The organism is Rathayibacter sp. AY1D2, from assembly GCF_002932695.1.
Classification (GTDB): domain Bacteria; phylum Actinomycetota; class Actinomycetes; order Actinomycetales; family Microbacteriaceae; genus Rathayibacter.
In genome coordinates, this window is sequence record NZ_PSVX01000015.1 from 1 (window position 1) to 55,638 (window position 55,638).

Below are 55,638 nucleotides of genomic sequence, written 5' to 3' on the forward strand. Positions count from 1 at the left end.
TCGCGGTGGAGCGCATCGCGCGGGAGCAGGGCGTGATCGCCACGGTCGGCCGGCTCGAGACCTTCCCGGGCGCGGTCGTGGTGGCGGGGTCCGTGGTGGTGCCGGTCATACGCGTGCCGCCCCGTAGACCTCGTAGGCCCCCGCGACTCCGCCGCCCACCGGGACGGAGGCGCCCGCGCGGCGCAGCACCGCCTCCAGCGCCGCCAGGGTGGTCAGCACCGCGTCCGTCCGGGCGTTGTAGCCCATCGTGCCGATGCGCCAGACCTTCCCGTGCAGCGGCCCGAAGGACGTGCCGATCTCGATGCCGAAGTCGGCGAGCATCTCCCCGCGCACCGCATCACCGTTCACGCCCTGCGGGATGCGCACCGCGACGACGTTCGTCATCTTGTGCCCGACGTCGCCGAACACCTCGAGATCGAGGCCGCGGACTCCGGCGAGCATCGCCGACCCGTGCAGCGCGTGGCGGGCGACCGTCTCGTCCAGGCCCTCCTCGACGACGATGCGGGCGCACTCGCGCGCGCCGTAGAGCATCGTGGTCGCCTCGGTGTGGTGGTTGAGGCGGCGCGGCCCCCAGTAGTCGAAGATCATCCCGAGGTCGAAGTAGTTGGAGCGGACGCGGCGGGCGCTGACAGTGTCGCCCTCGTCGCGGATCCCCGCCTCGATGCTCCTGCGCGACTCGATCACCGCGACGGCCTTCTCCGAGAAGGTGACGGGAGCCGATCCGGACGGGCCACCCAGGCACTTCTGGAGCCCCGCGGTGACCGCGTCGAGCCCGAGCTCGTCGGTCGCGAAGGCGTTGCCCGCGAGGGAGGCGGTGACGTCGGTGTAGAAGAGGGCGCCGTGCTTCTCGCAGAGGGCGCCGAGCTCTTCCAGCGGCTGCGCCATGGTGGTCGACGTGTCGCCGTGGACCACGGCCAGCATCTTCGGCTTCACCCGGGCCAGGGCCTCGGCGATCGCCGAGACGGGGAAGACCTGCCCCCACTCGGCCTCGATCACGTGCACCTCCGCGCCGCAGCGCTCCGCGATCTCCCGGAGGAGGTGCCCGAACCGCCCGAAGACCGGCACGAGCACGCGGTCGCCCGGCTCCAGCATCGAGACCAGCGCCGCCTCGATGCCCGCACGGCTCGTGCCGTCGACGAGCATCGTCTTCTCGTTGCGGGTGCGGAACACCTGCCGGTACAGCTCCTGCGTCTCCGTCATCGTCGCCGTCATGAACGGGTCGTACTGCCCGACCAGCTGCGCCGACATCGCACGCAGGACGCGCGGATCCGCGTTGATCGGGCCCGGCCCCATCAGCAGGCGCGGCGGCGGATCGACGGGGAGGAACGGTGCGGGCGCGGTCATGGGCCACCTCTTCACGAGCGGGAGAGAAACAGTCGTTTCACCCGGAGAGCCTATGCGACGGACGTTTCGCCGGTGTTTCGCGGTGTGCGGCGGGTCACCCGGGAGGTCCGCGGGACACTGGTCGGCATGAGGACAGCGCCGCACCGAACGGTCACTGGCCGGTAACCGAGGACCAGATCGTCGCTCTCGTCTGGGCGCCGATCGCGATCGTCTTCGGAGCGGTGTTCATCGGCCGGCGCGAGTGGATCTCCGCGCGGGCCCGTGACCAGCTGCGCAGGCGGGGGCAGAGGGTCGGGCCGAGAACGCAGTCGCCCGTCGTGATGGCCGCGGGAGGCGCCCTCTTCGTCGTCGTCGGCGTCGTCGTGATCCTGCTCACGCTGACGTCGGTCCTCCGCGGACCCTCCTGAGCCGTGTCGGGGTCTCGGCACCCCTCCGGCGGCGCAGCGCTCCTCCACAGGGGCGGCTCAGGGTCTGATTCTCCTGATCGGACGCCTCTGCGGCCCGGGTGTCGGTGGTCGCTGATTCAATACAGGTATGGCGGATCGGATGCGGCAGGGAGTCGAGGAGGTCCGCGCCCTCGGCGACCGTGCGGCGCTGCTCGCCCGGTCCGCGGCTCCGCTCCACCTCGCCTCCGCCGAGGCGCTGCACGAGGCGTACAGGGCTGCGCTCCGCCGCCCCGAGGCGTTCGCTCGCGGCGGGTCACCCAGCGAGTCGCGCGACCTCGTGGAGCGCTCGGTGCGGGCCGAGCTCGCCGTAGCGCTGGCCGTGTCCGAGCGCGTGGCCGCCCGGGAGCTCGAGCACGCCCGCCTGCTGGTCGAGCACCTCCCGTGCACGCGCGCCGCGCTGGCCGAGGCGCGGCTGCGCTGGGAGGCGGGGCAGATCATCTGCGGAGTCGCCGCGACCCTGCCGCCGGCCTCCCTCCGGGAGTTCGACGAGCGCGCTGCGGGACTCGCCGCCTCGATGACGCCGACCCAGCTGCGGGGACGCCTCGTCCGACTGCGCGACGAACTGCACGACGTGCCCCTCGCCGATCGCCACGCTCGCGCCCGGGAGGACCGGGCCGTCTGGGTCTCACCCGAGCAGGACGGCATGGCCACGCTCTGCGCGACCCTCCCCGCTCCGGCCGCGATGGGCGCGCTCGCGCGGCTCGACCGGATCGCCCGCACCCTCCGCGACGGGAACGGCGACAGGACGGGCGGCGGGAGCGGTCCGGCGCAGGAGCGCACGCTCGCGCAGCTGCGGGCCGACGCGCTCGTCGACCTGCTCTGCGACGGCGACGTGTCCGGTACGGCGCCAGGCGACGAGAGGCCGCGGACGTCTGCTCGCGGCATCCGGGCCGAGGTGCGTCTGACCGTGGCCGCGAGCACCGCGGCCGGGCAGGACGAGACGCCGGCAGAACTGGACGGCTACGGCCTCGTCCCGGCCGGCGTCGCGCGCGAGCTCCTCGGACCCTGCTCGGCCGTCACCCCGGTGCTCATCCACCCGGGGTCGGGTGCCGTCGTCTCGGTCGGCAGGACGCACCGCCTCCCTCCCCCGCGGATGCGCCTCGCACTCCAGCTGCGCGACCGGACCTGCCGCTTTCCCGGCTGCACCCGGCCGGCGGCGACGGCCGAGGCCGACCACACGCTGGAGTGGCGCCACGGAGGCGACACCGCACTCCACAACCTGGCGTCGCTCTGCGTCGGCCACCACCACGTCCGCCACGGGGACCGCTGGACCTACACGCTCCACCCCGACGGTTCGGCCGACTGGACCACTCCCACCGGCCGCCGCGTGGTCACCCGTCCCCCCGATCCGCCCGCGCCACCGCGGCCACCGCGCAGGCCGAGCTTCAGCGATGCGCCGCCGCCGTTCTGACCGCGGGACATGCTGCGCTCCTGCGGGCGCGGGATGCCCCCCACCCGCACTCGGAGCGCGCCCTCAGAGCGCGCCGGCCAGCTCCAGGAGCGCGAGGTCCGATCCGCGTGGCCCGACCAGGCAGAGCCCCACCGGAGCACCGTCGACGCTCAGCCGCGGCACCGACAGCGCCGGATACCCGCCGATCCCCGCGACGCAGGTCAGGCCGAGCGTCGCCGACCGTGCCGCGTCGATCGTCTCGACCGACGCGTCGAGGGTCGGCGCGACCGACGACGCCGACGGCAGGAGCAGCACCCGCCCGTCGAGCGCGCCGTCGAGCGCCTGCCGGAAACCCGCGACCCGCGCCCGCGCGGCCGTCTCCTCCTGCTCGTCGACGAGCGAGGCCGCGTCGAAGCGCGCCTGCACGTCTGCCGCCAGCACTCCCGGATGCGCCGCGACCCACGAGCCGCTCGACCGCCACGCCTCCGCGGCCTGCACCAGCCGGAACGCCTCGAGCATCTCCGCCACGGCCGGCAGCGCCACCTCGTCGGCGCTCAGCCCCTCGACGGCCGATCGGAACGCCGCGCGGACGGCCGCGTCCACCCCGCCCAGCAGTGCCGGCGCCACCGCGAGACTCCGCACCGGCGGGCCGGACGGCAGGCAGACCTCGGCCACCCGCCTCAGCGTGCCGAGGTCCCGCGTCAGCCACCCGACGGTGTCGAAGCTCGGCGCCAGCGGCAGCAGCCCCTCGACGGGCACTGCACCGTGGGTCGTCCTCAGCCCCCACAGGCCCTGGTAGGAGGCGGGTACCCGAATCGATCCCGCGGTGTCGGTCGCCAGCCCGACGGCTGCCTGCCCGAGCGACACGGCGGTCGCCGGTCCGCTCGACGATCCGCCCGGGATCGCTCCGGGCACGGCCGGATTGGGCGGCGTCCCGTAGCCGGAGTTCCGGCCGGCGATGCTGTAGGCGAACTCATCGGTCTGAGCGATCCCGCGCACCGACGCTCCCGCTGCGAGCAGCTGCGCGACGGCCGGAGCGGTCGCCGCCTCGATCGGCGCGGAGGCGAGGCGGGCCGGCACTCCCGCGCCGATCCGCTGGCCCTCGATCGCGAAGAGGTCCTTGACTGCGACGTCCAGTCCGTCGAGGGTCCCGGAGCCGGCGGCCGGCACGAGCGGCGCGCCGACGGCCCGCCAGACGCGGGGGTCCAGCGCGGGCGAGGGCGCCTGCACCTGCGCAGCGCGCACCCGCCAGGTCCCGCCCTCGCGCGACCACAGCTGCGTGACGAGCCCGCGCCCGCCACGGGCCGGAGCGTTCACGCTCACCACGAGCGCCGTGCCCGCATCGACCGCCCTGACGTGCAGCTCCACCAGCTCCCGCACAGGTGCCCCGCCGCGACGACCCCGGAAGCCGGTGATCACCGCGTGGCCGACGAGCAGCCCGGAGGCGTCGCCCCGGAGCGTCGTCGGCGCGTCCACGAACGCGTCGGCGAGCGCCGCGACGTCGTCCGCCCCGAGCGCCGCCTCGTACGCCAGGACCGCGTCCACCAGCCCGTCCGGCAGGTCGCCCTCGAGCGTCGTCACCCGCGGGTCAGTCATCGAAGTCGGCCGTCCGGACGCGGGCGTGCACGCCCTTCACCAGGTCGACGACCTGCGAGATGTCGAAGTCGGTCGCCGCGCTGAGGTAGGCGTAGGCGTGAGCCGGGTCCATCCCGTAGCGGGCCGCCAGCAGCGCGATGGCCGCGCGGACGCAGTTCTGCACGGCGACGTCCAGGTCCTCGTCCATCCCGGTGGGCACGAGGAACTCGCCGGTCTCCCCCATCGGCCCGAGCAGCTCCCCGAACGCCGCGATCGCCTCGGCGCGCGGGACGACCTCCAGGCGCACCCGGACGCGCAGGCTCGCCTCCATCGCCGTCAGCGCCACCTCGCCGTCGCCCTGCGCGAAGTGGGGATCGCCGACGTACGCGAGCGCGCCCGGGACCTGCACGGGAAGGTAGAGGCTGGTTCCGGCGGTCAGCAGTGCGATGTCGATGTTGCCCCCGTGCGCACCGGGCGGCACGGAGTGCGGGCGCTCCTCCCCTGCGACGGCGACGCCCATGATCCCGAGGAACGGCCGGAGCGGGAACCGGGCTGCCCGCTCTCCTCCCGGCACCAGCGGGATCACGCCGCGGAGACCGCCCTGCGCGTCCTCGTCGACGCGCGCGAAGACGCTGAACGGCCCCTCCTGCAGCGGGTACTCGCCCGGCAGCGCCCCGCGGCCGTGCCGGTTCGAGACGACTCCGTACGGCACGCGCGGCTCGGCCTCGAGGAGGGTCATCCGGAGCAGGTCCCCCGGCAGCGCTCCCCGGACGGCGATCGGCCCCGTGACCACGTGCGGCCCGTCCGTCTCGCCGTCGCGGAACGGCCCGTCCGCGGCGAGCGCGACCGCGTCGCGCAGCACCCCCTCCGGAGCGACTCCGTGGCGGCCGAAGAAGGCGACCGGATCGCGGCCCTGATCCTCCAGCACGCCCTCGTGGCTGAGCGTGTCGATGACGACCTCGGCCCCCGAGTCGACGGTGAGCACGGGCGCGTCCGCCGCGCACGGCAGGCGCCCCCACAGCACCGAACCCGGCTCGGCCGGCAGGTAGTCGACCCCCGGCGGCACTCCCTCACCGGGCTGCACCGCCCACTCCGTCCACCGCATGCGCGTCCGCCTCCCGCGCGGCCCGTCCGCGCCGTCCGACCCTAACCGCGCCGTGTTTCGAGCATATGCACGCGTGTGCCACGATTCTCCAGACCCGCCCCCGACGACAGGACTCCCGTGTTCCGACGCCTGCGCACCCGCTCCGAGGGCGCGACCCTCGGCCTGATGCTCGCCCTCACCTTCTCGACCGGCATCATCGACGCCGTCGGGTACCTCGGGCTCGACCGCGTCTTCGCCGGCAACATGACCGGCAACGTCGTCATCCTCGGCATGGCCCTCTCCGGCGCGGCCGACCTGCCCGTGGTCGGCCCCCTGATCGCGCTGGGCGCCTTCATGATCGGCGCCGTGATCGGCGGCCGGGTGCTCCGCCCGGTGAAGAAGGGCTGGACCTCGCGCTCGACCTGGCTCTTCGCGGTGGTCGGCATCCTGCTCGGCGTCCTGGCGATCGTGCTCGCGGTCGTGCCCGAGCACCCCGAGCCACTCGCCTTCACCGTCACCGGCGTGCTGGGCGGGGCGATGGGCCTCCAGGCCGCGACCGCCCGCCACCTCGCCGTCAAGGACGTCACGACGGTCGTCGTGACCTCGACGATTACCGGCCTCGCCGCGGACTCCCGCCTGGCGGGTGGTTCCGGTCAGCCGTGGTTCCGCCGCGCGGCGGCGATCGTCCTGATCGCCGCGGGTGCCGGAGTCGGCGCGCTCGCCCTGCTGGTCGGACTCTGGCTCGGCCTGGCGATCGCCGCGGTCATCACGCTCGTCGCGACGCTGCTGGGCGAGCTCGTCGTCCACTCCCGGTACGCTCCGGCGCCCGCCGACGCCGCCGCCTGAGGCGGCGCCCACCGGCGCGTCAGCGCGGCAGTTGCTGGCAGTGCGGGCAGAGGTGCGAGGAGCGGTTCATGAACGGCACCCGCACGATCGCCGCGCCGCACCGGGCGCACGGCTTCCCCGTCTGCCCGTAGGCGTGCAGGCTGTGCGAGAAGTAGCCGGAGGCGCCGTTCACGTTCACGTACTGCGCATCGAAGCTGGTGCCGCCCTCGGCCAGCGCCCGTTCGAGCACCGAGCGCACCTCGGCGAAGAGGCGGCGGATGCGCGCCTCGCCGAGCGACGAGCTCGGCCGCTCCGGGTGCAGCTCCGCCGCCCACAGCGACTCGTCCGCGTAGATGTTCCCGATGCCGCTCACGAGCGTCTGGTCGAGCAGCGCCCGCTTGATCCCGCTGCTCCTCCTCGCCAGCGACGCGACGACCGAGCCCAGGTCGAAGGAGGGGTCGAGCGGATCGCGGGCGATGTGCGCGACCTGCGAGGGCACGGCGCGCAGCCAGCCGCCTCCGCGGACCTCCTCGCCCGCGTAGCCGCCCGGCGCTCCGTCCGGGGTCGGCACCAGAGCGTCGACCGCCATCGAGCCGAAGATCCGCTGGTCGACGAAGTGCAGGGCGAGCTCGCCGTGCTCGGGGTGCTCGATCCCGATCCGGATGCGCGCCAGCCGCGGCAGCGCCGCATCCGCCGTGCGCAGCAGCACCTGGCCGCTCATGCCGAGGTGCACGAGCAGCGCCTCGTCGCGGCCCGCGGGCAGCCAGAGGAACTTCCCGCGCCGCACCGCCGCTTCGAGCCGGCGCCCGACGAGCAGGCGCTCGAAGGTCCCGTGCGGATGCACGTGCCGCTTCAGCGAGCGCTCGTCGACGATCTCGACGCCGGTCACCAGGGAGCCGGTGACCGCGGGAGCGAGACCCGCCCGCACCACCTCGACCTCGGGCAGCTCGGGCACGGTCAGTCCGAGACCGTTGGAGCGACGGGTGCGCCGGGGGCCGCCAGACGCGTCCACGCGTCGAGCGCGGCGGCCATCTCGGCCGCCTTCTTGCTCGTCCCCTCGCCGCGGGCGGTGACGAGTCCGCCGACGATCACGGTGGCGACGAACACCTTGTTGTGGTCGGGGCCGGTGGCGGCGATCTCGTAGCGCGGGGCCGGCGCACCGCGCTGGGCGGCCGCCTCCTGCAGGCTCGTCTTCGGGTCCATCGAGACGCCGAAGCGGAGCGGATCGGCCCGCAGAGGGGCGATCAGGCGCAGCACCAGGTCGCGGGCCGCGTCGGGACCGGTGCCCAGGTAGACGGCGCCGATGATGGCCTCGACCGTGTCGGCGAGGATCGACGCCTTGTCGCGGCCGCCGGTCAGCTCCTCGCCGCGTCCGAGGCGGAGGAACTCGCCCAGGCCGATGCCGCGGGCGATCTCGGCGAGCGCGACGGTCGAGACGAGGCTCGCCCGGCGTTTGGCCAGGTCGCCCTCGCTGAGGGCGGGGTACTCGGTGTAGAGCATGACGGTCACGGCCTGCCCGAGGATCGAGTCGCCGAGGAACTCGAGGCGCTCGTTGTGCGGGATGCCGCCGTGCTCGAAAGCGAACGACCGGTGCGTCAGGGCGAGCTCGAAGAGCTCACCGTCGAGGCTCACGCCGAGCGTGGCCTCCAGACGCGACCGGTCGTCGCTGGAGGGTCGTGCGGAGGTCTGGTTCACCATGGACCGCGGTCCGTTCGTCGAGAGGCGGTGCGCCCCGCGCCGTGCGGACGAGGAGCGGGATCAGACGTCGGCGACCTTGCGGCCCTTGTACTCGAGGAACAGCGCGGTGCCCGCGGAGTCCTCGACGACCTTGGCGCGGTGGGGAAGGCTGTAGACGACCTTGCCGTTCTCGATGGTCTTGACGAGGGTGGGGACCTCGGCCTTCCACTGCGAACGACGGGCGTGGGTGTTCGCGCGGGACTTCTTCCTCTTGGGAACAGCCATGATTCTCTCTTCTCTACCTCTAGTCGGATTCGGTGCGGGCGGTCGCGCCCTCACCGCTGTCTGCGGAAGCTCTGTCGGTGGAAGCTCCGGGCGCTGCGGCCCCGCCGTCCTCCTCGCTCAACCCTGCGAGCGCGGCCCACCGGGAGTCGCGCGGCGCCTCGGGTTCGGGCGTGGAGGAATCGGCCAGCCGCTCCCCCGTGACGGGGTCGAGGCCCGGACAGTCCGGCCGGCAGACCGGCTGGAACGGCAGCGACAGAACCACCGCATCCCTGACCAGAGGTTCAAGATCCACGTGGTCGTCGTGAACCTCATAGTCGAAAGCTTCGTCAGAAGAGTACGCGAAAAGTTCCTGGAACTCGACATCGACAGGCAGGGAGATGTCGGTCAGGCACCGGCTGCACTCGCCGTCGGCCCTCGCCGACACCTCGACACTGGCCAGAATCCCCTCGTGCACGGACTCGAGCCGGACGTCGAGATCGACGGCCGATCCCTTGCGGACCGCGACGATCCCCTCGCCGAACTGCTCCGGCGCCTCGAGCTCGAGGCGGTGCTCGCGCATCTCGCCCGGTCGCCTCACGAGGTCGCGCACGTTCACGGTGAACGGCGTCTTCTTGAAAGTAGTCACGAGGGTCCAGCCTACCCCTCCCGGCCCCCTCCGGGGCCGGAGGGGCCGGGAGGAGCCGGGAGGGGCGGAGTCCGGGCTCAGGCGCCGCCGGCCTCCAGCGTCACGTCGATCGGCGCGTAGTCGGCACCGCTCGTGTCCACTCCCTCGTCGGCGAGCTCCGCGAGCGCCTTCTCGATGTACTCGTTCGAGTAGGCGGTGGCGGGCGGGTCCGCGCTGATGATCGTCGCGCCCGTCTCGTTCTCCGTCTCCTTCGCGATGTCGACCGTCTGCTGCCACGCGGCCTCGTCGATCATCCCGACGCCGCTCGTCGAGGGCCAGATCAGCTTGTTGACCTCGTTGGTCATCCAGAGCTGGTGGCTGGTGCCGAGCGTGGATCCGGCCGCGGTGACGATGTCGGCCGCCGCCTGCGGGTCGTCCTTCGCGAAGATCCAGCCCTTGATCGAGGCCTTGATGAAGGCGACCGTCTGCTCGGCGTACGCGTCGTCGTCGGCGAGCCTGCCCGCGTCCGCCCAGATCGCGTCCTGGAGCATCGCGGTCCCGATGTCGTTCCAGCTGATGACGTTCAGGTCGTCCGGCCGGTACAGCTCGCCTGTGGCGGGGTTCACGGTCTCGAGGACCTGGGCGTACTCGTTGTAGGTCATCGCCTGGGCCGCGTCGATGTCGCCTGCGAGGAAGCCGTTCATGTCGAACTGCTGCTGGACCAGCGAGATGTCGTCGAGGGAGACGCCGTCCTTCTGCATGCCGGCGAACAGCTCCCACTCGTTGCCGTAGCCCCAGCTGCCCACGCTCTTCCCGGCCAGGTCGGCCGGCGAGGTGATCCCCTTGTCCTTGAAGGAGATCTGCGTGGTGGCGCTGCGCTCGAAGATCTGCGCGACGTCGGTGATCCCGGCCCCCTGCTCGATCGAGCCGAGGACCTTGGGCACCCAGGAGATCGCGTAGTCCGCGTCGCCCGAGGCGAGCACGTCCTGGGGGACGATGTCGCCGCCTCCCTCGGCGATCGTCACGTCGAGGCCCTCGTCCTCGTAGTAGCCCTGGTCGAGCGCGGCGTAGTACCCGGCGAACTGCGCCTGGGCCACCCACTGCAGCTGCAGGGTGACCGGCGTGAGGCCGCCGGAGCCGGAGTCCGACCCCGGGTCGGAGCCGCCGGAGGCGCTGCAGCCGGTGAGCGCGAGGCCCACGGCCGCGAAGGCGGCGGTCGTCGTCAGGGTGATGCGGGTGCGTCTGGTCACGGGTCCTCCTGGTGCGGTCTGCGGGGTCGCCGGTGCGGCGCGCCCCGTGGTGCGGCGGTGCAGGTGGTGCTGTGGTGCAGGTGGCGCTGATGATGCGGGCGGTGCGGATGGTGCGTCGGGTGGAGTCGGGAATCGGGAGTCGGGAATCGGGAGGATCGAGAAGGGTGCGGGGACGCGCGGCGCCGCGCTCAGCGCAGCCGGCTGCGGCGCAGCGCGAACGCCTCGAGCGCGGCCGTCACGCAGTAGAACGCGAGGCCGACGAGCACGGCGCCCAGGACGTAGGCGTAGGCGAGCGCGTAGTCGCTGCCCGAGGCCGCCGTCGTGATCGACTTGCCGAGCCCGCCCACGGGTCCGCCGAAGTACTCGGCGACCAGCGCCGAGATCACCGCGAGCGAAGAGGCGATGCGGAGCCCCGTGAAGACGTAGGGCACCGCTCCCGGCAGCGTGATCGTGCGGGCGGTCTGCCAGGGGGTCGCCGCGTAGGCCTTCAGCAGGTCGCGGTGCACCGGAGCGGCCTGCCGCAGCCCGCGCAGCGTCGTCACGTACACCGGCACGAACACGGCGAGCGCCGCGACGAGCTGCCTCGCGGTCTCGGCGTTCGCTCCGAACATCGTGTAGAGCACCGGAGCGAGGGCGACGATCGGCACGACGGCGGCCGCGGCCACGATCGGCGCGACCAGTCCGTCGAAGACCCGCGCGAGCGCCGAGAGTCCGGCGACCACGACCGCCAGCACTGCGCCGACCAGCAGGCCGACCAGCGCGTTGCGGCCGGTCACCGCGCTGCCCTCGGCGACGGAGCCGAGGTTCGTGGCGAACTCCTGTCCGATCGCCAGCGGCGACGGGAGCACGAACGGCTGGATCGCCAGAGCGGTGACCCCGGCCTGCCAGAGCAGGACCGCGGCGATCCCGAGCACGAGCGGCGCGAGCACGCTGCGCGCCAGCGCCGTCGTGCTCACCGGTTCTCCACTCCGCGCGGCACGGCGGCGGGATCGCCGTGCAGCAGCTCGCGCACGGCGCTCACGTCGCGGAAGAACGCCGTGTCCTCCCTGACCGCCGCGTCGCGCTCGGATGCTCCGGGGAGTCCGACCGGGAGGACGTCGCGGATCCTTCCCGGCCGCGGCGACATCACCACGACGCGGTCCGAGAGGAACACCGCCTCCGGGATCGAGTGGGTGACGAAGACGACGGCGGCGCCGGTCTCGCGCCGGATCCGCAGCAGCTCCGTCTGCATCCGCTCGCGGGTCATCTCGTCGAGCGCCCCGAACGGCTCGTCCATGAGGAGCAGGCGCGGGCTCTCGGCGAGCGCCCGCGCGATGGCGACGCGCTGCTGCATCCCGCCGGAGAGCTGGTCCGGGTAGGAGTCGGCGAAGTCGCCGAGCCCGACCAGCGCCAGCAGCTCGTCGACGCGCGAGCGCCGGGCGGTCGCGGCGACGCCGTGCAGCTCCAGCGGCAGGGCGATGTTCGCCCGGATCGTGCGCCACGGCAGGAGGCCCGCCTGCTGGAACGCGATCCCGTAGTCCTGGTCGAGCCTCGCCTTCCGGGCCGTCTTGCCGAACACGGCGATCGAGCCGGAGTCCGGCTCGTCGAGGTCGGCGATCAGCCGCAGCAGCGTCGACTTGCCGCAGCCGGACGGGCCGATCAGCGAGACGAACTCCCCCGCGGCCACCTCGAGCGAGACGTCCTGGAGCGCCGTGACGCTCGCGGCGCGAGCGGTGGTGAAGGTCCTCGTGACCGAGTCGACGACGACCGCGGATCCTGCAGTGCTCATGCGGGCTGCTCCCCTCGGCGGTACGGACGGAGGAGGGTGCCGAGCAGGGCGACGGCGCCGGCGGCCGCGAGGCCCACCAGCACAGCCCCGAGGATCGGCGCCCAGGGCTTGGCGGGGTCGCCTCCGGCAGCGGAGGCGAACTCGATGATCATGCGGCCGATCCCGCCGCGCAGGCCGATCGAGACCTCGGCGACGATCGTGCCGACGACGGCGCTGACCGCTCCGAGCCGGAGGGCCGGCAGCAGGTAGGGCACGCTCGCCGGGAGCCTCAGGCGCACCAGCGTCTTCCACCAGCCGACGCCGTACACGTGCATCAGCTCGACCTGGTGGGCCGTCGGCGAGCCGAGCCCGCGGAGCGCCCCGATCGAGACGGGGAAGAACGCGAGGTAGGAGGCGATCAGTGACACCGACATCCAGTTCTCCCAGGTCACCGGTCCGAGCTCGAGCTGCGACCCCCAGCGCCGCACCAGTGGGGCGATCGCGATCAGGGGCACCGTCTGGCTCAGCACGATCCAGGGCAGCACCGCCGACTCCGCCGTGCGGAACCGCTGCATCAGGAGAGCCAGGAGCAGCCCCACGACGGTGCCGACGACCCAGCCGACCGCGGCGATCCCGAGCGAGAAGGCACTCGCCCCCAGGACGGCCGACCAGAGCGCCGGGGCGTTCCGCGCTCCGGTGACCGGCTCGCCGAGCCGGGCCGCGATCTCCCAGAGGTGGGGCATCGCGATGGCGCTCGTGCGCGGGAGCACCGTGACTCCTCCGACGACCACCCCGGCCTCGGGCCCGAGCGCCTTCCAGCCCTCCCACACGAGCGCGAGCAGGAGGAGCCCGCCGGCGCCGAGCACGAGCCCGCGCGCGAGGGCCGGTCTCATGCGCGGGCCACGATGTGCTCGCGCAGCTCCGGGATGACTCGCTCGCCGTACACGCGCAGCGTCTCCTCCTTGTTGTCGTGCTGGAGGTAGCCCGCGAACTGCGTCACGCCGATGTCGGCGAGCGCCCGGAGCTTCTCGATGTGCTCGTCCGCCGTGCCCAGCACGCAGAAGCGCTCCACGATCTCGTCCGGCACGAAGGCGGTGTGGCTGTTGCCCGCGCGGCCGTGCTCGTTGTAGTCGTAGCCCTCGCGCCCGGCGATGTAGTCCGTCAGCGCCTGCGGCACCGCTCCGGAGGCGCCGTAGCGGCTCACGATGTCGGCCACGTGGTTGCCGACCATCCCGCCGAACCAGCGGCACTGGTCGCGCATGTGCTCCCGGTCGGTGCCGATGTACATCGGCGCCGCGACGCAGAACTGCAGCGACCCGGGATCCCGGCCGGCGTTCGCCGCCGCCTCCTTGACGGCGCCGATCATCCAGCGCGCGATGTCCACGTCGGCCAGCTGCAGGATGAAGCCGTCGCCGACCTCGCCCGCGAGCTTCAGGGCGAGCGGGCCGTAGGCGGCCACCCACATCTCCAGGGACGAGCCCCGGCTCCACGGGAACTGCAGCGTCTGGCCGTTGTACTCGACCGGACGGCTGTTGGCGAGCTCGCGGATGACGTGGATCGACTCCCGCAGCGTCTTGAGCGTCGTCGGAGCTCCTCCGGTCACTCTCACCGCGGAGTCGCCGCGGCCGATCCCGCACACCGTGCGGTTCCCGTACATCTCGTTGAGCGTCGCGTGCAGCGAGGCGATGACCGTCCAGTCACGCGTGGCGGGGTTGGTGACCATCGGGCCGACCGTGATCCGGTGCGTCCTCTCGAGGATCTGCGAGTAGATCACGTAGGGCTCCTGCCAGAGCAGGTGCGAGTCGAAGGTCCACGCGTAGTCGAAGCCGTGCGTCTCCGCGAGGACGGCGAGCGCGACGGTGCGCGAGGCGGGCGGGTTGGTCTGGAGGACGACTCCGAAGTCCATGGGGTTCCTTCTGCTCGATCAGGTGCTGGCTCGGATCGGGTGCCGGCTCAGATCAGGTACTGGCTCAGACCGCGCGGGATGTACGCCCCGTCGCCCTTCGTGCCGACGTAGGAGCCGTCGTCGACGACGACCCTGCCGCGGGAGATCACCGTGTCGACGTGGCCGTCGATCTCGAAGCCCTCCCAGGCCGAGTAGTCCATGTTCATGTGGTGGCTTCGGCCCTCGCCGATCCCGATCGAGGTGTGCCCGCTCGGGTCGTAGACGACGACGTCGCCGTCGGCCCCGGGCTGGATGACGCCCTTCCTCCCGTACATCCCGAACATCCGCGCCGGGGTGGTCGAGGTGAGCTCGACCCAGCGCGGCAGGGAGATCTGCCCCGACACCACGCCCTGGTACATCAGGTCCATCCGGTGCTCCACCGAGCCGATGCCGTTGGGGATCTTCGAGAAGTCGCCGATCCCCATGTCCTTCTGGCCCTTCATGCAGAAGGGGCAGTGGTCGGTCGAGACCATCTGGATGTCGTTGGTGCGCAGCGACTGCCACATGTGGTGCTGATGCCCCTCCGCCTTCGAGCGCAGCGGCGTGGAGCACACCCACTTCGCGCCCTCGAAGCCCGGCGCGCCGAGCTGCTCCTCGAGCGAGAGGTAGAGGTACTGCGGGCAGGTCTCCCCGAAGACGTTCATGCCGCGGTCGCGGGCCTGGGCGATCTGCTCCACCGCCTGCTTCGCGGAGACGTGCACCACGTACAGCGGCGCGCCGGTGAGGTCGGCGATCATGATCGCCCGGTGCGTCGCCTCCTCCTCCGCCTGCCAGGGGCGAGAGGTGCCGTGGAAGTACGGCGCGGTGTTCCCGGCGGCGAGGGTCTGCTTCACCAGTTCGTCGATGAGGGCGCCGTTCTCGGCGTGCATCATCATCATCGCGCCGTTCTCCGCGCCCTTCTGGAACGCCCGGAGGATCTGCCCGTCGTCCGAGAGGAACACGCCCTTGTAGGCCATGAACAGCTTGAAGCTGGTCACCCCCTCGCGCATCAGCTCGTCCATCGCGACGAGCGAGGAGTCCTGCACGTCCGAGAGGATCTGGTGGAAGCCGTAGTCGATCGCGCAGTTGCCGGCCGCCTTCTCCTGCCACGCCTGGAACCGGTCGACGACGCTCTCGCCCGGGTACTGCACTACGAAGTCGACGATCGACGTCGTGCCGCCCCAGGCCGCGGCGCGCGTGCCGGTCTCGAAGGTGTCCGAGGCAGAGGTGCCGCCGAACGGCATCTCCATGTGCGTGTGCGCGTCGATCCCGCCCGGGATGACGTACTTGCCGCGCGCGTCGATCACCCGGTCGACGTGGGCCGCCAGGTCGAAGCCCAGCAGCGTGGAGCCGGGGGCGAGGACGGCGGCGATGGTCTCGCCGTCGATCAGGACGTCTGCGGCTCCGGTGCCGGTCGCGTTGACGACCGTTCCGCCGGTGATGAGGGTCTTCATCGGTCTTCCCCGTCTCGGTCTGCGTTCACGGCTTCGGGATGCTGGTGTACGACTCCGGCCGGCGGTCCCGGTAGAACTGCCAGTCGTCGCGCATCTCCTGCACCATGTCCATCTCGAGGTCGCGGATCAGGATCTCCTCGGCCTCGCCCGAGCCCCGCTCCCCGACGAACTCCCCCCGCGGATCGATGATCTGGCTGGTGCCGTAGAAGTCGACCGCGAGGTCGCCGTACTCGTTGTCCTCCCGGCCGACGCGGTTGGGCTGCAGCACGAAGTAGCCGTTCGCCACCGCGGCCGCCGGGCCCTCGACCTCCCAGAGGCGGTTCGACAGGCCGGGCTTGGTGGCGTTGGGGTTGAAGACGAGGTGGGCGCCGTTCAGGCCCAGCTCCCGCCAGCCCTCCGGGAAGTGGCGGTCGTAGCAGATGTGGACGCCGACCTTGCCGACCGCGGTGTCGAAGACCGGGAAGCCGAGGTTCCCGGGCCGGAAGTAGAACTTCTCCCAGAAGCGGTCCAGGTGCGGGATGTGGTGCTTGCGGTACTTGCCGAGGATCGTCCCGTCGGCGTCGACCACGACCGCGGTGTTGTAGTAGACGCCGGTCTGCTCCTCCTCGTAGATCGGGAGGATCATCACCACGCCCAGCTCCTTCGCGAGGGCCGCGAAGCGCTGCACGATCGGCCCGTCGGCGGGCTCGGCGTAGCGGTAGTACTTCTTGTCCTGGGTGATGCCGAAGTACGGGCCGTAGAACAGCTCCTGGAAGCAGACGATCTGCGCGCCGTCGGCTGCGGCGTCCCGGGCCATCCGCTCGTGCTTGTCGAGCATCGACTCCTTGTCGCCGGTCCAGGTCGTCTGGGTGATCGCTGCGCGGACGATGGTCATCGGTACCTCCATGCTCGGGCGTCCCTGTCCGGCTCCGGTCGTGCTCCGCCGGGCGGTGCGGAGCCGGGGACGTGGACCCACTGTGGTCCCCGCCGGGCCCGAAGGCAATGACGGACCGTCCGGCTCCGGGGACAGGGCTTCATCGTCGGGGTTCGACGTTTCCCCGGTGTTTCCGGCGCGGATCCGCAGCATTAAGGCTCGCCGGGGGAGGAATCCGTCGGTGCCGCTAGCGTGGGCGGATGCGCATCACGATCCTGGCCGGAGGCGTCGGCGGCGCCCGCTTCACCTCGGCGGTCCGCGAGCACCTCCGCGACCTCGAGGCCGCCGGCGGCGAGGCGAGCGAGATCACCGTCGTCGTCAACACCGGCGACGACATGTGGCTCACCGGCCTCAAGGTCTGCCCCGACCTCGACTCGATCACCTACGCGCTCGGCGGAGTGAACGACACGGAGCGCGGCTGGGGGCGGGCCGGCGAGAGCGAGCGGGTCTCGGCCGAGCTCACCGCCTTCGGCGTCGGCTGGCCGTGGTTCACCCTGGGCGACCTCGACCTCGGCACCCACATCGCCCGCAGCTCGATGCTGCGCGACGGCCTCACCCTCTCGGAGGCGACCGCGCGGATCACCGCCCGCTGGCCGCTGGGGGTCCGCCTGCTGCCGATGTCGGACCAGGACGTCGAGACCCACGTCGAGGTCGACCTTCCCGGCGAGGGCGTGCGGCTCCTCCACTTCGAGGAGTGGTGGGTGCGGCTTCGGGCGTCAGCGCCCGCGCGCCGCTTCGTCCAGCAGGGGGTGGAGAGCGCCCGCCCCGCCCCGGGCGTGCTGGAGGCGATCGCCGACACCGACGCGGTGCTCGTCGCCCCCTCCAATCCCGTCGTCTCGATCGGCACGATCCTCGGAGTGCCCGGGATCGCGGACGCCCTCCGCCGGACCTCCGCACCCGTCGTGGGCGTCTCCCCCGTCATCGGAGGCGCGGTGGTGCGCGGCATGGCCGACGCCTGCCTCGCCGCGATCGGCGTCGAGACCTCCGCCGAGGCCGTCGGCCGGCACTACGGAGCCCGGAGCGGGGGCGGCCTCCTCGACGCCTGGCTCGTCGGCGAGGAGGACGCGGACGCGGTCCCGGCGCTCGAGTCGGCGGGGCTCCGCGCCCGCTCCGTGCCGCTCTGGCTGACCGGCCGGGACGCCTCCGTGCGGCTCGCCGCCGACGCTCTCGCCGCCGCGAGGGGCTGAGCGGAGCCTCCTCCCGGGGCCGCGGACCGCGTGTCGCAGCGCGGATGCGGTCACGCCTCCCACGGGGCGCCCCGTTCCCTTGTACGGTCGGAGGCGGACGAACTCCCCGATTCACCCCCGCACCGGACCCGGAATCCCTCGGTCGCGCCCCCGACCGCGTCCTCACCACGTCTCCGAGCCCTGCGGAACCGCGTGCCGTCCCGTCAGGAGGAAACCATGGAGCCCAGCTCGAGGATCAGCACCGAGCGGATCGAGCCCGACATCGTGGTGATCCGCCCCGTCGGCCGGCTCGACCTGTCCACGGCGTGGGAGCTCGAAGCGGTCCTCCAGCGCGCGCTCGAGGCGGGAGAGGTCCGCGTGGTCGTCGACCTGGCGGCCGTCGAGTTCCTCGACTCGTCCGGGCTCGGCGTCCTCGTCGCCGGACTCAAGGAGGCGCGGAAGGCGGGCGGCGAGCTGCGCGTGGCCGCCGCCGGCGAGCAGCCCGCCATGGTGCTCGGCCTGTCCAACCTCGACCGCCTGCTCGGGAGCGCCGAGACCGTCGAGGAGGCCTACCGTGCCTGAGCGCTCCTTCGTCGTGCGCACGCCGCCCGAGGACGGCGTCACCGCCGTCCACGAGGCGCTCGAGGAGCTGTGGCTCGAGGAGCCGGGCGTCGCGCCGGTCGACCGGATGTCGTTCGAGACCGCGCTGGTCGAGCTGACCTCGAACATCGTCCAGCACGCCCGGTCGTACCGGCACATCATCTGCCTGGTCGAGATCCGCGTCGACGCGACCGAGCTGCGCGCCTCGCTCAACGACTCCGCCGAGGAGGCGCCCGCCGAGGTCGCCGACCCCCGCGACATGCCGGACGAGTGGGACGAGGCAGGCCGCGGGATCCCGTTCATCCACGCCCTCGTCACCGAGTTCTCCTACCGCCGTGTCGACGGGCAGAACCTTTGGGCACTCGCCCGGACCCGCACGTGAGCGAGCCGACCGAGCGCGCCCGCCTCGCCGCGATCGCCGAGCTCGGGATCGGCCTGAGCACCCCCCAGGAGCGCTTCGACAGGATCACCCGCATCGCCCGCCGGCTCCTGCGCGTCCCCCTCGCCGAGATCAACATCCTCGAGGAGTCGACGCAGTTCACGAAGTCGCCCCAGCGCTCGGCGCGGGCGAGCAGGATGCTGCGCGCCGACTCGATGTGCGACGTCACGGTCCAGCAGGGCGACATCCTCGTCGTCGAGGACGCCACCGCCGATCCGCGGTTCGCCGACCGCGGAGTCGTCACCGGATCCCCTCACGTGCGCTTCTACGCGGGCCGCCCGCTCGTCGTCGGGGACGGCCTCCGCGTCGGCACGATCTGCATCATCGACAGCGAGGTGCGCGGCTTCTCGGAGGAGGAGCGCGAGATCCTCGAGGACCTCGGCCGGTGGGCCGAGCGGGAGCTGCGCGAGATCGCCTTCTCCGGACGCGCGAGCGAGACGCAGGAGCGGCTCCGGCCCCAGCGCCTCGACCTCGGCGAGTGGAGCCTCGACTCGCTGACCACGCCGCTGCACGACGTCGCCGGCGACTACACGGCGTGGCGCCGCAGCGGGGACGACCTCTCCCTCGAGCTGGTCGACGTGATGGGCAAGGGGGTCTCGGCGGCGATCGTCGCCTCCGCGATCCGCTCCGCGTTCCAGGCGCGGCCGGAGCTCCCTCCCGCGGCAGCCGTCGAGGCCGTCAACCGCCAGCTCCTGCCCGACCTGACCGCGACCGGGATGTTCGCGACCGCGCTGATCGCCCGGGTCGACCTCGCGAGCGGCGCCGTCGCGTTCGTGGACAGCGGCCACGGCCTCACCCTCCTGCTGCGCGCCGACGGCACCTCGGAGCGGCTCGCCTCCACCGGCGTCCCGCTCGGCATCGCCGCCGACGTCTCCTGGGAGGAGGAGCAGCGCGTGCTCGCCCCCGGCGACGCGCTCTTCTCCTGCAGCGACGGCCTGCTCGACGTCCTCGGCGGGCGCCTCGACGCGCTCGACCGTCTCGCCGAGCTGGTGCGGAGCAACGACGACCCCGCTCTCTTCGAGCGTCTGCACGCTCTCGCAGACGACGCGCACGACGATGTGACAGCGTTGGTGCTGCGGCGCTCCGCAGCGCCCGCCCCCTCCTGATCCTGATCGAAAGGACCTCCCCCATGCCTGGTGCACTCGTCCTCGCCGGCGGCGGCCTCGCCGGAATCGCCTGGGAGCTCGGCGTCCTCCGCGGCCTCGCCGACGCCTCCCCCGAGGCGGCCCGCCTCCTGCTCGATCCGTCGACGACCTTCATCGGCACCTCCGCGGGCTCCGCGGTCGCCGCGCAGCTGAGCACCGGCACCGGCCTCGACGAGTCGTACGAGGCCCAGCTCCAGGAGGAGTCCGCCGAGATCGGAGCGGACGTCGACGGTGAGCGCCTCCAGGCCCTCTTCGCCGCGGCCGTCGAGGGCGCGACCTCGCCCCAGGACGCGCGGCGCCGCATCGGCACCCTCGCGCTCGAGGCCGAGACGCTCCCCGAGGACACGCGCCGGGCCGTCATCTCGGCCCGCGTGGGCGACGCCGACTGGCCCGAGCAGCGTCTGCTCATCACCGCGGTCGACACGGCCACCGGTGAGCTGCGCGTGTTCGACCGCGAGAGCGGTGTCGGCCTCGTCGACGCGATCTCCGCCAGCTGCGCCGTCCCCGGGGTCTGGCCTCCCGTCAGCATCGACGGCGTCCGCTACATGGACGGCGGCGTGCGCTCCGGCAGCAACGCCGACCTCGCCGCGGGAGCCGACTGGGTCCTGATCGTCACTCCGCTGCCGGGAGTCGGCACGCCCGGCGCGGGCCTGATCCCGACCGGCGAGCTCGACGCCCTCGCGGACTCGCGGGTCGAGGTGCTCTACGCCGACGAGGAGTCGGTGCGCGCCTTCGGCCCGAACTCGCTCGACCCGGCCGTCCGCGCCGCCTCCGCCCGCGCCGGACGTGCTCAGGGCGCCCGTCTCGCCTCTCGGATCGCCGCGCTGGTCGGCGCCGAGTAGCCGGTCTCAGCGCCGCACGCTGTAGCGCGTGAAGACCGTGCCGTCGGCGAAGCGGTGCTCCTCGCGCAGGTCGAGGCGCGCGTGGAACCCGCACGGGAGGAAGTGGGTCCCGCCGCCCACCGCCACCGGCACCGTGTAGACCTGCACCTCGTCGACGATCCCGGCGAGCAGCGCGTGCCGGGCGAGGGTCGGCCCGCCGATCGAGACGTCGTGGTCGGCGGCGCTGACCTGCGCGGCGACGACGACCGGGTCGAACCCGCCCTCGACGCGGGTACGGCGGGTCTCGGCCGACTCCAGCGTCGTCGAGTACACGACCTTGTCGGCCGCCCGCCACATCTCCTGGAAGTCGCGGATGAACGCGAACTCCTCCGCGAGGGCCCAGGTCTGCTCCCACGCGCGCATGACCTCGTACATGCGCCGCCCGTACAGGTACGTGCGCACCCGCCCCTCGCGCTCCGTGATGAAGCGGTGCACGGCGGGTCGCGGCTCCGCCCAGGCGAATCCGCCGTCCGCGTCGTTCACGTAGCCGTCGAGCGACGCGATCGAGCTGTAGATGAGCGCGCCCACGTCGGCCTCTCTCCGTGGCCGGCTTCGGGACCGCCCACGGGCGCGACCGTAGGCCTCCCGCCTCCGTCCGGCAATGTCCGCCGGGTCCTCTGGCGCGGATCGACGGGTCGCCGCTGCTCCCGACGGCGCTCCCGGCGGTCGGCGCCCCCTCCCGGACCGCGTACCGTGGTCGTGCCGCAGAGAGCGGCCGTGAAGGGTTCGGGATGAAGATCAGCCAGCTGCGCCACTTCGTGGCGGTCGCCGAGGAGCTGCACTTCGTGCGCGCCGCCGAGCGCCTCGGCATCTCGCGGCAGAAGCTCGACTCCTCCGTCGCCGCCGTCGAGCTCGACCTCGGCAAGCCGCTCTTCGAGCCCGGTGCCGCCGCCACGACCCTCACCGCGGCCGGGCGGCAGCGCCTCGCCTCGGCCCGCGAGGAGCTCGCCGCGCTCGGCGACGAGCCGGAGGCGGCCCCGAAGTCGGGAGGCAAGGCCAAGGCCTCCAAGGGGACCGGGCGCGCGCCGATCGTCAAGGGCCAGCCCAAGCCCTACAAGCGCCGCCAGTCCCGCTGACGCGCAGTGTCCGATCGCCGGACGTGGTGGGCCCTACCGGGCTCGAACCGATGACATCCACGGTGTAAACGTGGCGCTCTACCAACTGAGCTAAAGGCCCCCGTCGCGGGAGCACCCGCGGACGATCGACTCGATCCTACGGTAGGCGGAGCGGCCCCCTGCGGGCACTAGCCTCGGCACATGACCGCCGACAGCGACTCCCGGGCGAGGCGGCGCGCCGAGAGCCGCTGGCCCGCCTCCGCCGCGATCCTCGTGGCCGTCGCCCTGAACGTGGCCGGCCACAGCGCCGACACCTCGGTGGTCCGCCTCGTCGCCGCCGGCATCACGCTCGCGCTGCTCGTGCCGCTGTTCGTCGTGAACCCGCACCGACTCGACAGCGAGACGCGCTGGTCGCGCGGGGTCTCCATCGCGCTGGCGGTCGTGCTCGCCGTGGCGAACCAGGTGAACGTGGTCGCCGTGGTGATCGACCTCGTCGACGGGACGGCCGACGGCCCTCCGCTGCTGCTCACCGCGCTCCAGGTCTGGGTCACCAACGTCGTCGCGTACGCACTGCTGTTCTGGGAGCTCGACCGCGGCGGTCCGGTCGCCCGCGGAACGCTTCCCCGCACCGAGCTGCAGGCGGCCGACTTCGCCTTCCCGCAGGACACCTACCGCGACACCGCGCCCGAGGTCGCCGCGACCTCCTCCGAACGCGCCGACTGGCGGCCCGGCTTCGTCGACTACCTCTCGGTCTCGACGACGAACACCATGGCGTTCAGCCCGACCGACACGATGCCGCTGTCGAGCCGGATGAAGCTCCTGATGATCGCCGAGGCGTTCACCGGATTCGTCCTGCTGGCCCTCGTGATCTCGCGGGCCGTCAACATCCTCAGCTGACGACCGGGGCGGTCCGCCTCCGGAGGGTCAGACGTGCGCGGGGGCGAGCGCGTCGATCGCGGCGCGGTAGGCGTCGATCGAGCGCGCCTCGCCCGGGGCGGTCATGAACGTGTCCCGGATGACGCCGGCCTTGTCGATCAGGAAGGTCGCGCGGGTCGCGTAGCCCTTCGCCTCGGTGAACACGCCGTACTGCTTGGCGACATCGCCGTGCGGCCAGAAGTCGGAGAGGAGCGTGAAGTCGTAGCCCTGCTTCTCGCCCCAGGCGCGCAGCGTGTGCTTGGAGTCGACCGAGATGCCGATCAGCTCCACGTCGGCGTGCTCGAAGAGGGAGAGGTTCTCGCGCAGCGCGCAGAACTCGCCCGTGCAGGTGCCGGAGAAGGCGAGGGGGAAGAACACCAGGGCGACGTTGCGCCGCCCGTGGAAGTCGCCCAGCTGGATGCGCTCGCCGTACTGGTTCGCGAGTTCGAAGTCGGGAGCCAGGGTCAGCTTCTCGAGAGCCATCGGTCCGATGTCCTTCCGTGCGCACGAGAGTCGCGCGAGCACGAGGGGCAATGCTAGACCCGCTCCGCGCAGACTCCAAGGAACGGCCCGTCTCCCCCGATCACGGGCCGGTCGACGCGTCCCGTCTGGCGCTCTCCTACAGTCGTCGGCGCCCATTCCTCGTGGATCACCACAGTGCGATTCCAGGTTCGGGGCACGGGAATCGCTAGGCTGACGGAGGTGCCCGCGCGCGGCTCGTCATCCGAGCCCCGGATCCGCGGATCCGCACCGCTTCATGAGAGTGATGTCTCGGGCACGATCTGCCCCCAGAGAGAGGTCGAGGGTGACTGTTAACGATCAGGACCCGTATTCCGTCGGTCACGTGGACTCGGACCCCGAGGAAACGTCGGAGTGGAACGAGTCGCTCGATGCGCTCGTCGAGGAGCGGGGCCGGGGTCGCGGGCGCGACGTCATGCTCAGCCTCCTCAAGCGCTCCAAGGAGCTCCACCTCGGCGTGCCGATGGTGCCCACCACGGACTACATCAACACAATCGCGCCCGAGAACGAGCCCGACTTCCCGGGCGACGAGGACGTCGAGCGCCGCTACCGCGCGTGGATCCGCTGGAACGCGGCCATCCTCGTGCACCGCGCGCAGCGTCCCGGCATCGGGGTCGGCGGCCACATCTCGACGTACGCGTCGAGCGCCTCGCTGTACGAGGTCGGCTTCAACCACTTCTTCCGCGGTCAGGACCACCCGGGCGGCGGCGACCAGGTCTTCATCCAGGGCCACGCCTCCCCCGGCCCGTACGCGCGCGCCTTCCTCGAGGGACGCCTGACCGAGCACCAGCTCGACGGATTCCGCCAGGAGAAGTCGCACCGGGGCGGCGGGCTCTCCAGCTACCCGCACCCGCGGCTCATGCCGGAGTTCTGGCAGTTCCCGACCGTCTCGATGGGCCTCGGCCCGATCAACGCGATCTACCAGGCGCAGGCGAACAAGTACCTCACCAACCGCGGCATCAAGGACGCCTCCGACCAGCAGGTCTGGGCGTTCCTCGGCGACGGCGAGATGGACGAGGTCGAGTCGCGCGGTCAGCTCCAGGTCGCCGCGAACGACGGCCTCGACAACCTGAACTTCATCGTCAACTGCAACCTCCAGCGCCTCGACGGACCCGTCCGCGGCAACGGCAAGATCGTGCAGGAGCTCGAGTCGTACTTCCGCGGCGCGGGCTGGAACGTCATCAAGCTCATCTGGGGCCGCGAGTGGGACGACCTGCTCGCCCGCGACACCGAGGGCGCGCTGCTCGACCTGATGAACAAGACGCCCGACGGCGACTTCCAGACCTACAAGACGGAGGACGGCGCCTACGTCCGCGAGAACTTCTTCGGCCGCGACCCGCGCGCCAAGAAGCTCGTCGAGGGCTACTCCGACGAGCAGATCTGGGGCCTGCGCCGCGGTGGCCACGACTACCGCAAGATCTACGCGGCCATGAAGGCCGCGACGGAGCACAAGGGCCAGCCCACCGTCATCCTCGCCCACACCATCAAGGGCTACGGTCTCGGCCGCAGCTTCGAGGGCCGCAACGCGACCCACCAGATGAAGAAGATGACGCTGGACAACCTCAAGTCGTTCCGCGACACCATGCGCATCCCGATCACGGACGCGCAGCTCGAGGAGAACCCCTACCTCCCGCCGTACTACCACCCCGGTCAGAACGACGAGGCGATCGAGTACCTGCAGGAGCGCCGCCGCGCGCTCGGCGGCTACCTCCCCGAGCGCCGCTCGAAGTACACGCAGCTGAACCTCCCCGAGGACTCGGCCTACGCGGTCGGCAAGAAGGGCTCCGGGACGCAGGAGATCGCCACCACCATGGCGTTCGTCCGCATCCTGAAGGACATCCTCCGCTCGAAGGACTTCGGCAACCGCGTCGTCCCGATCATCCCGGACGAGGCGCGCACCTTCGGCATGGACGCGTTCTTCCCGAACGCGAAGATCTACAACCCGCGCGGCCAGCACTACACGTCGGTCGACCGCGAGCTCCTCCTGGCCTACAAGGAGAGCCCGCAGGGTCAGATCCTCCACGTCGGCATCAACGAGGCGGGCGCCCTCGCGGCGTTCACCGCGATCGGCACCTCGTACTCGACGCAGGGCGAGCCGCTCATCCCGGTCTACGTCTTCTACTCGATGTTCGGGTTCCAGCGCACGGGCGACGCGATCTGGGCGGCCGGCGACATGATGTCGCGCGGCTTCATGATCGGCGCCACCGCAGGACGCACCACGCTGACCGGCGAGGGCCTCCAGCACGCGGACGGGCACTCCCCGATCCTCGCGGCGACCAACCCCGCCGTCGTGAGCTACGACCCGGCCTACGGGTACGAGATCGCGCACATCGTGCAGTCCGGTCTCGAGCGCATGTACGGCGGGAAGCACACCGACCCCAACGTCATGTACTACATCACGGTCTACAACGAGCCGATCGTGCAGCCGAAGGAGCCGGAGGACGTCGACGTCGAGGGCATCGTCCGCGGCATCCACCGCATCTCCTGGGGTCAGTGGGACGGGCCGAAGGCCCAGCTCCTCGCCTCGGGCGTCGCCGTGCCGTGGGCGATCGAGGCGCAGAAGCTCCTCGCCGAGGACTGGGGCGTCTCGGCGGACGTCTGGTCGGTCACCTCGTGGAACGAGCTGCGCCGCGACGGCATCAAGGCCGAGCAGCACAACTTCCTCCACCCCGAGGACGCCGAGCAGGTGCCGTACGTGACGCAGAAGCTGGCCGACGCGAAGGGCCCCTTCGTCGCCGTCTCGGACTTCTCGCACCAGGTCCCCGACCAGCTGCGCCAGTTCATCCCGGGCGACTTCGCGACGCTCGGCGCGGACGACTTCGGGTTCTCGGACACCCGTGCGGCGGCGCGGCGCTACTTCCAGATCGACGGCCCCTCGGTCGTCGTGCGGACGCTGCAGCTGCTCGCCAAGCGCGGCGAGGTCGACCCCTCGCTCGCCGTCCAGGCGATCGAGAAGTACCGCCTCCTCGACGTCAACGCCGGCACCACCGGGGGCGGCGAGAGCTGACGGACGAGTCCGTGCTCTCGCAGGAACCCGCACCGTCGAGTGCGCGGGGTCCTGCTCCTGCGGCGGAGCGTCCGGCCACCCGGCCGGGCGCTCCCCGCACGAAGGAGCAGACCCTCGCCTGGCTGCGCACCCTCGCCGGTGAGCTCTCGACGCAGACGATCAAGCGCCTCGAGGACACGCTGCCCTGGTACGGCAGCATGCCCCCGGGTCGGCGCTCGGCGGTCGGCCTCGTCGCCCAGGCCGGCATCACCTCGTTCATCTCGTGGTTCGACGACCCGTCGGCCACGCCGTGGATCGCGGCGGACGTGTTCGGAGCCGCTCCCCGCGAGCTGCTGCGCTCCGTCTCGCTGACGCAGACGCTGCAGCTGATCAAGGTGACGGTCGAGGTCGTCGAGGACCGGATCAAGAACGGCGGGGAGGACCTCCGCGAGGCGATCCTCCTCTACTCGCGCGAGATCGCCTTCGCCGCGGCCGACGTCTACGCGCGCGCCGCCGAGGCCCGAGGCCTCTGGGACGCGCGCCTGGAGGCGCTGGTCGTCGACTCGATCCTCACGGGCGAGGCCGACGACGAGCTGCCCAGCCGGATCGCCGCCCTCGGCTGGCACGGCCACGGCGAGGTCGCCGTCCTGGTGGGCACCGCCCCCAAGATGCTCGACGTCGACCAGCTGCGCCGCACGGCCCGGCACATGGACGCCGACGTGCTGATCGGCGTGCAGGGCAGCCGGCTCGTCCTGGTCATCGGCCGCGCCGAGCCGAGCGAGAACGCCACGGAGGAGACCGGCCCGCCGGTCGCGTTCCTCGAGATCGCGGAGGCGCTCGAGCCCGGCTTCGGAACGGGCCACCTCGTCCTCGGCCACGAGGTGCCGACCCTGGTCGAGGCGTCCCGCAGCGCCCGCGCGGCCCTCGCCGGCTTCGCGGTCGCCCGCTCCTGGCGGAACGCGCCGCGACCGGTCAACGCCGACGACCTCCTTCCCGAGCGCGCCCTCGCCGGCGACCCGCTCGCCCGCCAGAGCCTCATCACGCAGATCTACCGGCCCCTGCAGAAGCACTCGACCGAGCTGCTGACCACGCTGTGGGCCTACCTCGACAACGGCCGCTCCCTCGAGGCGACCGCCCGCGAGCTGTTCGTGCACCCGAACACGGTGCGCTACCGCCTCAAGCGGGTCGCCGAGGTGATCGGTTGGGACGCGACGGGCGCCCGCGAGGCGCTCATCCTCCAGTCCGCCCTCATCCTCGGCTCCATGAGCGACCCGGACGGCGCCGTCCGCCGGAAGCCGTCCCGCCGCTGAGGCCGTCTGCTCGCCGAATCCCTCCCGCCCCTGAACACTTGTAGACCCGCGACAAGCTCTTTGTGCTTTGTCAGTGGCTCCACGCGCCGCACGTGCGAGCGCAGATCGGAAGACTGGATACCGTGATCGTCGTCGTCGCCCCGGGTCAGGGCTCCCAGACCCCCGGATTCCTCGCCCCCTGGCTCGAGATCCCCTCCGTGGCCGAGCAGGTCGCCGCGCACTCGGAGGCGGTCGGCATCGACCTCGCCGCGCACGGCACCGTCTCGGACGCGGACACCATCCGCGACACCGCGGTCGCCCAGCCCCTGATCGTCTCCGCGGGACTCGTGAGCCTCGCCGCCCTCCTCGAGGGCGGACGGCGCGAGCGCATCGCGGGCATCGCCGGCCACTCCGTCGGCGAGATCACCGCGGCTGCCGGAGCCGGGGTCCTCACCGAGGCCGACGCGCTGGTGTTCGTCCGCGAGCGCGCCCGTGCCATGGCCGCTGCGGCCGCCGCCGAACCGACCGCGATGAGCGCGGTCCTCGGCGGCGACGAGCAGGCCCTGATCGCCCGTCTCGACGAGCTCGGCCTCGAGCCGGCCAACTACAACGGCGGCGGGCAGATCGTCGTCGCCGGCGCGGTCGACGCGCTCGAGGCGCTCAAGGCGGAGCCGCTCCGCGGGACCCGCGTGATCCCCCTGCAGGTGGCCGGCGCCTTCCACACCCGCTACATGGCGCCCGCCCGCGACTCCCTCGCCGGCGTCGCCGCCGGGCTGACCCCCTCCGACCCGACGCTCCGGCTCTGGACGAACCGCGACGGGTCGGTCGTCGACTCCGGTGCCGCGTTCCTCGAGCTGCTCGTCGGCCAGGTCGCCTCCCCCGTCCGCTGGGACCTCTGCATGGCGGCCTTCGCCGACGCGGGCGTCACCGGGATCATCGAGCTGGCACCCGCCGGCGCGCTGGTCGGCCTCGCCAAGCGCGGCCTCAAGGGCGTGCCGAGCATCGCCATCACGACCCCCGACGACGTGGACGCCGCCCGCGCCTTCCTCGACGAGCACGCCGCCTAGCAGGAGAGACCCCATGACGACCCCTTCCCTCACCCAGTCCAGCGGCAGCGCCTACACCCGGATCCTCGGCATCGGCGCGGCCCGCGGCGACCTCGTCGTCCCGAACGACGACCTGATCGAGCCGATCAACTCCTCCGACGAGTGGATCCGCCAGCGCACCGGCATCATCGAGCGCCGCCGGGCCTCCGCCGACATCCACGCGGTCGACCTCGCGACCACTGCCTCCCTCGAGGCGATCGAGAAGGCGGGCATCCGCCCGGACCAGATCGGCGTCGTGCTCGTCTCCACGATCAGCAACACCGTGCAGACCCCGTCGCTGGCCGCGCTCCTCGCGGACCGCATCGGGGCGAACCCCGCCCCGGCGTACGACATCTCGGCAGCCTGCGCCGGCTACACCTACGGGATCGCCCAGGCCGATTCCTTCATCCGCTCCGGCCTGGCCGAGTACGTGCTCGTCGTCGGAGCCGAGAAGCTGTCCGAGCTGGTCAAGTCGACCGACCGCAGCATCTCCTTCCTCCTGGGCGACGGCGCGGGCGCCGCGGTCGTCGGCCCCAGCGACACCGCCGGCATCTCGAAGACCGTCTGGGGATCCGACGGCTCCAAGTGGGACACCGTCGGCATGGACAACCCGCTCGCGGCCTACCGCGACGGCACCGCTGAATGGCCCACCCTCCGCCAGGACGGCCCGTCGGTCTTCCGCTGGGCGGTCTGGGAGATGGCCAAGGTCGCCAAGCAGGCGCTCGCGGAGGCGGGCGTCCAGCCCGAGGACCTCGCCGCGTTCATCCCCCACCAGGCGAACATGCGCATCATCGACGAGCTCGCGAAGCAGCTGAAGCTCCCCGAGACCGTCGCTATCGGCCGCGACATCGAGACCACCGGCAACACCTCCGCCGCGTCGATCCCGCTCGCCACCCACCGCCTGCTCGAGGAGCACCCGGAGCTGCACGGCGGACTCGCGCTGCAGATCGGCTTCGGCGCCGGACTGGTGTTCGGCGCGCAGGTCGTGGTGCTCCCGTGACCGGCGCGACCCCACCCCTAAACTGACCTACGGTCACTGACGAACACCCGAAGAACCCCCAAGGAGAGAACCATGGCACTGTCCAACGAAGAAGTCCTCGCCGGCCTGGCCGAGCTTGTCAACGACGAGACGGGCATCGCCACCGACTCCGTCGAGATGGACAAGTCGTTCACCGACGACCTCGACATCGACTCCATCTCGATGATGACCATCGTCGTCAACGCCGAGGAGAAGTTCGACGTGAAGATCCCCGACGACGAGGTCAAGAACCTCAAGACGGTCGGCGACGCGGTCCGCTTCATCGTCAAGGCGTCCGAGTAGTCGTCGCCCGCGCACCCCGTCCTCGTGGCGGACACCCCGGCCGGCGATCGTCGGCCGGGGTGAGCCCGGCACCCACCCACACGGAACAGAGAAGCTCGTCATGACCAAGAAGATCGTCGTCACCGGAATCGGTGCCAGCACTCCCCTCGGCGGGACCGCCCGGGAGTCCTGGAACGCACTCCTCGCCGGCGAATCAGGCGTCCGCTCCCTCGAGCAGGACTGGGTCGCCCAGTACGACATCCCGGTCACCTTCGCCGCCCAGGCCAAGGTCCGCCCGGAGGAGGTGCTCTCCCGCCCCGAGGCGAAGCGCCTCGACCCCTCCAGCCAGTTCGCGCTCATCTCGGCCCGCGAGGCCTGGGCCGACTCCGGCATCACCGACGTCGACCCGCTCCGCGTGGGCGTCGACTACTCGACCGGCATCGGCGGCCTCTGGACCCTCGTCGACGCGTGGGACACCCTCCGCGAGCGCGGTCCCCGCCGGGTCCTCCCGATGACCATCCCGATGCTCATGCCCAACGCGGCCGCCGCCGCGATCAGCATGGCCATCCCCTCCCGCGCCTACGCCCGCACCGACGTGTCGGCCTGCGCCTCCAGCACCGAGGCCCTCGCGAACGCCTACGAGCACCTGCAGCTCGGCCTCGCCGACGTGGTCGTCGCCGGCGGCACGGAGTCGGTCGTCCACCCGCTCCCGATCGCCGCCTTCGCGTCGATGCAGGCCCTCTCGCGCCGCAACGACGACCCGGCGACCGCCTCGCGCCCCTACGACGTCTCCCGCGACGGCTTCGTCCTCGGAGAAGGCGCCGCGACGCTCATCCTCGAGACCGAGGAGCACGCCCTCGCCCGCGGAGCCCGCATCTACGCGGAGCTCGCCGGCGGCGCCGTCACCAGCGACTCGTACCACATCACGGCGCCGGACCCCGAGGGCTCCGCCGCCGCCCGCGCCATGATCGGCGCCCTCGAGCAGGCCGGAGCCGCGCTCACCGACGTCACCCACGTCAACGCCCACGCGACGAGCACCCCGGTCGGCGACATCGCCGAGTACCGCGCCCTGCTGCGCGTCTTCGGCGACCACCTCCCGAACATCGCCGTCTCCGCGACCAAGGCGTCCACCGGCCACCTCCTCGGCGGCACCGGCGCGCTCGAGGCCATCTTCACCGTGCTCGCCCTCCACGAGCGCACCGCACCCCCCACCATCAACCTCTTCGAGCAGGACCCCCAGATCCCCCTCGACGTCGTCACCAGCCCCCGCGCCCTCGGCGACGGACCGCTGGTCGCCATCTCGAACTCGTTCGGGTTCGGGGGGCACAATGCTGTTGCCGCTTTCCGGACGGTGTAGCGGGGCGTAGCCCCGCTCCACCGTGCGGAAAGCGGGCTGCGCCGCTCCTTGCGCGGCGCAGGCGCGTCCGCTGGGGAGGGGGGCGGGGTTCCCGAGGGCCGGTGCGGTGCGGCGACGGTGATCCGCTGGAACGCGGATCCCCGGATACGCCTCGTGTCGCGAGGGATCTGCGCCGCCGTCTGGTGCGGGCTGGTGAGCACGCCGTGCTGGTGGGGAGCGCGGGCTTCGCCGCGGCTCGGGTCGGATACTCCGATTGCGGAAGCTGTCCGGGTGGGAGCGCGGGCTTCGCCGCGGCTCGGGTAGAAGGCTTCGGTTCAAGCAGCTGTGCTCGAGGGGAGCGCGGGCTTCGCCGCGACTCGGGTCGGATACTCCGATCAACGAAGCCGACCAGGTGGGAGCGCGGGCCTCGCCGCGACTCGGGTTGCACGCTCCAATCAACGAAGCTGTCCGGGTGGGAGCGCTGGCTTCGCCGAGACTCGGGTCGGATGCTCGGATCAGGCGCAACAGAGGTGCGGGCGGCTCCACGAGTCTTCCGATGCCCTCCGCCGGAACGCGGTGCTCCGCCGACCGTCTGGTCAACGTGCCAGCGAGCGGCAACCGCGAGGTGACGACGCGGCTTCGAGGCGGACCTCTGCCGGAACGGGGGGGGTCCGCTGGCCGCCTGGTTCAGGGAGGCGGGAGCGAGCGGTCCCCGCGAGGCATATCCGCCGATCCGCGTGCCAGCGGATCGGCGTCGCCGGCCGCCGGCCGCTCCACGGAACCCGACCACCCGCCCGAGCCGACTGCGCGACGCCGCGCGAGGAGCGGCGTCGAATCAGCTCAGCCGACCCCGTGCATCCAGACGACGGGCGCGAAGTCGCCGCCGTAGCGGAAGGGCTCGAGCTCGTCCTCCCAGGCCTGGCCGAGGGCGAGGCGCAGCTCGCGGTGCAGCTCGATGGGATCGGCGCCGGCGAGCTCCATGGCGGAGCGGATGCGGTCCTCCGGCACGACGATGTTGCCCGCGCTATCGGTCTGGGCGTAGAAGATGCCGAGCTCGGGCGTGTGCATCCAGCGGCCGCCGTCGACGCCGGGAGAGGGCTCCTCGGTGACCTCGTAGCGGACGTCGGCCCAGCCGCGGAGAGCGGACGCGATGACGGCACCGGTTCCGACCGGGCCCTCCCAGGCGAACTCGGCGCGCAGTGTGCTGCGGAGCACGGGCTGCTCGATCCAGGCGAAGTTCACGGCGCGACTGAGGGCGCGACCTGTCCCCCACTCGAGGTGGGGGCAGAGCGCGCGGGGGGCGGAGTGCACGAAGAGCACACCCCGAGTCTGCTGCGCCACCATGGTGTCCTCCGTTCGTCCCGGTGCGTCTTCCCCAACGACCCGGACCACGGAACACTCTGCGGTGCGCCTTCTTCGATTATGACGGTGGACGTGCCACCACGCCCGATCATGCAGGAGCGGCGGACCTCCGTCAAGGCGGCTCGCCGCGCCTGCTCGACCGGCCGTGGGCGGCTCCTGCCTATACTCGGGTCGTCCGCGCCGCCGGACGCCGCACACCGCCAGACGCCCGCCGGGAGGAGCACCGTGTCCGTCCGCGACGGCCTGCTCGCCCTGCTCACGCTCGGCCCCGCCTACGGCCTCCAGCTGCACGCCGAGCTCCTCGACCGTGCCGCGCACCGGCCCCGGGTCAACGTCGGCCAGATCTACTCGACGCTCGAGCGCCTGCGCGAGCGGGGCCTCGTCGTCTCGGCCGGGTCCACCGACGACGGCCTCCCCCTGCACGCGCTCACCGACGAGGGCCGCGCGGAGGCGGCCGCCTGGCTGACGGGTGACGGAGCGTCCCCGGAGGAGGACTGGGACGACGTCCTCGACCGGGTGCTGCTGGCCTCGAGCCTGTCCGGCGCCGACCTCGCCGCCGTCCTCGACGCGTACGAGAGCTCGCTGCCCGCCACCGCCGACGAGCAGGCGGAGGAGGAGGACGCGCACCCGCAGCGCCGCCTCGCCGCGATCGCCGCCCGCGTGCGGGAGGAGGCCCTGCGGCGCCTCCTCGAGGCGGCCCGCGACGAGCTCACGGGCGACGGGCCGGGACGGGGCGTCCGCGGATACGCTCTCGAGCGTCCCCGCCGGGGCCGTCGAGCCTCGAGCTAGGACGAGACAGGCGCGGGTGCCGTCGCCTAGGGTGGTTCGCATGTCCCGCACCCCCCTCGGTCTCCGCGTCCCCTCCCGGGCGCGCCGGCGCCTCGTCGCCGCCGGAGCGGGCACGGTCCTCGTCCTGTGCGCCGCCCTCGCCGCCCCGCTCTCCGCGTCCGCCGCCTACGACCCGTCCGACTACCCATCGTGGTCCGATGTCGAGGCCGCGAAGTCGAGCGAGAGCGCCACCGCCGCCGAGGTCGACCGCATCACCGCCTTCCTCGCCGACCTGCGCGACCAGGCCGCCGCCCTCACCGACGCCGCCATCAGCCGGGCCGCCGAGGCGGACGCCGCGCAGAGCGCTCTCGACGAGGCGACCCAGCGCGTGAGCGCCCTGGAGGAGCGCGCCTCCGCCGCCCGCTCGGACGCCGACGCAGCGAAGGAGCAGGCCGGCCGTCTCGCCGCGCAGCTCTACCGCAACGGCGGGACCGATGCGACGCTCAACCTCCTCATCGGCGGCGACGAGTCGAGCGAGCTGCTCTACCGCCTCGGCACCATGACGCAGCTCACCCAGCAGACCAGCCGGCTCCAGACCGCGGCGCAGTCGACCGAGAACCAGGCCGTCTCCCTCGCCGCTCAGGCCGAGCAGGCCCGGGGCGAGCGCGTCTCCCTCGCCACCGCCGCGGCCGACGCGCTCTCGGTCGCCCGCTCCGCTCAGGCCGAGGCCGACGCCAAGGTCGCCGACCAGGAGAAGTACAGCCAGGAGCTCTACACCCAGCTCGCCTCGCTCAAGAACACCACCGCCGAGATCGAGCGGGAGTACGCCGACGGCCAGGACGCGAAGTCGGCGTTCGAGGAGCAGCAGCGCCTCTCCCGCCTCGCCGCCGAGGCCGAAGCCGCCCGCCAGCGCGCCGCGTCGGCTCCCGCCGCGGCCGCGGCTCCGGCAGCGCCCTCCAACAGTGGAGGCGGCGGAGGCGGCCCGGTCGAGCTCGGCGACGACGACCCGACCGGCGCGCGCAACAGCTCCGCCAAGACCATCGCCGCCCTCGGCACCTACGCCGGACGCACGGACGGCCTCTCCCCCGCGCAGGCCCAGGCCTACGCCCGGACCGCCGTCGGCCGCTTCGGCTGGGGCGCCGACCAGGTCGACCGGTGCCTCATCCCGCTGTGGAACGGCGAGTCGGGGTGGCGGTGGAACGCGCTGAACCGCTCCTCCGGCGCCTACGGCATCCCGCAGGCCCTCCCGGCGAGCAAGATGGCCAACTCGGGAGCCGACTACCAGACGAACGCGGCGACGCAGGTCGACTGGGGGCTCTCGTACATCAAGAGCGCCTACGGCTCGCCCTGCAACGCGTGGTCGAGCTGGAACAACCGCTCGCCGCACTGGTACTGATCCCGCGTCTCACTTCGCCTGGTCGTAGGAGTCGACGACGGCGACGGTGACCGGGAAGTCGACCTCGCCCTCTCCGAAGAGCGAGCGTCCGGCGCGCACCGCCGCCTCGCGGACGATCGCGGCGACCCGCTCGCCGACGTCGGCGGGAGCGTGCACGATCACCTCGTCGTGCAGGAAGTAGACGAGGTGCGCCCGGCCGACCGCGCCGCCCTCGGCGCGCAGTCGCGCCCGCAGCTCGCCCATCCAGCAGAGCGCCCACTCGGCCGCGGTCCCCTGCACCACGAAGTTGCGGGTGAAGCGTCCCCACTCGCGTGCCCGGGCCGCATCGGCCGAGAGCCCCTCGGGGCCCGGAGGCGAGCTGCGCCCGAGCCACGTCGAGACGCTCTCGCCGCGCTCGCCCGCCCGAGCCGCCGCCTCGACGTGCGCGACCGAGCGCGGGTAGGCACGGGCGAGCCTCGGGAGCAGCCGCCCGGCCTCGCCGCTCGTCGCCCCGTACATCGCCCCCAGCATCGCGACCTTCGCCCTCGGCCGGTCGGGGACCACGCCGGCGTCGACGATGCCCTGGTAGAGGTCGCGGCCCCGCCCGGCGGCGGCCATGGCCGAGTCGCCCGACAGCGCGGCGAGGATGCGCGGCTCGAGCTGCGCGGCATCCGCGACCACGAGGCTCCAGCCCGGATCCGCGGTGACCGCGGCGCGGATCTGCCGCGGCAGCTGCAGCGCCCCTCCGCCCGAGGTCGCCCAGCGGCCGGTGACGACGCCGCCCACCACGTACTCCGGCCGGAACCGGCTGTCGCGCACCCACGCGTCGAGCCAGGCCCAGCCGTTGGCGGTGAGCAGCCGGGAGAGCTTCTTGTACTCCAGGAGGGGCGGTACCGCGGGGTGCTCGAGGGACTGCAGCTCCCAGGAGCGCGTCGACTCGACCGGCAGCCCCGCGCGCCGCAGCGCCTTGAGGAGCTCGGCCGGCGAGTCGGGATTGAGCTCGGGCGCGCCGAGCTCGTCGCGCAGACGGACGGCCAGCGCCTCCAGCAGGGCCGGGCGGCCGCCGAAGAGCGGGCGGGGGCCGAGCATCCCGGTGAGCACCCGGTCGTGCACATCGGCGCGCCAGGGCAGCCCCGCGTGGGCGATCTCGCGAGCGATCAGGGCGCCGACGGACTCGGCGGCGAGCAGCAGGCGGAGCCGGCCGGCCTCGGCGGCGCCGGAGAGCGCCTCCTCCTGCCGGGCCAGCTCGAGGACGGGGTCGAGCTCGTCGGAGCCGCCCGCCGCCTCCTCGAACCCGATCAGCGTGTCCTGCGCGGCGGGGGCCGCGGCTCCCGCGTCCCACGGGTCGAGGGGCGAGCGCGCGAGAGCCGATGCGGCGGCGGAGACCGAGCGGCGGAGGATCGCGCGGGCCAGCCGGAGGTCGTGGCACCGGGCGACGACCACGCCGGCCGACAGCAGTGCGGGGTACCAGCGCGCGGTGTCGTCCCAGACCCAGCGCGGGCGCTCCGGCTCCCGCTCCCGGACGAACGCCGCCAGCTCGGCCGGGCCCCGGCCGCTCCCGGCCTCGGCGCCGCCGACGGGGTCGACCGCCCGCCACGCCCCCGTGGGGCCGCCGACGAGTGCGAGGAGCATCGGGCCATTCTCCCCCGTGACGGACACGGAGGCCGCCGTCGCGGGGACGGCCGGGCCCCCTCTCGCTGAAGGAGTCAGGGCGACGGCCGCGAGGGCGGGTAGCCGGGAAAGGGCTTCTCCTGCGCCGTCGGCGGCTGATGGGCCCACAGGGCGGCCGCGATGGTGTCCATCGAGCGGGAGTAGCCCACGAGCGTCCGCCTCTCCGGCTCCGCCGCCCAGGTCACCGCGCGGAACCAGGTCTCGCGGTACGGGCCGGTCTCGATGCGGCGCACCAGGCCGATCCGTCCGGTGCGCAGGGCGTCGACCATCACCCACTCGTCCTGCCCGCTGCTGCGCAGCATCTGGAGCGGACTCCACTCGATCATCGCGCCTCCCACCGGTCGATCCGCGGCCGTGGCGAGCACGAGCGCCGCGGCGTACACTCGCAGACTATCGAACACATGTTCGAACGGCCAACCGGGTCCGGCGAGTGAACGGGAGCACGACGATGGCGGTGATCGACGAGACGGCGCTGGTCTCGACCGACGGCGAGGGAGTGCCGATCGCGCTCGAGTGGCGGGGCGGGAGCTACCGGGTGACCGACCGGCCGACGGTGTGGACCTGCACGAGCGAGTGGTGGGCGCCCCTCGAGGGGTTCCCGCCGACGTTCGGGCGCACACCGGTGAGCATCGGCGGCTGGCGCTTCCAGGCGACGGACCTCGCGACCGGCGGAGCGTTCGTGCTCGACGTGGTCGCGTCGACGGAGCCGCAGTGGAGCGTGGTGCGGATCTACGAGTAGTGCCGGCGCGAGGCCGGCCGGGCGGCTACTTGTCGGCCGACCAGGGCGCCCGCGTCATGGCGATGAGAGCCGCGACTCCGGAGACGAGGCCGACACCGGCGATGGCGGACACGACGAGCCAGAGAACGAGTTCCATGCCACCAGTCTACCGAGCCCCGGAGCGGATCCTCTCCTCCCCGCTTCCATCCCCCGGCTGTGGAATAGCCTGGGCAGAGTGACCGACGCCCCCACCCGCGCGAGTGTCGGACTGCGCTCGGAGCGCGGCCCGATCCTGCTGTCCCTGATGATCTCGACCGCTCTGGTCGCCCTCGACGCCACGATCCTCTCGACGGCCGTGCCGTCCATCGTCGCCGACCTGGGGGGCTTCGAGCAGTTCCCCTGGCTGTTCTCGATCTACCTGCTGGCCCAGGCCGTCTCGGTCCCCCTCTACGGCAAGCTCGCCGATGTGATCGGGCGCAAGCCCATCATGCTGATCGGCATCGCCCTGTTCCTGGTCGGCTCGCTCCTGTGCGGCCTCGCCTGGAGCATGCCCGCGCTGATCGCGTTCCGAGCCCTGCAGGGCCTGGGGGCCGGAGCGATCCAGCCGATGGGCATCACCATCGCCGGCGACATCTACACGGTCGCCGAGCGTGCGAAGACCCAGGGCTACCTCGCGAGCGTCTGGGGCATCTCCTCGGTCGTCGGGCCGACCCTCGGCGGCGTGCTCTCGGACCTGGGCGCCTGGCGCGGCATCTTCCTCGTCAACATCCCGCTGTGCCTCCTGGCGGCGTTCCTCCTGATCCGCAGCTTCCGCGAGACCACACGGGGCGAGAAGCAGCGGATCGACGTGGCGGGCGCCTCCGTGCTCGCCGTGGGCACCGCGCTGCTCATCCTCGGGCTGCTCGAGGGCGGCAGCGCCTGGCCGTGGCTCTCCCCCGCCGGAGTCGGCGTGTTCGTCGTCTCGGCCCTCGCGTTCGCCGGCTTCGTCGCGATCGAGCGGCGAGCTGCCCCCCCAGTGCTCCCCCTCTGGGTCCTCACGCGGCGCGTGCTGATCTCGACCAGCCTGGTCTCGGTGACCGTCGGCGCGATCACGCTCGGCGTCACCTCGTACTTCCCGACCTTCGCGCAGGGCGTGCTCGGCAGCTCCGCCCTGGGCGCAGGCTTCGCCGTCGCGGCGATGACGCTCGGCTGGCCGGTCGCGGCGAGCCTGTCGGGCCGGCTCTACCTGCGCATCGGCTTCCGCAACACGGGCTTCCTCGGAGCGGGGCTCGTCGTGATCGGCACGGCGCTGACCGTCCTGCTCGGCGCCTCCTCGACGCTGTGGGAGATCGCCGGCTTCTGCGTGCTGATCGGCGCCGGCATGGGGCTCGTGGCGACTCCGACGCTGATCCGGGCGCAGTCGAGCGTCGACTGGAACGAGCGCGGAGTGGTCTCCTCGACCAACTTCTTCGCCCGGAACATCGGCAGCGCCGTCGCCGTGGCCGTGTTCGGCGCGATCGTGAACGCGAAGGCGGGCGGCGGCGTCCCCGCACCGGCGGACCTCGCCGAGGGCACCCGCTTCGTCTGCATCGCGCTCACGGTCCTCGCCGTGGGCATGCTCGCTGCGGTCTGGGCGATGCCGAAGGAGGGGCGCACCGCGCGCGGAGACGATCGGGCGGCGGAGGCCGAGCCCGACGCGGCCCGGCCGGACGCGGCCCAGCCCTAGCCTTCAGGCGGCGCCGTCGGTTCTCGTCGTCAGCCGGAGCGGCGCGCCGCGGCCGTCGCTCGCAGTCGGTCGCGGTGGGTGCGGCGCACCCGGTGCGTCCAGCGCTGCAGGGACGACCCCATCCCGGGGTGCCGCGCCAGCGTGTGGAGAGCGCGGTCGAACCGGCGGAGCATGTCCGCGAAGGCGCCGAAGGGGCGGGCCGAGATGCCGACCTCGAGGTGGCGGTCGAGCACGATCCGGTGCCGGAGTCCCAGGTGCACGCTGATCTCGACGTCGTCGTGCACGTAGGCGTCGTGCCGGTGCATCTCCTCCGCGATCTCCTCCCACGCCGACCGGCGGACGGCGCAGTTGGAGCCGAAGAGCGGCCAGTTGGCCAGCGCCGACCCCATCAGCACGAAGTAGGCGTCCATGTAGGCGACCCGCGCGATCACCCGGGCGATCGGGCCGAGCTCGTCGAAGCGTCCGGGACCGGTCACCGCTCCGACCTCGGGGTCGGCGAAGTGGCTGGCCAGGCGCGCCAGCCAGTCGGGTCCCGGGCGGGAGTCGGCGTCGAGCCGTGCGAGGACGTCGCCGTGCGCCTCGTCGAAGCCGTGCGCCGTGCTCGCCGGGATCCCGGCTCCGTCGTGCCGCACCACCCGCGCGCCCGCCGCTCGCGCGACGGCGGCGCTGTCGTCGGTGCTCCCGTCGTCGACGACGACGATCTCGAACGGAGCGAGCGTCTGCTCGCGGAGGAGCTCGAGCAGCTGCTCGAGGTGGCGGGCGTCGTCCTTCACGGGGACGACGACCGAGATGCGCCGGTGATCCATCCGCCCAGTCAACGCGATCGGGGCGCTCAGCGGGGACACCGCCACGCGTCTCGCGCGAGCCCGGACCTGTCAACCGGCTCCCGAGCGCGTCGGATCCCCTGATGGGATCGACCCGTGTCCGCCGGATCGGCGGCCCGATCGAGACAGGAGACGACATGACCCAGGGACCTCGAGACTTCCGGCCCACCCGTGCACTGGTGACCGCCTCTGACTCCGGCATCGGCCGGGCGACCGCGGTGGCACTGGCCGAGGCGGGCATGGACGTCGGCATCACCTGGCACAGCGACGAGGAGGGCGCGCAGGGCACGGCGGAGGAGGTGCGCTCCCTCGGCCGGCGCGCCGAGATCGCGCGCCTCGACACGACGGATCTGGAGGGCGCGGGCGACGTGATCGACGATCTCGCGGATCGACTGGGCGGGCTCGACGTCGCCGTCAGCAATGCGGGCGGAGGCGGGGGCGAGCCCTTCCTCGAGCAGAGCCTCGACAGCTGGCGCTCGACCGTCGCCCTGAACCTCGACGGAGCGTTCGTCTGCCTTCAGCGCGCCGCGCGGCGCATGGCGTCCCAGTTCACGGGCGGCAGGATCATCGCGGTCACCAGTGTCCACGAGCACCAGCCGCGGGTCGGCTCCGTCGCCTACACCGCTGCCAAGCACGGGCTGGGCGGCCTGCTGAAGGTGGCCGCACTCGAGCTCGGCTCCCTCGGCATCACCGTCAACGCCGTCGCCCCCGGGGAGATCGCGACGCCGATGAACGACGCCGAGGATGTGGACCCCGTCACGATCGACCGCCCCGGCATCCCCCTCGGCCGCCCCGGCGACGCCCGCGAGATCGCGGCGGTGGTCGCCTTCCTGGCCTCTCCCGCTGCCTCCTACATCACCGGATCCTCGTACGTCGTGGACGGCGGGATGCTGCAGATGGGGCCGCAGGCCGGCTCCCACCTCCGGCAGGACGACTGGCGCGAGGCCTGAGCCGCCGACCACGGCGCCCGCCCGCCGGGTACTCTCGAAGAGGTGCTCCGGCGGGCGGGGCGCCTGCTCCGGGATGTAGGTGACGCACGTGTGGTTCCGGCGTCGACGCAGGTTCAAGATGGAGCCGTACGACCCCGATGAGAACCCGTCGCGCGAGCCCGCCTCCGTCGAGGAGGCCGCCGAGGAGGGCCTGATGCTCGCGCAGTACGCGAGCCGGATGGCCGTGAAGAACCGTGTGCTGATGGACGGCCTCGGTGCTGACGTCCCCTTCGACTCGGGCCGCTACTCCGTCGTCGCCGCGGAGGAGCTCGAGAAGCTGGCGCGCGAGTCCGAGGCGGCCGCCGAGCGCCTGCGCGGCATCGCCGCCGACGTGACCTCGGTGGGCGGCCGCTCCGACCACGTGCACGACTACCGCTCGGCCGACGTCGACAACCTCGACCACCGCGAGCGGCTCTCGCTCCTGGTCGCCGACTCCCTCCACAGGCGGGCGCAGGACGAGGAGTACCTCGCGACGCTCGTCGACGACGCCCGTCAGGACGCGTGGCGCGAGCTCGCGCAGTCGATCGAGGAGACCCTCGACCGCACCTCGCGGATCGACCCGGACGACGAGGAGTACCGCCGCGACCGCTCGGTGCGGATGGCGCTCGTGGTCGTCGACGACCTGGTCAAGCTGGCGGAGGAGCGCGGCGTCAGCCTCGAGGACTGACGGGCTCGTCGTGGGACGCCGGGACGGGGCTCAGGCCCAGCCGGCGCGGAACGACTCGGTCGCCTCGGCGGAGCGCTCCCGGACCGACTCCAGCAGCTCCTCCATGGTGGAGCTGCGGAGGAACGCGAGGCGGTCGAGCTCGGTGACCGGTGCGACGCCGGCGAGCTGCCAGGCGTGCGCGGCCGGATCCTCGGCGAGCTCGACGACCGCGCCGTAGCGCTGCTCGACGAACTCGCTCGCGACCGCCAGTGCCGTGCGGACCGCCGACTCCGCCGCAGCCAGCGCGGGGGCGTGCTTCTCGTCCCACTCCAGATCGGGCAGCAGGCGAACCTCGGCGCGCGGGTACGGGTCGTCCTCGTACCAGCGGACGACCTCGAAGCGCTCCTCGCCCACGGAGTCGAGCGTGACGAACGACTCCGCCCCGTCGATGTTCAGGATGCGCGCGCGGGCGCCGACCGCGAACCGCTGGTCGCCGCCGCCCACCTCCTGGCCGCGCTCGATGAGCACGACGCCGAACGCGAGGGTCTCGTCCTCGAGGACGTCGCCGAGCATCCGCAGGTACCGCGGCTCGAACAGCCGGAGCGGGAGCGGCATGTGCGGCAGGAGCACGGAGCCGAGCGGGAACATCGGAAGATCAGGCACGGGTTCAGGCAATCACGTCGAGCGGAGAGCGGCCAGTACGGGCGCGGCGCGTCAGGACGTGCTAGCGCATCGAGCCACCGTGTCGTCCGCTCGCGGATGCTCGCCACGCCCCGGACGATCTCCGACGGCCCGCCCTCACCCGCGAGGCTCCCACTCAGACTGGGAGCATGGATCTCGCCGAACTCCGAGCCGTCGTCCGCGCGGACCTGGCCGCCAAGGGCCACGCCTCCGACCGGCTCACCGTCCTCGTCCTCCGACTCGGGCAGTACTCGAGCTCTCGGAGGACCCGGCTCCCCCTCCACCTCGTCTACCGCCTGGTCGATCTCGTCTGGACCCGCATGATCGTCGGAGCCGAGCTGCCGCCGGCCGCTCAGGTCGGGCCCGGCCTGCGGCTCCCCCACTGGGGCCGCGGCGTGATCCTGCACCCGCGCACGGTGATCGGAAGGAACGCGTTCATCTACCACGGCGTCACCATCGGCGAGTCGAAGGGTCGGACGCCCGTCATCGGCGACGACGTCTACATCGGCGCCCGCGCGACGATCGTCGGGGACGTGACCGTCGGCGACCGTGTGCGGGTCGGAGCCGGCGCCGTCGTCGTCCGCAACGTCGCCTCCGACTCGTCCGCGGTCGGCGTGCCGGCGAGGACCGCGTCGGCACCGTCCTGAGGCACGGCCCGTCGGCCTGACGGGGCCGGACCGCCCGCCCCGACGAGACCGACATCAGGTGGATGCCCGACCCGGCGCTGGAGAGAAGGAACCACCGCGGGTGGAGCGGAGTAGGGCGTACGGGACTTGAACCCGTGACCGACGGATTATGAGTCCGCTGCTCTGACCGGCTGAGCTAACGCCCCGCGGCGGCCGTCCGAGCGGCCGTCAGGTGGCGGCGGGTGCGGACGCTGCGTCGGAGGCCGGATCGGCCACCGGCTCCCCACGATACAGGCTCTCGAAGGTGCTGATCGTGCGGTTGATGTCGTGCGCGGCGACGATTTGGAGGGAGGCGCGCTTCATCGCCTCGAGGTCCTCCTGGTCGGCCGTGAGCACGGCGGTGAGGCGGTCGGCGAGGGCCTCGGCGCTGCCCGGCGCGAAGAGGTAGCCGTTCTCGCCGTCGTGGACGAGGTGCGGGAGGGCCATCGCGTCGGCGGCGACGACGGGGAGGGCCGAGGCCATCGCCTCCATCGTCGCGATGCTCTGCAGCTCGGCGATGGACGGCATGGCGAACACGGTGGCGCGGGTGTACGCCTCCTTGAGCTCGGCGTCCGAGACGTAGCCCGTGAAGCGGACGCGGTCGGCGTTGCCGAGGGTCGCGGCGAGCTGCTGGAGGTTGCGCATCTGGTCGCCGCCGCCGACGATCTCGAGCTTCGCGTCGAGCGCCGGGTCGAGCAGGGCGACGGCGCGGAGCAGGACGTCGATGTGCTTCTCGCCGGTCACGCGGCCGACGAAGAGGATCGAGTCGCCGGCGCGCGTTGCGAAGTCGGGCGTGTAGTTGTCGGCGTCGATGCCGCAGGAGATGGCGTGGACGCCCCGGAGGCCCGTGTACTTCTCGAGGAACTGCGCGGCCTTGCGGGTCGGCGTGGTGACCGCCTCCGCCCGGCCGAAGGTGCGGCGCGCGGCCCGCCACGCCATCGCCACGGCCTTGGCCTGCACGGCCTTCGGCAGGAGGGTGAACTCGAGCATGTTCTCGGGCATGAAGTGGTTCGTGCCGACGATGCGGATGCCGCGCTTGGCCGCCTCGATCCCGAGGCCGCGGCCGACGATGATGTGCGACTGGAAGTGCACGACGTCGGGCTTCACCTCGTCGAGGATGCGCGCGCTGTTCTGCCGGATGCGCCACGGCATCGCGAAGCGCAGCCAGTCGTGCGGGTACCAGCGCCAGCTGTAGAGCCGGTGCACGATGATCCGCTGGCCCTCGTGCGTCTCGACCCGGGTGCCGCTCCAGCCGTCGGCCGAGGGGGCGACGACGTGGACCTCGTGGCCGCGCTGCGCGAGACCGGCGGCGAGGCGCTCGGCGAACTTCGCGGCTCCGTTCACGTCGGGCGCGAAGGTGTCGCAGCCGATCACGACCGTCAGCGGTCGGGAGTCGGGCGATCCCGGTCGGGACGCGTCGCGGGGATCTGACACGGGAGGTCCTATCGGTGTCGTGCCGCTCGGGGAGAGAAGGGAGCGATCGGCGGAGGTCGGTCGGTTTCGTGGCTCTCGGCGCGGACCCATTGTAGGCAGAGGACTCCTCACCACTCGGGATCCCGCGCCGTCAGCGCGCCTGCGGGTGGTGCTTGGCGAGGAGGAAGACGCCGTAGATGGCGACGGCACCGGCCGTGATGAAGAGCGGGATCGCCCACGGGGCCGCGTACTGCGCCTCCCCGAGCACGACGATGCCGATCGCGACGGCGACCAACGGGTCGATGACGGTGAGGCCCGCGACGACGAGGTCCGGCGGGCCGGAGGAGTAGGCGTTCTGCACGAAGTACCCGCCGAGCGCGGTCGCGGCCAGGAGCGCCACGATGCAGACCACCGTCAGCGGGTCGAACTCGCCGTACTTGATGCGGTTGAGCACGACCTTCGCGAGAGTCGCGACGAAGCCGTAGACCACTCCGGCGCCCACGATGTAGAAGATCGCCTTCGCTCCGCGGCGGAAGACGCGGAAGGCGATGACGAAGACCGTGAGCACCACGGCGAGGATCACGAGGATCGTGATGAGCTCGGGCGTCTTGATGGACTTGTCGACCGCGTTGAACGCCGCCACGAGGACGAACGTGCCGACGCCTCCGACGCAGAGCACGATCGCCCGGATCGACGCCGCGTTCAGGCGCACCCGGCTGACCCGCGCGTTGACGACCGCGGTGATCACGAGCGCCACCGCTCCGAGCGGCTGCACCACGATGAGCGGGGAGAAGCCGAGGCTCGTCAGCTGGAAGACGATCGCGAGGCCGAGGAGCAGGGTGCCGATCACCCACGAGGGGCGCGAGAGCAGCGCGACCAGCTGGCCGCCGCTGAGCCCGGAGGAGCCGGAGCGCTTCGAGAACCGCTCCACCTTCGCCACTCCCCGGTGCTGGAACTGCGCGCCGAGGGAGAGGAACACCGCGCCCACGAGAGCGATCGGGATGCCGATGAACTTCGCCGGGTCGTTGAGGAGTTCGGCGAGATCGGCGGGCATGGGGTCGACCCTACCCAGAACGCCTCCGGGAGTCCTCCGACGCACGGGTGAGGGGCTGAGCCCAGCGGATGATCCTCGCGGACCCGGTCGACGGCCCCGCTGTACCCTGTCCCCATGGCCGTCCTCCCCATCCGCATCGCCGGCGACCCCGTCCTCCACTCCCCCGCCGCTCCCGTCACCGAGTTCGACGATGCGCTGCGCACCCTCGTCGCCGACATGTTCGAGACGATGGACATAGCCCCCGGAGTCGGTCTCGCCGGCCCGCAGGTCGGCGTCCCGCTGCGACTGTTCGTCTACGACTACGCCGACGACGACGGCACCCCCCGCCGCGGCGTCGCGATCAACCCCGAGCTGTTCGTCACGCCGACCCCGCTCGGCGAGGCGGACGAGGACACGGAGTCGGAGGGGTGCCTCTCCTTCCCCGGCGAGCGCTTCCCGCTCCGCCGCTCCGAGCGCGCGATCCTCCGCGCGGTCGACCTCGAGCAGGAGCCGTTCGAGATCGTCGCGGACGGCTGGTTCGCCCGCGTGTTCCAGCACGAGTTCGACCACCTCGACGGCGTGCTCTACATCGACCGTCTCGAGCACGACTACCACAAGCCGGTCGCGAAGATCACCCGCAAGCGCGGCTGGGGCGGCCCCGGCGTCTCGTGGCTGCCCGGCGTGGAGCACCTCGAGGACTGACTCAGGCCAGGTCGACCCCGTGCACGCCGTTGTGGTGGCGGATCGCGGGGAACGAGGCGGTGACGCTCCGGCCGACGCCGGGCGTCCGCTTCTCGGTCACGTCACCGCCGAAGAGGGCGGCCCGCTCGCGCAGCTCGGCGAGCGCGGGGCTGTCGATGCGCTCGGTGAGCGAGCGCAGATCCGCCTCAAGAGCGCTGGCGTCCTGCTCCGCAGCGCCGTGCTGCTCGCGGTCGTCGTCGACCTCCACCCGGAGGCCGGTGGTCGTCCATCGGGAGCTGATGCGGACCTCGGTCCCCGCGCCGCCGGTCTCCAGCGCCGAGTCGAAGGCGTACTCGAGCACCCGGAGCACGGCCACCTCGGCGCCGTCCTGCAGCGGGAACGGCTCGCCGAACGACTCCTCGCGGACGCTCAGGCCTCGCTCGCGGGCGCCCTCGATCAGGGGGACGGAGCCGCCGGTGCGCGGCAGCTCCCCCGGATCGACGGAGGCGACGGTCGCGATGCGGCGCAGCTGCGCCAGCGAGGCCTCGGCCGCCCGCACGGCACGCTGCGCCGACCGCGCGGCTGCGGCGGGGTCGCGGTCGATCGTGAGCCTGACGCTCTCGGCCTCCTCGACGACGTGCGCGGCGCTGCGGACCGCGAGCTGCTCGAGCTCGCCGACGATGCGGAGCCTCGCCTCCTGCTCGCCGACCGCCAGCTCGAGGCGGACGACGCGCGCCGCCTCCTCCGCACGGCTCTCGGCGGCACGGCGCTCGGCGCCGACGGCGCGGCGCCACAGCACGACGACCGCGACCAGGGCGATCAGGGCGAGGACGAGGACGACTTCGAGCACGACGGCCTCCGGGGGGACGGGACGGGTTCGGCACAGGAGCGCCGGAGAGAGATCGTACCCGCGCCGCGGACAGCGGACCTGAGGCCGCGGAGGGGGTTGCGGAGCCGTACTCAGCCGTCGGAGCGAACGGAGCGGGTGACGGTGAAGCGGCGGTCGCGCGCCACCACCGTGGTCGGCCCGACCGCACGGCGCAGCTCGGCCGGATGCGCGAGGTGGGAGTTGAAGACCGTCCACAGCACGCCTCCGGGGCGCAGCACGCGGCCGGCCGCGCGCAGCATGCGCCGGGCGACGAGGTCGGTGACGGCTCCGTCGGAGTGGAACGGCGGATTGCAGAGCACGACGTCGACGGAGGACGCCTCCAGAGTCGAGGCGTTGTCGTCGCGGAGGACGCGGACGGCCAGCCCATTGGCCGCCGCGGTCGCCCGGGCGGACTCGACCGCGGCACGCGAGGTGTCCGTCGCGATCACGGCGAGGTCGGGGCGGGCCCTAGCCACCACGGCGGCGAGCACGCCGGTTCCGCAGCCGAGGTCGAGTGCGGTGCCCGCGGGGAGGGAGTCGAGATCGAGGGCGGCGAGGAGGGCGCGGGTGCCGAGGTCCAGTCGTGCACCTGCGAAGGCTCCCGGCAGTGCGACGACCTCGAGGTCGAGCTCGTCCAGACGGCGCCGCTCGGGCCCTGGCGCGGGCGGCTGGTCGGGGAGCGCGCCGCTCGCGAGCAGGGCGCGCGACTTCTGCCGGGCGAGGGAGACGTCGATCCGCTCGTAGCGCACGGCGAGCACGTCGTTCATCGTGCGGGTCATGTGCTTGATGCGGCCGGCGCCGATCAGGGTCGCCGCCGGGTTCGCGAGTGCGGTCCCGGCCGCGACGGCGGCCAGCGCGTCGAGCGAGCGCGGCAGGCGCAGGAGCACCGCGTCGGCGTCGCGGACGGCCTCCGCGACGGAGTCGACGATCTCGATCGGCGCGAGATCGACGCCCGATCCCCGCACCGTCTCGAGGTTCTGCGCGAGAGCGCGCTCGGCGGTGATCGAGTCCTGCACGACGCGTACGGCACGGCCGTCGGCGGCGAGGCCGAGGCTCAGTGCCCCGTAGGCGTCCCCGATCACGGCGAGGCGGCCGCGATCGGCGGCGAGGTCGAGCAGCAGACGGTCACTGGCGTCGACGGCGACGAGATCCGCCGCCTCGACGTCGGGGCGGCGGCGCAGGAGAGCGAGCACGTCCTCGCGCATCGCCCCTCCGATCGTCGGTCCGAGCGGGTGGGCCCTCGAGGGCGACCGCTCGCGGGCACGAAAAAAGGGCCCGAGAGTGGAGTCCCGGACCCTTCGCTCCCCGACTTGGACTCGAACCAAGAACCTACCGGTTAACAGCCGATTGCTCTGCCAATTGAGCTATCGAGGATCATCCGACCACCCGGAGGCGATCAGCGCGGTACTACTTTAGCAAACTCTCCGCGAACGCAAAATCGGGCGCGCACTCAGTAGCCGGAGCCCGGGTCGACGCGGCCGACGAACGGCCCGCCGGCGGCACAGGCGGCCACGTTGGCGCGCACGCGCTCGGCCAGGAGCGGCGCGGTGATCTCGGGGGTGTCCGCGCTGTGGGGCGTGATCAGGCACCGGGGCTCGCTCCAGAGCGGATGCCCGTCCGGCAGCGGCTCGGGGTCCGTCACGTCGAGCGCGGCGCCCGCGAGACGGCCTTCGGCGAGGGCCGCGACGAGCGCGTCCGTGTCGACGAGGCTCCCCCGGGCGACGTTGACGAGCACGGCGTGGGCGGGGAGCCGCGCGAGCAGACCCGCGTCGACCATCCGCTCCGTGCCCGCGGTGGCGGCGGCGGCCAGGACCAGCACGTCGGCGTCCGCCGCGGCCTCGGCGAGCCGCGACGCCGGCAGGGTGCGGGCGGCGCCCTCCACCGGCTCGTCTCCGCGGCGGACGATCGTCACCCGGCAGTCGAAGACGGCGAGCAGCCGCAGGAGCTCGCGAGCGATCCCTCCTGCTCCGACGATCACCACGGAGGCGCGGTGCAGCGTGACCGCCTTCTTCGGCCCCCACGACACGGCGCGCGCCCGCTCCGGCAGCGAGCGCAGGAGGGCGAGCACCAGCGCGAGCGCGTGCTCGGCCACCGGCTCCGCGTAGGCGCCCTTGGCGCTGGTCCAGACGACGTCCGCGCGGGACGCGGCGAGCACGGGCGCGAAGACGTCGACGCCGGCCCAGGGCAGCTGCACCCAGCGGATCGACGGGTGCTCCTCCAGCACAGCGGCCAGCTCGTCCGTGCGGCCGTAGGACAGCCAGAGCAGCGCGTCCGGACTCTCGTCGAGTCCGACGACCACTCCACCGCCCGACTCCACCGCCTCGGCGAACACCGGCTTCGGCCGCGGGAGCACCGCGACGCGCGGGACGGTCACTGGTCGGCCGCCTCGACGCGCTGCGCTCGGGAGGCGTCGAAGCGCTCGTACTCGGCGAAGGCCGCTCCGAGCTCGCGCACGTAGGGGTGCCGGGCCTCGATCAGAACCTCCAGCAGCGGCCCGTACGCGACGACCTCGCCGCCGACGAGCACGGCGATCCGGTCGGTCGCCCGGCTCAGCACGTCGATGTCGTGGCTGACCACGACGGCGGCGAAGCCCTCCCGGCGCCGCAGGTCGGCGAGGAGGTCCACGATCGACTCGCGCACCGTCGCGTCGATGCCCGAGGTCGGCTCGTCGGCGATCAGCACCTTCGGCCCGAGCACGAGCGAGCGGGCCACAGCCACGCGCTGGCGCTGGCCGCTGGAGAGCTCGTAGGGGTAGCGGTCGAGCAGGAACAGCGGCAGGTGCACGGAGTCGAGCAGCGTCGCCACCCGCACCGCCGCGGCCTTCGGGTCGTAGTGGCGGTCGCGGAGGAAGATCGGCTCGGCGATCAGCTCCGAGACGGTCAGCTCGGGGCGGAGGGCCGCACCGGCGTCCTGCGCGAGATGCGCGACGTCGACGGTGAAGCGCTTGAGCTCGCGGGCGGGGAGCGAGCGGAGGCGGTGCCCCGCGACCGTCGCGTCCCCTCCGATGATCACCGGACGCGTGCGGCCGCCGTCGTGCCCCAGGCCGTCGCCGCCGAGCACGCGCGCGAGCGTGGACTTGCCCGAGCCGCTGCCGCCGAGGATCCCGAGCACCTCCCCCGGCTCCACGCGGAGGCTCACTCCCCGCAGTGCCGTCCACCGTCGGCTGATGCCGCGCGGCGGGTACTCGACGCTGAGGTCGTCGACGACGATGGGGGCCTGATCCTCGGCGGTCCGGCTCACGCCCGGCGCTCCGCCTCGACGATGCTGCGCAGGAGCTCGCGCCTCGAGGCCTGCTCGACCGGGTCGGGCACGGGCAGGGAGGCGAGCAGGCGCTGCGTGTAGGGGTGCTTCGGCGCAGCGAGCACCTCGGCCCCCGTCCCCTCCTCGACCAGCTCGCCGCGGTAGAGCACCGCGATGCGGTCGGCGAGCAGGTCGACCACGGCGAGGTCGTGGCTGATGAACAGGGAGGCGAAGCCGAACTCGCGCTGCAGCTCGGCGAACAGCTCGAGCACGCGGGCCTGCACCGACACGTCGAGCGCCGAGGTGGGCTCGTCGGCGATCAGCAGCTTCGGCTCGAGGGCGAGGGCCCGGGCGAGGCTGGCGCGCTGGCGCTGGCCGCCGGAGAGCTCGTGCGGGTAGCGGTCACCGTAGGAGCGGGGCAGCTGCACCGCCTCCAGGAGCTCGTCGACGCGCGAGCGCGCCCCGGCGGCGTCGCCGGCCCGTCCGTGCACGATCAGCGGCTCGGCGACGCACTCCGCGATGGTGAGCAGCGGGTTGAAGCTCGACGCCGGGTCCTGGAACACGAAGCCGATGTCGCCGCGGACCGGCCGGAAGGCTCGCTCGCGGATGCCGCGCATCTCCTTGCCGAGGACCTTCAGCGACCCGCCGGTCACCGGCGTCAGGCCCGCGATGGCGCGCCCGATGGTGGTCTTGCCCGAGCCGCTCTCGCCGACGAGGCCGAGCACCTCGCCCGCGCGGATGCGCAGCGAGACGCCGTCGACCGCGACGAAGCCGGGACGGCCGAGCCGGCCGGGGTACTGGATCCGCAGGCCCTCGGCGGCGACGAGCGTCTCGGCCTCGGGGGCCTCGGCGCGCTCGACGGCGCGGACGCGGGCGCGCTCGACGCCCTGGCCCACGTGCGGGACGGCGGCGAGGAGCTTCCTCGTGTACTCGGCCTTCGGCGCCGAGAACAGCTCGGAGACCGTCGCCTCCTCGACCAGCTCGCCCTGGTACATCACGGCGACGCGGTCGGCCAGATCGGCGACGACGCCCATGTTGTGGGTGATCAGCACGATCGAGGTGCCGAACTCGTCGCGGCACCGGCGGAGCAGGTCGAGGATCTCGGCCTGCACGGTCACGTCGAGCGCGGTGGTCGGCTCGTCCGCGACGATCAGGCCGGGATCCAGAACCAGGGCCATCGCGATGACGACGCGCTGCTTCTGGCCGCCCGAGAACTGGTGCGGATAGTAGTCGACCCGCTTCTCCGGCTCCGGGATGCCGACGGTGCGGAGGACGTCGATCGCGCGCTTGCGCGCCTCCTTCTTCGAGACGGAGCCGTGGGCGCGCAGTCCCTCCGCGATCTGCCAGCCCACCGTGAAGACCGGGTTGAGGGCGGTTCCCGGCTCCTGGAAGACCATGGCGACGTCGGTGCCGCGCAGCTCCCGGAGGCGGGCCTTCGGCACGGAGACGACATCGGTCGCCGCGCTGCCGTCCTTCTTCGAGAGCAGGACCACTCCGGAGGCGCTGGCCGTCTCGGGCAGGAGGCCGAGGATGGTCTTCGCGGTCACGGTCTTGCCGCTGCCGGACTCGCCGACGATCGCCAGGACCTCGCCGCGCTCGACGCGCAGGCTCACCCCGGCGACGGCGCGGACGGCGCCGCGGTCGCTCGCGAAGGCGACCTCGAGGTCGGTGATGTCCACGATCGGACGCGCTGAGGCGTCCCGGACGATGCGCTGGTCGCTCATCGCGTCTCCTCCACTCCGGCGACGGGGTCGTGCCCCGGCGTCTCCAGGCCGTCGGCGGCGAGGACGCCGCCCGGCACGACGGACGTCGCGGCGACGTCGCCGGCACCGGCGGCCACCGCGCGCCGACCGCGCAGGCGCGGGTCGGCGAGGTCGTTCAGGCTCTCGCCCACGAGGGTGATGCCCAGCACCACGAGCACGATCGCCAGGCCCGGGAAGACCGAGGTCCACCAGATGCCGCTCGTGACGTCCGACAGCGCCTTGTTGAGGTCGTAGCCCCACTCCGCGGCCGACGTCGGCTCGATGCCGAAGCCGAGGAAGCCCAGGCCGGCGAGGGTCAGGATCGCCTCGGAGGAGTTCAGCGTGAAGATCAGCGGCAGCGTGCGCGTCGCGTTCCGCAGGACGTGGCGGAACATGATCCGCGGCGTCGACGCTCCGATGACCTTCGCCGACTCGACGAAGGCGTCGCCCTTGATCCGCACTGTCTCAGCCCGGATCACGCGGAAGTACTGGGGGATGTAGACCACGGTAATCGAGACCGCCGCGGCGAAGATGCCGGCCCAGAGGTTCGACTGCCCGCCGGAGATGACGATCGACATCACGATCGCCAGCAGCAGGGTCGGGAACGCGTAGATCGCGTCGCAGATCACGACGAGCACGCGGTCGAGCCAGCCGCCGAGGTAGCCGGAGACGAGGCCGAGGAAGACGCCGAGGAAGATCGACAGGACCACGGCGACGACGATCACGAGGAACGCGGTCTGCGCTCCCCAGATCACTCGCGAGAGGACGTCGTAGCCGCCCACGGTGGTGCCGAGCAGATGCTCCGCGCTCGGCGGCTCCTGCGCGCCGAACGACTCGCCGCCCGAGCGCAGCTGCGAGTATCCGTAGGGCGCGATGAGGGGCGCGAACAGGGCCACCAGCAGGAACGCGCCGGTGATGATCAGGCCGGTGACGAGCATCCCCCGCTGGAGGCCGACGCTCTGCCGGAGCTGGTGGACGACCGGCAGACGGTCGACGAGACTGCGGCGCGGACGCGCCGGGGAGGTGGTGCTCATGCTCAGTACCTCACTCGCGGGTCGATGAGCGCCGCGATGACGTCGACGATGAAGTTGGTCAGCGCCACGATGACGGCGAGCAGGGCGACGATGCCCTGCACGGCCACGAAGTCGCGGGCCTGGAGGTACTCGGCGAGCTGGAAGCCGAGGCCCTTCCACTCGAAGGTGGTCTCGGTGAGGACGGCGCCGCCGAGCAGCAGGGCGATCTGCAGGCCGATCACAGTGATGATCGGGATGAGCGCCGGCCGGTAGGCGTGGGTGCGGACGAGCCGGAACTCGCTGACGCCGCGCGAGCGCGCCGCGTCCACGTAATCGGTTCCGAGCGTGCCGATCACGTTCGTGCGCACCAGGCGCAGGAAGATGCCCGCGGTGAGCAGGCCCAGTGCGACGGCGGGGAGCACCGCGTGCGAGAGCACGTCCGAGATCGCGGCCGGGTCGCCGGTCTGGATCGCGTCGATCAGGTAGATGCCGGTCTTGTTCTCGAGGAACTGGAGCGAGAGCTCGGTGCTCGTCGAGGCGCGCCCGGCGACGGGGAACCACTTCAGCCAGACGGAGAACACCAGCTTCAGCAGCAGGCCCGCGAAGAACACAGGGGTCGCGTAGCAGAGGATCGCGAAGATGCGCAGCACCGCGTCGGGCGTGCGGTCGCGGTGGTAGGCGGCGAGCATCCCGAGCGGGATGCCGACCAGGAACGCCACGATCAGGGCGTAGAAGGCGAGCTCGACCGTCGCGGCGCCGTAGGTGAGGAGCACCTCGGTGACGGGGCGGTTGTCGCTCAGGGTGGTGCCGAAGTCGCCGGTCAGCAGCTTGCCGAGGTACTCGAGGTACTGCACGATCAGCGGCCGGTCGTAGCCGGCGGCGGCTACGCGCTCGGCGAGCTGGTCCGCGGTCAGGCGGCCGCCGAGGGCCGCCGTGATCGGGTCGCCCGTGGAGCGCATGAGGAGGAACACCAGCGTCACGAGGATGAAGACGGTGGGGATGATGAGCAGGAAGCGGACGAGCAGGTAGCGCCCGAGTCCGCCCCCGGAGCCGCGCGGTCGCCGGGTGGGCGCCGTCGCCGCAGCCGTCGTGGCTGTCGTCACGTGATGCCTTTCGTGGAGAACGGCCGGCGCCTCCTATCGGGGAGGCGCCGGCCGCGAGGGGGGTGGATCAGCCCTTGCTGAGTGCCGCGTAGCGGAACTTGAACGAGGCGTCGAGGGTGTCCTCGGCTCCGCTCACGGTGCTGCCGACGACCGCGACCTGCGAGCCCTGCAGGTAGGGGACGGTCGAGAGCTGCGCCGCGACCTTCTCCTGGATCTGCTCGATCAGCGCGGTGCGCGCGTCGGCGTCGGTGGTCGAGACCTGCTGCGCGATCAGGCTCTGCACCTCGGCGTCGTCGAAGTGGTTCGCGAGGAAGTTCTCCTTGATGAAGAACGGCGAGAGGTAGTTGTCGGCGTCGGAGTAGTCGGGGAACCAGCCGAGCTGGTACGCCGGGTAGACGTCGCTCGAGCGGTCCTTCGAGTACTGCACCCACTCCGTGGTCTGCAGGTTCACGGTGAAGAGGCCGGTCGACTCCAGCTGGTCCTTGATCAGCGCGTACTCGTCGCCCGAGGACGGACCGTAGTGGTCGTTCGAGTACTGCAGGTTCAGGGTGACCGGAGCGGTGACGCCGGCGGCCTCGAGGGTCGCCTTCGCCTTGTCCGCGTCGGGCGCGCCGTTGCCGTCGCCGTAGAGCGACTTGAGCGGCTCGACCGCGCCGGTCAGGCCGGCGGGGACGTAGGAGTAGAGGGGGGTGTAGGTGCCCTTGTAGACCTGGTCGGCGATCTCGTCGCGGTCGATCAGGTCGGCGACGGCCTGGCGCACGGCGAGGGCCTTGGCGCTGTCGGCCTCGCCGGTCGTCGCGCCGAAGGGCTGGGTGTCGAAGTTGAAGACGATGTAGCGGATCTCGCCGCCGGGGCCGTCCACGACCTTGACCGTGTCGTTGCCGCGGAGGTCGTCGATGTCCGTCGCCGAGAGGCTGCGGAACGCGACGTCGATGTTCCCCTCCTGGATGTCCAGCTTCAGGTTGGACGAGTCCGCGTAGTACTTGACGTTGACGGTGTCCGTCTTCGCCTCGCCGAGCACGCCCTGGTAGTCCGGGTAGGCCTTGTACTGGATGAGGTTGTTCACGTCGTAGTTCGCGATCGTGTACTGGCCGGCGAAGGCGTCGCCCGAGACGATGTCGGCGTCCGCGGTCAGCTCGTCGGCCGAGAAGACCTCCTCGTCCACGATCGGGCCGGCGGGGCTCGAGAGGATCTGCGGGAAGGTCTGGTCGTTCTCGGACTTCAGCGTGAAGACCACGGTCGTGTCGTCCGGAGCCGCGACGCTGTCGAGGTTCGCCAGGAGCGAGGACGGGCCGTTCTCGGCCGCGATGCCGACCTGGCGGTCGAAGGAGAACTTCACGTCGGAGGAGGTGAGGTCGTGGCCGTTGGCCCACTTCAGTCCCTCCTTCAGCTTCACGGTGTACTCCGTGGGAGCGGTGAACTCCGCCGACTCGGCGATGTCGGGCTCGACGTCCGGGCTGCCGTAGGGGGTGTTCATCAGGAACGGGAACACCTGGTTCATCACGGCGAACGAGCCGTTGTCGTAGGAGCCCGCGGGGTCGAGCGTCGTGATCTTGTCGGTGGTGCCGATGGTCAGGGCCCCTCCGGCGCTTCCGCCGGACGAGTCGTTCCCGCCGGCGGCGCAGCCCGTCAGCACGAGCGCGACCGCGGCGAAGCCTGCGGCGGCGGCCAGTGCACGGGTGCCGCGAGTGGATGCGGAATTCATCTCCGTCTGCCTCTTCCTGTCAAGGATGGGATGCGGGCGCGCTCCGGGCGCGCGGACTCTCGGCACACAGATCTCCTGTGGGCTGTGGCGTCACGACACTGGACGCCCGCATTGCTGTTCCTCATAGGTAACACAGTTGGAAGCGCTCTCCGAACCGGCACGGGCGCGCGGCCGATTTCTTCACACGACCGCAACACGCTCA

55 protein-coding genes and 3 tRNA genes (1 of these 58 only partly in view) are annotated in these 55,638 nt (G+C 72.5%); 23 read left to right on the forward strand and 35 right to left on the reverse strand.

Features of this window, described 5'->3' with window-relative positions; genetic code table 11:
- Positions 1 to 105: 105 nt before the first annotated feature.
- Entirely contained in the window at positions 106 to 1,344 is a 1,239-nt protein-coding gene (locus C5D04_RS05560) for an alanine--glyoxylate aminotransferase family protein (protein ID WP_258065136.1), read from the reverse strand.
- A gap of 534 nt (positions 1,345 to 1,878) precedes the next feature.
- Between C5D04_RS05560 and C5D04_RS05570 the strand changes: the two genes are divergently transcribed.
- Positions 1,879 to 3,201, forward strand: a complete 1,323-nt coding sequence (locus tag C5D04_RS05570) for an HNH endonuclease signature motif containing protein (protein ID WP_104257914.1) — start codon at positions 1,879 to 1,881, stop codon at positions 3,199 to 3,201.
- A 63-nt stretch (positions 3,202 to 3,264) separates the two neighbouring features.
- Here the strand turns inward: C5D04_RS05570 and C5D04_RS05575 are convergent, their stop codons facing one another.
- Both C5D04_RS05575 and C5D04_RS05580 read right to left on the reverse strand, forming a co-directional pair.
- Positions 3,265 to 4,776 (reverse strand): AtzH-like domain-containing protein, encoded by a 1,512-nt coding sequence (locus tag C5D04_RS05575; RefSeq protein WP_104325834.1) that lies wholly within the window; start codon positions 4,774 to 4,776, stop codon positions 3,265 to 3,267.
- Positions 4,769 to 5,860 carry an acetamidase/formamidase family protein gene (locus C5D04_RS05580; RefSeq protein ID WP_104325835.1) on the reverse strand — a complete coding sequence of 364 codons (1,092 nt, stop codon included), beginning with the start codon at positions 5,858 to 5,860 and terminating at the stop codon, positions 4,769 to 4,771. Before C5D04_RS05580 ends, C5D04_RS05575 begins: the two co-directional genes overlap by 8 nt.
- A 117-nt stretch (positions 5,861 to 5,977) precedes the next feature.
- Between C5D04_RS05580 and C5D04_RS05585 the strand changes: the two genes are divergently transcribed.
- Positions 5,978 to 6,685 carry a YoaK family protein gene (locus tag C5D04_RS05585; protein ID WP_308470741.1) on the forward strand — a complete coding sequence of 236 codons (708 nt, stop codon included), beginning with the start codon at positions 5,978 to 5,980 and terminating at the stop codon, positions 6,683 to 6,685.
- Positions 6,686 to 6,704: 19 nt separating this feature from the next.
- Here the strand turns inward: C5D04_RS05585 and mutM are convergent, their stop codons facing one another.
- The 11 genes from mutM to C5D04_RS05640 form a co-directional block, all read right to left on the reverse strand.
- Positions 6,705 to 7,619 (reverse strand): bifunctional DNA-formamidopyrimidine glycosylase/DNA-(apurinic or apyrimidinic site) lyase, encoded by a 915-nt coding sequence (gene mutM / locus C5D04_RS05590; protein WP_104283536.1) that lies wholly within the window; start codon positions 7,617 to 7,619, stop codon positions 6,705 to 6,707.
- A 2-nt stretch (positions 7,620 to 7,621) separates the two neighbouring features.
- Entirely contained in the window at positions 7,622 to 8,362 is a 741-nt protein-coding gene (rnc, locus tag C5D04_RS05595) for a ribonuclease III (protein WP_104325836.1), read from the reverse strand.
- Between the two features lie 60 nt (positions 8,363 to 8,422).
- Positions 8,423 to 8,626, reverse strand: coding sequence for a 50S ribosomal protein L32 (gene rpmF, locus C5D04_RS05600; protein WP_104223482.1), 204 nt, complete (start codon positions 8,624 to 8,626; stop codon positions 8,423 to 8,425).
- 19 nt (positions 8,627 to 8,645) lie between these two features.
- Positions 8,646 to 9,185, reverse strand: coding sequence for a DUF177 domain-containing protein (locus tag C5D04_RS05605; protein ID WP_104247536.1), 540 nt, complete (start codon positions 9,183 to 9,185; stop codon positions 8,646 to 8,648).
- A 143-nt stretch (positions 9,186 to 9,328) separates the two neighbouring features.
- A complete protein-coding gene (locus tag C5D04_RS05610) occupies positions 9,329 to 10,480 on the reverse strand; it encodes an ABC transporter substrate-binding protein (RefSeq protein WP_258068845.1) in 1,152 nt (383 codons plus the stop codon).
- A gap of 188 nt (positions 10,481 to 10,668) precedes the next feature.
- A complete protein-coding gene (locus tag C5D04_RS05615) occupies positions 10,669 to 11,436 on the reverse strand; it encodes an ABC transporter permease (protein ID WP_104295900.1) in 768 nt (255 codons plus the stop codon).
- Positions 11,433 to 12,248 (reverse strand): ABC transporter ATP-binding protein, encoded by an 816-nt coding sequence (locus tag C5D04_RS05620; protein WP_104347379.1) that lies wholly within the window; start codon positions 12,246 to 12,248, stop codon positions 11,433 to 11,435. The genes C5D04_RS05615 and C5D04_RS05620 overlap by 4 nt, the downstream gene beginning before the upstream one ends.
- Positions 12,245 to 13,120 (reverse strand): ABC transporter permease, encoded by an 876-nt coding sequence (locus tag C5D04_RS05625; RefSeq protein ID WP_104234204.1) that lies wholly within the window; start codon positions 13,118 to 13,120, stop codon positions 12,245 to 12,247. The genes C5D04_RS05620 and C5D04_RS05625 overlap by 4 nt, the downstream gene beginning before the upstream one ends.
- Entirely contained in the window at positions 13,117 to 14,133 is a 1,017-nt protein-coding gene (locus tag C5D04_RS05630; protein WP_104234203.1) for a TIGR03842 family LLM class F420-dependent oxidoreductase, read from the reverse strand. Before C5D04_RS05630 ends, C5D04_RS05625 begins: the two co-directional genes overlap by 4 nt.
- Positions 14,134 to 14,180: 47 nt before the next feature.
- Positions 14,181 to 15,605: a dihydropyrimidinase gene (gene hydA, locus C5D04_RS05635; protein ID WP_104223477.1), complete on the reverse strand. Its 1,425-nt coding sequence runs from the start codon at positions 15,603 to 15,605 to the stop codon at positions 14,181 to 14,183.
- A 25-nt stretch (positions 15,606 to 15,630) separates the two neighbouring features.
- Entirely contained in the window at positions 15,631 to 16,479 is an 849-nt protein-coding gene (locus C5D04_RS05640) for a nitrilase-related carbon-nitrogen hydrolase (RefSeq protein ID WP_104223476.1), read from the reverse strand.
- 239 nt (positions 16,480 to 16,718) lie between these two features.
- Between C5D04_RS05640 and cofD the strand changes: the two genes are divergently transcribed.
- From cofD to C5D04_RS05665, 5 genes are all read left to right on the forward strand, one after another.
- Positions 16,719 to 17,705: a 2-phospho-L-lactate transferase gene (gene cofD, locus C5D04_RS05645; protein WP_104234201.1), complete on the forward strand. Its 987-nt coding sequence runs from the start codon at positions 16,719 to 16,721 to the stop codon at positions 17,703 to 17,705.
- Between the two features lie 216 nt (positions 17,706 to 17,921).
- Positions 17,922 to 18,266: an STAS domain-containing protein gene (locus C5D04_RS05650; protein WP_104223474.1), complete on the forward strand. Its 345-nt coding sequence runs from the start codon at positions 17,922 to 17,924 to the stop codon at positions 18,264 to 18,266.
- Entirely contained in the window at positions 18,259 to 18,666 is a 408-nt protein-coding gene (locus tag C5D04_RS05655; protein ID WP_104223473.1) for an ATP-binding protein, read from the forward strand. Before C5D04_RS05650 ends, C5D04_RS05655 begins: the two co-directional genes overlap by 8 nt.
- Positions 18,663 to 19,829, forward strand: a complete 1,167-nt coding sequence (locus C5D04_RS05660; RefSeq protein ID WP_181137674.1) for a PP2C family protein-serine/threonine phosphatase — start codon at positions 18,663 to 18,665, stop codon at positions 19,827 to 19,829. The genes C5D04_RS05655 and C5D04_RS05660 overlap by 4 nt, the downstream gene beginning before the upstream one ends.
- A 23-nt stretch (positions 19,830 to 19,852) precedes the next feature.
- On the forward strand, positions 19,853 to 20,710 hold the full coding sequence (locus tag C5D04_RS05665; protein WP_104238200.1) for a patatin-like phospholipase family protein: 858 nt from the start codon (positions 19,853 to 19,855) through the stop codon (positions 20,708 to 20,710).
- Positions 20,711 to 20,716: 6 nt separating this feature from the next.
- Here C5D04_RS05665 and C5D04_RS05670 read toward each other — a convergent pair whose 3' ends face one another.
- Positions 20,717 to 21,277 (reverse strand): dihydrofolate reductase family protein, encoded by a 561-nt coding sequence (locus C5D04_RS05670; protein WP_104226668.1) that lies wholly within the window; start codon positions 21,275 to 21,277, stop codon positions 20,717 to 20,719.
- 203 nt (positions 21,278 to 21,480) lie between these two features.
- Between C5D04_RS05670 and C5D04_RS05675 the strand changes: the two genes are divergently transcribed.
- On the forward strand, positions 21,481 to 21,825 hold the full coding sequence (locus tag C5D04_RS05675) for a LysR family transcriptional regulator (protein WP_104223469.1): 345 nt from the start codon (positions 21,481 to 21,483) through the stop codon (positions 21,823 to 21,825).
- A gap of 24 nt (positions 21,826 to 21,849) precedes the next feature.
- Here C5D04_RS05675 and C5D04_RS05680 read toward each other — a convergent pair.
- Positions 21,850 to 21,925: transfer RNA gene (locus tag C5D04_RS05680), tRNA-Val, on the reverse strand.
- Positions 21,926 to 22,005: 80 nt separating this feature from the next.
- Here C5D04_RS05680 and C5D04_RS17870 point away from each other — a divergent pair.
- Positions 22,006 to 22,701 carry a hypothetical protein gene (locus C5D04_RS17870; RefSeq protein WP_146087842.1) on the forward strand — a complete coding sequence of 232 codons (696 nt, stop codon included), beginning with the start codon at positions 22,006 to 22,008 and terminating at the stop codon, positions 22,699 to 22,701.
- Between the two features lie 27 nt (positions 22,702 to 22,728).
- Here C5D04_RS17870 and C5D04_RS05690 read toward each other — a convergent pair whose 3' ends face one another.
- A complete protein-coding gene (locus C5D04_RS05690; protein WP_104223507.1) occupies positions 22,729 to 23,202 on the reverse strand; it encodes a peroxiredoxin in 474 nt (157 codons plus the stop codon).
- 322 nt (positions 23,203 to 23,524) lie between these two features.
- Here C5D04_RS05690 and aceE point away from each other — a divergent pair, with 322 nt between their 5' ends.
- The 6 genes from aceE (at position 23,525) to C5D04_RS05720 (ending at position 31,255) form a co-directional block, all read left to right on the forward strand.
- Complete coding sequence (aceE, locus tag C5D04_RS05695) at positions 23,525 to 26,245, forward strand: pyruvate dehydrogenase (acetyl-transferring), homodimeric type (RefSeq protein ID WP_104347381.1); 2,721 nt, start codon at positions 23,525 to 23,527, stop codon at positions 26,243 to 26,245.
- A 122-nt stretch (positions 26,246 to 26,367) separates the two neighbouring features.
- Positions 26,368 to 27,534: a CdaR family transcriptional regulator gene (locus C5D04_RS05700; RefSeq protein ID WP_181027189.1), complete on the forward strand. Its 1,167-nt coding sequence runs from the start codon at positions 26,368 to 26,370 to the stop codon at positions 27,532 to 27,534.
- A 122-nt stretch (positions 27,535 to 27,656) separates the two neighbouring features.
- On the forward strand, positions 27,657 to 28,580 hold the full coding sequence (locus C5D04_RS05705; RefSeq protein ID WP_104226672.1) for an ACP S-malonyltransferase: 924 nt from the start codon (positions 27,657 to 27,659) through the stop codon (positions 28,578 to 28,580).
- Positions 28,581 to 28,593: 13 nt separating this feature from the next.
- Positions 28,594 to 29,598 carry a beta-ketoacyl-ACP synthase III gene (locus C5D04_RS05710; RefSeq protein WP_104223464.1) on the forward strand — a complete coding sequence of 335 codons (1,005 nt, stop codon included), beginning with the start codon at positions 28,594 to 28,596 and terminating at the stop codon, positions 29,596 to 29,598.
- 72 nt (positions 29,599 to 29,670) lie between these two features.
- On the forward strand, positions 29,671 to 29,919 hold the full coding sequence (locus C5D04_RS05715) for an acyl carrier protein (protein ID WP_104223463.1): 249 nt from the start codon (positions 29,671 to 29,673) through the stop codon (positions 29,917 to 29,919).
- A gap of 100 nt (positions 29,920 to 30,019) precedes the next feature.
- Positions 30,020 to 31,255, forward strand: a complete 1,236-nt coding sequence (locus C5D04_RS05720) for a beta-ketoacyl synthase (RefSeq protein ID WP_104347382.1) — start codon at positions 30,020 to 30,022, stop codon at positions 31,253 to 31,255.
- A gap of 819 nt (positions 31,256 to 32,074) precedes the next feature.
- Here the strand turns inward: C5D04_RS05720 and C5D04_RS05725 are convergent.
- Complete coding sequence (locus tag C5D04_RS05725; RefSeq protein ID WP_104347383.1) at positions 32,075 to 32,578, reverse strand: DUF3145 domain-containing protein; 504 nt, start codon at positions 32,576 to 32,578, stop codon at positions 32,075 to 32,077.
- A 243-nt stretch (positions 32,579 to 32,821) separates the two neighbouring features.
- Between C5D04_RS05725 and C5D04_RS05730 the strand changes: the two genes are divergently transcribed.
- Both C5D04_RS05730 and C5D04_RS05735 read left to right on the forward strand, forming a co-directional pair.
- On the forward strand, positions 32,822 to 33,385 hold the full coding sequence (locus tag C5D04_RS05730; protein WP_181027186.1) for a PadR family transcriptional regulator: 564 nt from the start codon (positions 32,822 to 32,824) through the stop codon (positions 33,383 to 33,385).
- Positions 33,386 to 33,425: 40 nt separating this feature from the next.
- Positions 33,426 to 34,760: a hypothetical protein gene (locus C5D04_RS05735; protein WP_104269256.1), complete on the forward strand. Its 1,335-nt coding sequence runs from the start codon at positions 33,426 to 33,428 to the stop codon at positions 34,758 to 34,760.
- A 9-nt stretch (positions 34,761 to 34,769) separates the two neighbouring features.
- Here the strand turns inward: C5D04_RS05735 and C5D04_RS05740 are convergent, their stop codons facing one another.
- Both C5D04_RS05740 and C5D04_RS05745 read right to left on the reverse strand, forming a co-directional pair.
- Complete coding sequence (locus tag C5D04_RS05740; RefSeq protein ID WP_104347384.1) at positions 34,770 to 36,371, reverse strand: bifunctional 3'-5' exonuclease/DNA polymerase; 1,602 nt, start codon at positions 36,369 to 36,371, stop codon at positions 34,770 to 34,772.
- Positions 36,372 to 36,445: 74 nt separating this feature from the next.
- Entirely contained in the window at positions 36,446 to 36,793 is a 348-nt protein-coding gene (locus C5D04_RS05745) for a hypothetical protein (protein WP_104223458.1), read from the reverse strand.
- 47 nt (positions 36,794 to 36,840) lie between these two features.
- Here C5D04_RS05745 and C5D04_RS05750 point away from each other — a divergent pair, with 47 nt between their 5' ends.
- Positions 36,841 to 37,149 carry a hypothetical protein gene (locus C5D04_RS05750; protein ID WP_104226677.1) on the forward strand — a complete coding sequence of 103 codons (309 nt, stop codon included), beginning with the start codon at positions 36,841 to 36,843 and terminating at the stop codon, positions 37,147 to 37,149.
- Between the two features lie 283 nt (positions 37,150 to 37,432).
- Positions 37,433 to 38,833: an MDR family MFS transporter gene (locus tag C5D04_RS05755; protein WP_104347392.1), complete on the forward strand. Its 1,401-nt coding sequence runs from the start codon at positions 37,433 to 37,435 to the stop codon at positions 38,831 to 38,833.
- Between the two features lie 29 nt (positions 38,834 to 38,862).
- On the opposite strand, the gene C5D04_RS05760 is transcribed toward C5D04_RS05755, so the two are convergent.
- On the reverse strand, positions 38,863 to 39,639 hold the full coding sequence (locus C5D04_RS05760; RefSeq protein WP_104234192.1) for a glycosyltransferase family 2 protein: 777 nt from the start codon (positions 39,637 to 39,639) through the stop codon (positions 38,863 to 38,865).
- Between the two features lie 155 nt (positions 39,640 to 39,794).
- Between C5D04_RS05760 and C5D04_RS05765 the strand changes: the two genes are divergently transcribed.
- Together C5D04_RS05765 and C5D04_RS05770 are read left to right on the forward strand one after the other, a co-directional pair.
- Positions 39,795 to 40,607, forward strand: coding sequence for an SDR family oxidoreductase (locus C5D04_RS05765; RefSeq protein WP_104325859.1), 813 nt, complete (start codon positions 39,795 to 39,797; stop codon positions 40,605 to 40,607).
- 118 nt (positions 40,608 to 40,725) lie between these two features.
- The gene (locus tag C5D04_RS05770; RefSeq protein WP_104223455.1) at positions 40,726 to 41,313 is read left to right on the forward strand and encodes a hypothetical protein; all 588 of its coding nucleotides are present in this window, start codon (positions 40,726 to 40,728) and stop codon (positions 41,311 to 41,313) included.
- A gap of 30 nt (positions 41,314 to 41,343) precedes the next feature.
- Here the strand turns inward: C5D04_RS05770 and C5D04_RS05775 are convergent, their stop codons facing one another.
- Positions 41,344 to 41,955, reverse strand: coding sequence for an LON peptidase substrate-binding domain-containing protein (locus C5D04_RS05775; RefSeq protein ID WP_244229436.1), 612 nt, complete (start codon positions 41,953 to 41,955; stop codon positions 41,344 to 41,346).
- Between the two features lie 167 nt (positions 41,956 to 42,122).
- On the opposite strand from C5D04_RS05775, the gene C5D04_RS05780 reads away from it, so the two are divergent.
- Positions 42,123 to 42,620 (forward strand): DapH/DapD/GlmU-related protein, encoded by a 498-nt coding sequence (locus C5D04_RS05780; RefSeq protein ID WP_104295890.1) that lies wholly within the window; start codon positions 42,123 to 42,125, stop codon positions 42,618 to 42,620.
- Positions 42,621 to 42,731: 111 nt separating this feature from the next.
- Here C5D04_RS05780 and C5D04_RS05785 read toward each other — a convergent pair.
- The 3 genes from C5D04_RS05785 to C5D04_RS05795 form a co-directional block, all read right to left on the reverse strand.
- Positions 42,732 to 42,805, reverse strand: a tRNA-Ile gene (locus tag C5D04_RS05785).
- A 22-nt stretch (positions 42,806 to 42,827) separates the two neighbouring features.
- The gene (locus tag C5D04_RS05790; protein WP_258068847.1) at positions 42,828 to 44,072 is read right to left on the reverse strand and encodes a glycosyltransferase; all 1,245 of its coding nucleotides are present in this window, start codon (positions 44,070 to 44,072) and stop codon (positions 42,828 to 42,830) included.
- 130 nt (positions 44,073 to 44,202) lie between these two features.
- A complete protein-coding gene (locus tag C5D04_RS05795) occupies positions 44,203 to 45,105 on the reverse strand; it encodes a DMT family transporter (protein WP_104347386.1) in 903 nt (300 codons plus the stop codon).
- A gap of 114 nt (positions 45,106 to 45,219) precedes the next feature.
- Between C5D04_RS05795 and def the strand changes: the two genes are divergently transcribed.
- Complete coding sequence (gene def / locus C5D04_RS05800) at positions 45,220 to 45,786, forward strand: peptide deformylase (protein ID WP_104234187.1); 567 nt, start codon at positions 45,220 to 45,222, stop codon at positions 45,784 to 45,786.
- A 1-nt stretch (position 45,787) separates the two neighbouring features.
- Here the strand turns inward: def and C5D04_RS05805 are convergent, their stop codons facing one another.
- The 10 genes from C5D04_RS05805 to dnaG all read right to left on the reverse strand — a co-directional run.
- Positions 45,788 to 46,615, reverse strand: coding sequence for a hypothetical protein (locus C5D04_RS05805; protein ID WP_104223449.1), 828 nt, complete (start codon positions 46,613 to 46,615; stop codon positions 45,788 to 45,790).
- A gap of 110 nt (positions 46,616 to 46,725) precedes the next feature.
- The gene (locus C5D04_RS05810) at positions 46,726 to 47,838 is read right to left on the reverse strand and encodes a class I SAM-dependent methyltransferase (RefSeq protein ID WP_104347387.1); all 1,113 of its coding nucleotides are present in this window, start codon (positions 47,836 to 47,838) and stop codon (positions 46,726 to 46,728) included.
- Positions 47,839 to 47,934: 96 nt separating this feature from the next.
- Positions 47,935 to 48,007, reverse strand: a tRNA-Asn gene (locus C5D04_RS05815).
- Positions 48,008 to 48,083: 76 nt separating this feature from the next.
- Entirely contained in the window at positions 48,084 to 49,007 is a 924-nt protein-coding gene (locus C5D04_RS05820) for an NAD(P)-dependent oxidoreductase (RefSeq protein WP_258063520.1), read from the reverse strand.
- Positions 49,004 to 49,873 (reverse strand): ATP-binding cassette domain-containing protein, encoded by an 870-nt coding sequence (locus C5D04_RS05825; RefSeq protein WP_258060485.1) that lies wholly within the window; start codon positions 49,871 to 49,873, stop codon positions 49,004 to 49,006. Before C5D04_RS05825 ends, C5D04_RS05820 begins: the two co-directional genes overlap by 4 nt.
- Positions 49,870 to 51,597 (reverse strand): ABC transporter ATP-binding protein, encoded by a 1,728-nt coding sequence (locus C5D04_RS05830; protein WP_104223446.1) that lies wholly within the window; start codon positions 51,595 to 51,597, stop codon positions 49,870 to 49,872. The genes C5D04_RS05825 and C5D04_RS05830 overlap by 4 nt, the downstream gene beginning before the upstream one ends.
- Positions 51,594 to 52,649: an ABC transporter permease gene (locus tag C5D04_RS05835; protein WP_104347388.1), complete on the reverse strand. Its 1,056-nt coding sequence runs from the start codon at positions 52,647 to 52,649 to the stop codon at positions 51,594 to 51,596. Before C5D04_RS05835 ends, C5D04_RS05830 begins: the two co-directional genes overlap by 4 nt.
- A gap of 2 nt (positions 52,650 to 52,651) precedes the next feature.
- Positions 52,652 to 53,731, reverse strand: coding sequence for an ABC transporter permease (locus tag C5D04_RS05840; RefSeq protein ID WP_104223444.1), 1,080 nt, complete (start codon positions 53,729 to 53,731; stop codon positions 52,652 to 52,654).
- A 67-nt stretch (positions 53,732 to 53,798) separates the two neighbouring features.
- Positions 53,799 to 55,436, reverse strand: coding sequence for an ABC transporter substrate-binding protein (locus tag C5D04_RS05845; RefSeq protein WP_104223443.1), 1,638 nt, complete (start codon positions 55,434 to 55,436; stop codon positions 53,799 to 53,801).
- 199 nt (positions 55,437 to 55,635) lie between these two features.
- Positions 55,636 to 55,638: the 3' portion of a DNA primase gene (gene dnaG / locus C5D04_RS05850; RefSeq protein ID WP_104292601.1), read on the reverse strand. 1,869 nt of this gene lie beyond the right edge of the window; the window shows 3 of its 1,872 coding nt (coding positions 1,870–1,872); the start codon falls outside the window, past its right edge; its stop codon occupies positions 55,636 to 55,638.

Bases quoted from the DNA above. Each gene is read 5' to 3' on its own strand.
- C5D04_RS05560 (WP_258065136.1), bottom strand. From the start codon at position 1,344: ATGACCGCGCCCGCACCGTTCCTCCCCGTCGATCCGCCGCCGCGCCTG.
- C5D04_RS05570 (WP_104257914.1), top strand. From the start codon at position 1,879: ATGGCGGATCGGATGCGGCAGGGAGTCGAGGAGGTCCGCGCCCTCGGC.
- C5D04_RS05575 (WP_104325834.1), bottom strand. From the start codon at position 4,776: ATGACTGACCCGCGGGTGACGACGCTCGAGGGCGACCTGCCGGACGGG.
- C5D04_RS05580 (WP_104325835.1), bottom strand. From the start codon at position 5,860: ATGCGGTGGACGGAGTGGGCGGTGCAGCCCGGTGAGGGAGTGCCGCCG.
- rnc (WP_104325836.1), bottom strand. From the start codon at position 8,362: ATGGTGAACCAGACCTCCGCACGACCCTCCAGCGACGACCGGTCGCGT.
- rpmF (WP_104223482.1), bottom strand. From the start codon at position 8,626: ATGGCTGTTCCCAAGAGGAAGAAGTCCCGCGCGAACACCCACGCCCGT.
- C5D04_RS05605 (WP_104247536.1), bottom strand. From the start codon at position 9,185: ATGCGCGAGCACCGCCTCGAGCTCGAGGCGCCGGAGCAGTTCGGCGAG.
- C5D04_RS05620 (WP_104347379.1), bottom strand. From the start codon at position 12,248: ATGAGCACTGCAGGATCCGCGGTCGTCGTCGACTCGGTCACGAGGACC.
- C5D04_RS05625 (WP_104234204.1), bottom strand. From the start codon at position 13,120: ATGAGACCGGCCCTCGCGCGCGGGCTCGTGCTCGGCGCCGGCGGGCTC.
- C5D04_RS05630 (WP_104234203.1), bottom strand. From the start codon at position 14,133: ATGGACTTCGGAGTCGTCCTCCAGACCAACCCGCCCGCCTCGCGCACC.
- hydA (WP_104223477.1), bottom strand. From the start codon at position 15,605: ATGAAGACCCTCATCACCGGCGGAACGGTCGTCAACGCGACCGGCACC.
- C5D04_RS05640 (WP_104223476.1), bottom strand. From the start codon at position 16,479: ATGACCATCGTCCGCGCAGCGATCACCCAGACGACCTGGACCGGCGAC.
- cofD (WP_104234201.1), top strand. From the start codon at position 16,719: ATGCGCATCACGATCCTGGCCGGAGGCGTCGGCGGCGCCCGCTTCACC.
- C5D04_RS05650 (WP_104223474.1), top strand. From the start codon at position 17,922: ATGGAGCCCAGCTCGAGGATCAGCACCGAGCGGATCGAGCCCGACATC.
- C5D04_RS05665 (WP_104238200.1), top strand. From the start codon at position 19,853: ATGCCTGGTGCACTCGTCCTCGCCGGCGGCGGCCTCGCCGGAATCGCC.
- C5D04_RS05675 (WP_104223469.1), top strand. From the start codon at position 21,481: ATGAAGATCAGCCAGCTGCGCCACTTCGTGGCGGTCGCCGAGGAGCTG.
- C5D04_RS17870 (WP_146087842.1), top strand. From the start codon at position 22,006: ATGACCGCCGACAGCGACTCCCGGGCGAGGCGGCGCGCCGAGAGCCGC.
- C5D04_RS05690 (WP_104223507.1), bottom strand. From the start codon at position 23,202: ATGGCTCTCGAGAAGCTGACCCTGGCTCCCGACTTCGAACTCGCGAAC.
- C5D04_RS05710 (WP_104223464.1), top strand. From the start codon at position 28,594: ATGACGACCCCTTCCCTCACCCAGTCCAGCGGCAGCGCCTACACCCGG.
- C5D04_RS05715 (WP_104223463.1), top strand. From the start codon at position 29,671: ATGGCACTGTCCAACGAAGAAGTCCTCGCCGGCCTGGCCGAGCTTGTC.
- C5D04_RS05720 (WP_104347382.1), top strand. From the start codon at position 30,020: ATGACCAAGAAGATCGTCGTCACCGGAATCGGTGCCAGCACTCCCCTC.
- C5D04_RS05725 (WP_104347383.1), bottom strand. From the start codon at position 32,578: ATGGTGGCGCAGCAGACTCGGGGTGTGCTCTTCGTGCACTCCGCCCCC.
- C5D04_RS05735 (WP_104269256.1), top strand. From the start codon at position 33,426: ATGTCCCGCACCCCCCTCGGTCTCCGCGTCCCCTCCCGGGCGCGCCGG.
- C5D04_RS05740 (WP_104347384.1), bottom strand. From the start codon at position 36,371: ATGCTCCTCGCACTCGTCGGCGGCCCCACGGGGGCGTGGCGGGCGGTC.
- C5D04_RS05755 (WP_104347392.1), top strand. From the start codon at position 37,433: ATGATCTCGACCGCTCTGGTCGCCCTCGACGCCACGATCCTCTCGACG.
- C5D04_RS05760 (WP_104234192.1), bottom strand. From the start codon at position 39,639: ATGGATCACCGGCGCATCTCGGTCGTCGTCCCCGTGAAGGACGACGCC.
- C5D04_RS05765 (WP_104325859.1), top strand. From the start codon at position 39,795: ATGACCCAGGGACCTCGAGACTTCCGGCCCACCCGTGCACTGGTGACC.
- C5D04_RS05770 (WP_104223455.1), top strand. From the start codon at position 40,726: ATGGAGCCGTACGACCCCGATGAGAACCCGTCGCGCGAGCCCGCCTCC.
- C5D04_RS05780 (WP_104295890.1), top strand. From the start codon at position 42,123: ATGGATCTCGCCGAACTCCGAGCCGTCGTCCGCGCGGACCTGGCCGCC.
- C5D04_RS05795 (WP_104347386.1), bottom strand. From the start codon at position 45,105: ATGCCCGCCGATCTCGCCGAACTCCTCAACGACCCGGCGAAGTTCATC.
- def (WP_104234187.1), top strand. From the start codon at position 45,220: ATGGCCGTCCTCCCCATCCGCATCGCCGGCGACCCCGTCCTCCACTCC.
- C5D04_RS05810 (WP_104347387.1), bottom strand. From the start codon at position 47,838: ATGCGCGAGGACGTGCTCGCTCTCCTGCGCCGCCGCCCCGACGTCGAG.
- C5D04_RS05830 (WP_104223446.1), bottom strand. From the start codon at position 51,597: ATGAGCGACCAGCGCATCGTCCGGGACGCCTCAGCGCGTCCGATCGTG.
- C5D04_RS05835 (WP_104347388.1), bottom strand. From the start codon at position 52,649: ATGAGCACCACCTCCCCGGCGCGTCCGCGCCGCAGTCTCGTCGACCGT.
- C5D04_RS05845 (WP_104223443.1), bottom strand. From the start codon at position 55,436: ATGAATTCCGCATCCACTCGCGGCACCCGTGCACTGGCCGCCGCCGCA.